This window comes from Sinorhizobium fredii, assembly GCF_002944405.1.
Classification (GTDB): Bacteria; Pseudomonadota; Alphaproteobacteria; order Rhizobiales; family Rhizobiaceae; genus Sinorhizobium; species Sinorhizobium fredii_C.
In genome coordinates this window covers 3649557-3707227 of the sequence record NZ_CP024307.1, presented here as the reverse complement: position 1 = coordinate 3707227, position 57671 = coordinate 3649557, and the positions used below count along the sequence as shown (strand labels likewise).

Genomic DNA, 57671 nt, shown 5'->3' with positions numbered 1-57671 from the left:
AGGATCCGGAGCGCCTGGTGCTCGACCTCTAATGAAAGCGGGGGCGCGAGCCCCCGTTTCCTTCTCGCCGCGCGCAGCCGTCGACGCGGCCGCTCGACAGCGATGAGGCAGGGGGCTAGGCTCCAGCAAAGCACGCTATGCGCGCATTCAGGCTCGCCCGGCTCCATCCTGAACTTCAACGACCGGTGACAATCATGAGCGCTTACCTGATCGAACTTGCTTCGCTGATGGCGATCTTTGTCTTTGCCATCGTATCGCCCGGCGCCGATCTTGCCATGGTCATCCGCCAGTCACTGGTCAACGGACGCCGGGCAGCGATCATCACCTCCTTCGGCATCGGCGCGTCGCTGATGTTTCATATCAGCTACACCGTACTCGGCCTGGGGCTGATCATTTCGCACTCGATCTATCTCTTCAATATCGTCAAATGGTGCGGCGTCGCTTACCTGATCTATATCGGCGTCAAGGCGCTTCGGGCCGGGCAGACCGAGATCGACGCGGAGCCGGGCGAGGATGCCGGAGCGCGCAGGGGCCAGTCGGCGCTGAAGGCCTTCGGCCTCGGCTTTGCCGCCAATGCGCTCAACCCCAAGGCTGTTTTCTTCTTCCTGTCTATCTTCTCGACGGTCGTCGGCGCGCATACGCCGATGGTCGTGAAATTCGGCTACGGCCTTGTCATGGCGAGCGCTCTAATCCTCTGGTTCGTCGGCGTCAGCCTGTTCATGACAACGCCAAGGATGCGCGCCGCCTTCACACGGGTAAGCAAGTGGATCGACCGGGCAAGCGGCATGGTCTTCATTGCGCTCGGCCTGAAGCTCGCGACCGGAAAGGCTGCCTGAGATGCCCGGCGGGCCAGCCATCTTCGCTTTCGTCGCGCTGGCGCTGGCCGCCCTTCCTGTGCTTGCCGCGGATTGCAAGCAGGCCCGGGCGATCTACGCCGACCCGGCCGGTGGCTATGAACTGCGTTTCGAGCCGGTCGGATCGGAAGCAGCGGTCACCAGCAATCACTTCAAGATCCGCGTCGAGGGCACCGGGCTGACGCTCGACGGCGTCGTCTTGCCCTCGGGCGAACCGGAACGCCCGAACGGCATCGTCATGAACAATTGCCCTACCGGGGACGTGACCGGCGCCGACCTTGCGGCCTGCACCGTCTGGCAGGGTCCGATCTATGCCGTCGACAGCGCCGGCTCGATCGGATTGCTTCAACCCGAAGACGCGCCGGCGGCGCGGCAGATACTGCTTCCGAATTTCGGCCCGTCGCTGCGCCAATCGAGCGCCTGGGGCGAAGGCAAGGCCTCGTCGGACAGTTCCGATATCTTCGACTTCAAGGGATGCGCCGCGTGAGTGGCGGCCGCGTCCTTCTCGTCACCGGCGGCAGCCGCGGCATCGGCGCCGCCGTCTGCCTCGCCGCGGCGTCTGAAGGCTGGCGGGTGGCCGTCAACTATGCCTCAAACCGGCTGGCCGCCGAGAATGTCGTGGCAAAAATTGCCGCTGCCGGCGGCTCGGCGGTCGCCGTCCACGGCGATGTCGGTTCCGAGGACGGCATAAAGGCGATCTTTGCGGCGGTCGACGCGGCCTTCGGCCGGCTCGACGGGCTCGTCAACAATGCCGGCATCATCGGCCCGCCGCAGCGGATCGACGAGGTCTCGCCCGAACGGCTGGAGCGGATGTTCCGTGTCAATGTGACCGGCACCATTCGCTGCGCGGCGGAGGCCGTGCTCCGGATGTCGACGCGTCATAGCGGCAAGGGCGGCGCGATCGTCAACCTTTCCTCCGCCGCGGCCGTGCTGGGCGCGCCGGGTCAATATGTCGACTATGCCGCCGCGAAAGGCGCGGTCGACAGCTTCACTATCGGCCTCGCGCGCGAAGTGGCGTCCGAGGGTGTTCGCGTGAACGCGGTCCGCCCCGGCATCATCGATACGGATATCCATGCGTCCGGCGGCCTGCCCGATCGCGCCCGCGACATGGCGCCGTCGATCCCGATGCAGCGTTCCGGCACGGCCGGCGAGGTGGCCGACGCGATTCTCTATCTCCTGTCGGATAAGGCGACTTATGTGACCGGAGCCATTCTCAATGTCAGCGGCGGGCGATGACCGTCCTTTCAACGACGACCCTCCCAGAAGGATTATCAAATGGCTTATGATCTCATCGTTATCGGTAGCGGTCCCGGCGGCTATGTCTGCGCCATCAAGGCGGCGCAACTGGGCATGAAGGTGGCCGTGGTCGAGAAGCGCAGCACCTATGGCGGCACCTGCCTCAATGTCGGCTGCATTCCTTCCAAGGCGCTGCTGCATGCTTCCGAGATGTTCCACCACGCCGCGCATGGCCTCGATGCGCTCGGCGTCGAGGTCGCAAGCCCGAAGCTCAATCTGCAGAAGATGCTCGCCCACAAGGACGCGACCGTTAAGGCGAATGTCGACGGCGTCTCCTTCCTCTTCAAGAAGAACAAGATCGACGGCTTCCAGGGCACCGGGAAGGTACTCGGCCAGGGCAAGGTGTCCGTCACCAACGACCAGGGCGAGGAGCAGGTCCTCGAAGCCAAGAACATCGTCATCGCCACCGGTTCGGACGTTGCCGGCATTCCCGGCGTCGATGTCGCTTTCGACGAGAAGGTGATCATCTCCTCGACCGGCGCTCTCGAACTGGAGAAGGTGCCGACGAGCATGATCGTCGTCGGCGGCGGCGTCATCGGTCTCGAGCTCGGTTCGGTCTGGGCGCGCCTCGGCGCCAAGGTGACCGTTGTCGAGTTCCTCGATACGATCCTCGGCGGCATGGACGGCGAGGTCGCCAAGCAGCTCCAGCGGATGCTGGCGAAGCAGGGTCTCGACATCAAGCTCGGCGCCAAGGTGACCGGCGTGGTGAAGTCGGAAAACGGCGCGAAGGTGACCTTCGAACCGGTCAAGGGCGGCGAGGCGACGACGCTCGACGCGGAGGTGGTGCTGGTCGCGACCGGCCGCAAGCCCTGCACCGAGAACATGGGTCTCGCCAAGGCGGGCGTCGTCCTCGACTCGCGCGGCCGGGTGGAAATCGACAATCACTTCCAGACGAGCATCGCCGGCGTCTACGCCATCGGCGACGTGGTGCGCGGGCCGATGCTCGCCCACAAGGCGGAGGACGAAGGCGTCGCCGTGGCGGAGATCATCGCCGGTCAGGCGGGTCACGTGAACTACGACGTCATTCCGGGCGTCGTCTACACCCAGCCGGAGGTCGCCTCCGTCGGCAAGACCGAGGAGGAACTGAAGGCCGCCGGCGTCGCCTACAAGGTCGGCAAGTTCCCCTTCACCGCCAATGGCCGCGCCCGCGCCATGCTTCAGACGGACGGTTTCGTGAAGATCCTCGCGGACAAGGAGACGGACCGCGTCCTCGGCGGCCATATCATCGGCTTCGGCGCCGGCGAGATGATCCACGAAATCGCCGTGCTGATGGAATTCGGCGGCTCGTCCGAGGACCTCGGCCGCATCTGCCATGCCCATCCGACCATGTCGGAGGCGGTGAAGGAAGCGGCGCTTTCGACCTTCTTCAAGCCGATCCACATGTGATCGGCACCTCTGTGACAATTGGCCCCGGGGCTGCGACAAGCGGCCCCCTCCCTTCGGACGCCGTCCGAAGCAATCATGAATCCCTCACCGGTTAGCCGGAAAGGACGTGTTCATGAAACCACGCAGCGTTGCCGCCCGCTTGCCCAATGTCTGCCTGCCCGGCGCCGACTGGGCGGACTGCTATGAGCTTCTCCATCTCGGGGAACGCATCACCGCACACGAAGCGGCAAGGCGGGCGCTCGGCAGTGCGCCGCGCTGGGTTCGCAAACTTCTGGCGCTGCGCAACCGCATCGTTGCGCCGCTTGGTCTCAAGGCCGGCGCCCCTTTCGCAGATGCCAGCCTGATCGGCGCCTTCCCGATCCCCACCGGCAGCGATCGCGAAATCGTCCTCGGCCTCGATGACCGGCATCTGGATTTCCGCATCGTCGTGGAGGTGCGCGACGGTCCGGCCGACAGCCAAGTGATCGGCATCACGACGCTGGTGCGCCGCAGGAACCTGTTCGGTTACTTTTATCTCGCCGCCGTCACGCCCTTTCACAAGGCGATCGTTCCGGCATTGCTCGCGCAGCTGAACGAACCGGCGCAATCGATCCTCAATTGACCGGCGTGACGGTGAAGCCCTGCCGGCGCAGGAGCTCGACCAGCCCTTCCTTGCCGGGCAGATGCAGCGCGCCGACGGCCATGAAGACGTTGCCGCCTTTCAGGATAGGCTTGGCGCGCACCGCCATGACCCTGTTGCGGTCGATGATGATCCGCTGCTCGAAGTCGGCATAGCCGAGATCGCCGGGCGAGAGTTTTTCGGCCACCGAGCGCATCATCGGCAGGATCATGCCGGTGTCGCCGGCAAGGTAGAGGTCGGTCATCGTCGTCAATACGTCGTCGATCGTCTTGCCGAGCGCGAGCGTTTCGATCAGCGCCCGCAGATGCCACTCGACGGGAAGCGAGTCCATCGCGGCGAGCTGCTCAACCAGGCTTTCCAGTCCCTTCAGGCTCTTGCCCTGGCTCACGGCATCCTCGGCGAGCTTCTTGTCGAGGAAGGACGCGCCGGCGGCCTTGCGGGTGAATTCGCAGGCCGGCAGGGCGACGAAGCTGGCGATCATCCAGGGCTTCATCTTGGCGACTAGGGGCAGGGGAATGCCGCGCGCCTTGAGGCCGTTTTCGAGAAGTGCCCGGTCCTTCGGCTCCAGGAAATCGTTGATCGTCCTGTTGCCGGCAAACATGGTGAGGTCGGGATGCATCAGGATGGCGGCGCTCGCCTTTTTCTCGTCGATGATCTCGTCGGATTCGACGACGACGGTTTGCGCCGCGGCATAGGCTTCGGCGCCGCCGGCGGGCATGGCGAGCACACGCGGATCGGTGACGTGCATGGTGCCGAGCAGGAAGGACGGCGCCAGTCCTTGCCCTTCGATCTTCCACAGCAGGCCCTTGCCGTTCGGCACCGCATCGGCCTCGCGGCGTATCGCGGCGAGGCGGGCCGGATCGGATTGTTCGAGACCGGCAAGGATGTTGCTGCCGCCGCAGTCGGCATGTTCCGCGGCTTCGGCTTCCGAGATGGAGAGCAGGGCGACGAGGAGGCTTGCGGCCATCAGCACATGCAGAAGCGCGATCAGCCACAGCAGGGCATCGCTCGCCTTGGCGGCCAAAGTGCGAACCGGTTCTGTGAGCGTCGTCATGAGTATCGGGTCCCCCGGGGATGTGCTTCAAACCCTACGCCGCCTCGGTCACGGGTTCCTTAACGCGCATGGTTAATCGGCGAGCGCGTCGAATCCTAGGCTGAGGAGAAAGCGATCGCAATTTTTGGCTATAGTGCCGTGCGTCCTCCAGGACGCACAAAGGACACTGTAAGTCTTTGAGCGCATCGTACTTTCCGAGAATCGGGTCCGATTTTCGGGCCGAAGCGCTAGGCGCGCGGATGGGCGCGATCGTAGATTTCCAGCAGCCGTGCGGAATCGACGCCGGTATAGACCTGCGTGGTCGACAGGCTGGCATGGCCGAGCAGTTCCTGGATGGTGCGCAGGTCGCCGCCGCCGGCGAGCAGATGAGTCGCGAAGGAATGGCGCAGCGCATGCGGCGTCGCCGAATCGGGCAGGCCGAGGGCCGAGCGCAGCTTCTGCATTTCGCGCTGGATGATCGCCGGCTGCAGCCTGGCGCCCCGGGCGCCGCGAAAGAGCGGCTCTTCGGGGCCGATGTGATAGGGGCAGAGTTTCCGATAGGTCGCGACCGCCTCCATCGCCGCGGCGATCAGTGGGACGATCCGGGTCTTGCCGCCCTTGCCGGTGATGCGCAGCGATAGAGCGCCGGAAAAATCGTCCGGCGTCAGGTCCAGCGCTTCCGAGATGCGCAGGCCGCAGCCGTAGAGGAGCGTCAGAACCGCAGCGTTGCGGGCGGCGATCCACGGTTCCTCGGCGAGCTGCGCCTCCGCCGTCACGACTTTCACGGCATCCCGATCGGTCAAAGGCTTCGGCAGCGACTTCGGCTGTTTCGGCGAGCGCACGGCGCCGGCGCCGGCGGCGTTGGCAAGACCGTTTTTCTCGAGGTAGCGCAGGAATGACCGCAGCCCGGCGAGGCCGCGGCCCAGCGTGCGCGCTCCGGCTCCGGCCTTGCGGCGCTGCGCGAGAAAGCCGCGCAGATCGGCCGGCCTGAGCGTCCGGATGTCTGCGAGCCGCGGCGGCCCGGCGAGATGTCCGGTCAGGAAGGTCAGGAACTGCCGTGTGTCGCGCTCATAGGCTTCGATGGTCTTGTCGGACAGGCGGCGTTCTTCGGCAAGGCTTGCGAGCCAGCGCCGACGCTCCGCCATCACCTCCGGATGGCCGATCACGAGAAGTTCGTTCATTTCGGTCCTGCGATCAAACTCTGCTAATTCCCGGTGCAGAGCATGCCCCCGGGCCCTTATGTTTTTGCTAACATTCTCTTGGAATTTGTCATTCTTGGATCATATTGAATTGCGATGTTCGGGCAGCAACAGCGGATGGGACCATGGCGAGACGTGATTCGGCGAGCGCGCTGGCGCATTTTGCAGAGGCAGTTGCGCTGGTCTCGCAGGGGCGCCCCGGCCACATCGTCGACACGCTGATCGCCGAGCGCGGCCAGAAGATCGTTCGCCATCCGTTGTGGCCAGTGATGCGGCCCTTTCTCTACACATTGCTCAACTACCGCAAGGCGATCGAGTTCGCCAATGCCGTCGCCAACATGCCGGGCTTTCAGGCTTTCGAGCACCTCAGTTCCTTGCTCGCGCTCGACATCCGCGTCGACAAGGCCGAGCGGATTCCAGCAAAAGGCGGGTTCCTCCTCGTCAGCAACCATCCGACGGGCATCGCCGATGGCATCGCCGTTTTCGATCTCCTGAAGAGCCGTCGCCCGGACATGATGTTCTTCGCCAATCGCGACGCCATTCGCGTCAACCCGCGTTTCGTCGAGATGGTCATTCCGGTGGAGTGGCGCGAAGAGTACAAGTCCAAGCTCAAGGCGCGCGAGACGCTGCAGGTCACCAACCGGGCCATCGAAGAGGGGAAGGCGACGGTGCTCTTTCCCTCCGGCCGCATCGCTTACTGGGCCGAGGGGCGCCTCAACGAACGCCCCTGGAAAAGTTCCGCCGTCGGCTTCGCCCGGAAATACGACCTGCCGATCCTGCCGGTGCATATGAGCGCGCGCAATTCCGGCCTGTTCTACTGGTTCGCCAAATGGTCGACGGAACTGCGCGACATGACGGTCTTCCATGAGCTCCTGAACAAGAAGGGCGACATTTTCGATTTTCGTGTCGGCAATCTTATCCCTCCGGAGGCGCTCGACGGCGATCCGGCAGAGGTCACCCGCGCGCTCGAACGCCACACGGTTTTTGACCTCGCCAGGGACAGGGACGCGATGTTCAACCGCAGCGCGTGGCGATAGGGCCGAAGTTTGGCGGTTTTGCTGAGGCGCGAGGCGGGTTAAATAAACGCCCATGCTGCTGCGCTCGATGTTTGCCGAGAACTATCGCTCGCTTCGGTCGATCCGCATGGATCTGACCGGTGTCAACCTGTTCATCGGCGAGAACGGCGTCGGCAAGTCCAATCTCTACCGCGCACTCCAGCTCGTCCAATCGGCAGTTCGCGGCAAGCTCGCCTACGAGATCGCCAAGGAGGGCGGCATGTCCTCGGCGCTCTGGAGCGGGCCGCGCCGGGCCGGCAGGCCGGTGCGGATCCGCTTCGATACGGAGCTTCTGGATGAGGAGCGGGCGATTACCTTTCGCTACAGGGTCGAGGCAGGGCTGAGGCCGCCGAGCGCGGCGGCCGGTTTTGCCTTCGAGCCGCAGGTCAAGGAGGAAGAGCTCAGCGTCGAGACCGGCAGCCGCCCGGCGATGATGATGAAGCGCTCCGGTCCCGGCATCTTCGTGCGCGGCGAGCGCGGGCGGATGGAGGACTATCCGGAACAGGCGTTGCAGTCGGAGACGGCGATCGCCCTTCTCGGCGACGCCGGCCATTACCCGGAGATCGGCACGTTCCGACGGGCGGTCGATCAATGGCGCTTCTTTCACGGCTTTCGCACCGATCGCGATTCGCCGTTGCGATCGCCGTGCCTGGCCGTGACCGCGCCGATGCTTGACGAGGACGGTGCCAACATGGCTGGCGTTTTCGCCACGCTCCGGCATATTCGACAGGAGACGGTCGACCTCGACCGCGCCGTCGCCGATGCGTTCGGCGGAGCCTTCCTCGACGTCCCCGATCCGGGCCAGTTCGCCGAGTTCTCGCTTGTCTTTCCGGAGTTCCCGCATCGCCCCTTCTCGGCGCGCGAGCTCTCTGATGGGCAGATACGCTTCCTGGCGCTGGCGGCGGCGCTGTTATCCTATCGCCGGCCGCCGCTGATCGCGCTCAACGAGCCGGAGACGAGCCTCCATCCGGACATGCTGCCGGCGCTCGCCGAGATGATCGCCAGCGCTGCGCGCGACAGCCAGATCTGGATCGTCACCCATTCCGAAAGGCTGGCCGAGGCGGTTCAGGAGCGCTGTGGCGCTCGGCCGCGCCGCGTGATCCGCAAGGACAGCGCCACCTGGATCGACGGCATGCGGCTCACCGGCCTGATGGATGATGACGAAGAGGAATGAGGGGCAATCCTGGGAGGCCGAAAGCACGGAGGCCCCGCATCGCTGCGAGGCCTCGTATTCGTCCTATCGGGATCGAAGGATCAGGCGATCCTCTGGCCGGTCTTGGCCCAGTCGGCGAGGAACATTTCCAGGCCCTTGTCTGTCAGCGGATGCTTGACCAGCGCCTTCAGCGTCGCCGGCGGGGCGGTGACGACGTCGGCGCCGATCAGGGCGGCTTCCTTGACGTGGTTGACCGTGCGGATCGAGGCGGCGAGGATTTCCGTCTCGTAGCCGTAATTGTCGAAGATGTGGCGGATCTCGCGAATCAGGTCCATGCCGTCGAAGGCGATGTCGTCGAGGCGGCCGATGAACGGCGAGACGAAGGTGGCGCCGGCCTTGGCGGCGAGCAGCGCCTGGTTGGCCGAGAAGCAGAGGGTGACGTTGGTGTGATGACCGTCCGAAGTCAGTGCCTTGCAGGCCTTCAGGCCGTCGAGCGTCAGCGGCAGCTTGATGCAGATATTGTCGGCGATCTTCGCGAGAGCGCCCGCTTCCTTCATCATGTCGCTATATTCGGTGGCCGTCACTTCGGCCGAAACCGGGCCCTCGACGATCGAGCAGATTTCCTTGGTGACCTCGACGATGTCGCGCCCGGATTTCAGGATCAGCGACGGGTTGGTGGTCACGCCGTCCAGCAGGCCGAGATCGTTCAGTTCCCGGATTTCCTTTACGTCGGCGGTATCAACGAAAAATTTCATGGGACCGTTCCTTTGGCATTCAGCCGTTCGGGCGCCTTTCCGCTTACGGGGAAAACCACGGCGGAAATCGCGCGCGTTGAAACTCGGGTGGAACCGTGACAAACCCTGCTCCTGCAGGGAGGCGGTTCGCTGTGCAGTTTTCTTTAACTGAAAGCGGTGGCAAGGTCACGGCAAAATGACGCTTGATTCAACCGATTTATTCCGCGCTCTTTTCGACCGCCGCGTGGTGCCCGTCCTGGTGCCGATGCCGGCGCCGAGGGCCTATTCCTACGCGGTGCCGGAGGGCATGGCGGTCGAGCCGGGCTCGATCGTGCAGGTGCCGCTCGGACCGCGGCTGGTCGTCGGTGTCGTCTGGGACGGTACGGACGATGGTTCGGTCGATCCGAAGAAGCTCAAGGAGATCGAGAAGGTCTTCGACTGCCCGCCTCTGACGCGCGACATGCGCAGCTTTCTCGACTGGGTGGCGACCTATACGGTCACGCCTCCCGGGCTTGTCGCCCGCATGGCGCTGCGGGTGCCGACCGCCTTCGATCCCGAGCCGATGGTCGAGGCCTTGCGCCTGACCGAGCGGCGGCCCGAACGGATGACCGCCGCTCGCGAGCGCGTCCTTGCGACGGCGACCGACGGCTTCTCCTGGACCCGCTCGGGACTTGCCCACGCGGCCGGCGTCTCTTCCGGTGTGATCGACGGTCTTGCTGCGCAGGGCGTCTTCGAAACGGTGTTCATGCCGCCGCCGCCGGTGGTCGCCGCGCCCGATCCGGATTTCGCCGCGCCGCGGCTCGAGGGACCGCAGAGGCAAGCCGCTGCCGATCTGCTCACGGCCGTCGAGGAAAGAAAGTTCTCGGTGTCGCTGATCGACGGCGTCACCGGCTCCGGCAAGACCGAGGTCTATTTCGAGGCGGTCGCCGCGACGCTGAGGGCCGGCAAGCAGGTGCTGATCCTGCTGCCGGAAATCGCGCTCACCGCAAGCTTCCTGGAGCGTTTCCAGGAGCGTTTCGGCGCCAAGCCGGCGGAATGGCATTCCGACCTCGCCCCCCGCATGCGGGAGAAGGTGTGGCGGCAGGTCACGACCGGCCAGGTGCGCGTCGTCGCAGGCGCCCGCTCGGCGCTGTTCCTGCCCTTCGAGGATCTCGGTCTGATCATCGTCGACGAGGAGCACGACCCGGCCTACAAGCAGGAGGACCGGGTGTTCTACAATGCCCGCGACATGGCGGTGGTGCGCGGGCGGATCAGCGGCTTTCCGGTGGTGCTGGTTTCCGCGACCCCCTCCGTCGAGAGCCGGGTCAATGGCGAGGTCGGACGCTACCGGCCGATCCACCTGCCGACCCGTTTCGGCGATGCGGCGCTGCCGCATCTTGGGGTCGTCGACATGCGTCGTCATCCGCCCGAACGCGGCGGCTTCCTCTCGCCTGTACTCGTCAACCAGATCGGCAAGGCGATCGGCCGCGGCGAGCAGGCGCTCCTGTTCCTGAACCGCCGCGGCTATGCGCCGCTGACCCTCTGCCGTGTCTGCGGCCACCGCTTCCAGTGCCCGGACTGCTCGAGTTGGCTGGTCGAGCACCGCTTCCGCGGCCAGATCCAGTGCCACCATTGCGGCTATTCGGAGCGGACGCCCGAGGCTTGCCCGGAATGCGGCACGCTCGACCACCTGGTCGCCTGCGGCCCGGGGGTGGAGCGCATCGCCGAGGAGGTCGAGCGGCATTTCCCCGATGCCCGCACCATCGTGCTCTCCTCCGACCTGATGGGCGTGAAGCGGCTGAGGCTGGAGCTCGAGGCGATTGCCCGCGGCGAGGCGGATATCGTCATCGGCACGCAGCTCGTCGCGAAGGGGCACAATTTCCCGATGATGACGCTGGTCGGCATCGTCGATGCCGATCTCGGCCTTGCCAATGGCGATCCGCGCGCGGCCGAGCGGACCTTTCAATTGCTGTCGCAGGTGACGGGCCGCGCCGGGCGTACCGGCCTGAAGAGCCTCGGGCTCCTGCAGACCTATCAGCCGCAGCACCCGGTGATGCAGGCGATCGTCTCGGGCGATGCGGACGCCTTCTACGACCGCGAGATCCATGAGCGCGAGCGCGCGGCGCTGCCGCCCTTCGGCCGGCTCGCCTCGATCATCGTCTCGGCGGAAACGCGCAGCGATGCCGAGGGGCATGCGCGGGGCCTGCGCAACGCCGCGCCGCGCGTCGATGGCATCTCCATCCTCGGGCCGGCGGAGGCGCCGCTCGCTCTCATCCGCGGCCGCCATCGGTTCCGGCTGCTCGTCCACGGAAGGCGCAACAGCGACATGCAATCCTTCCTGAAGGCGATGATTGCCGGCGGACCGAAGGAGCGCGGCTCGATCAGCGTCCAGCTCGACGTCGATCCGCAGAGTTTTCTGTGATTGCAGCCAGACCTGCCATGCAGCCGATTCCCATCGCCGCGAACATGCGCTAGACCAAAGTGGCACTGCCGAGAATCGCTTCTCGGCGGAGGCTGTGATGATCTGCCGCGGGGATGGAGATGGAGTTCTATATTCCGACGGAAACCGGGGAATTCCTGGCCTTTTGCGCGGCGGGGGCGGCGATGCTGATCGGCCTCGTCATGCTCTTTGCTCCGCGTCTCGCCTTTCGTGCCGCCGGCATCGGCATCGCCGAGGGCCGGCGCGGCGGATTGGCGGAGGTGCGCTCCACCATGGGCGGCATGCATGTCGGTCTCGGCCTCGGCGCCATCCTGCTCGCCCAGCCGATGGTCTATCTCGCCGTTGGCTCGGCCTTTGCGCTCGCAGCGTTCGGCCGCATATTGTCGATGATGAGCGACAACGGCGCGACGCTTTTCAACTGGGCCGCACTTGTCGTCCAGGCGGCGCTCGCCATCCTGCCGCTCGCCTATGTTTTCGGGTTCATCTGACGAACTCGGGACAGGCGCAAATCCGGGCTCCAGCAATTTACGGCAAAATTCCGTCGAAGGGGGCGGTGTTATGCCGCATTCGTGCCGTTGGCGTGTTGCGAGTCCAAACGTCCTATGCTAGACGAACCGCGAATTGCGGGGGAAGTGGGTCGAAAAGGCCTCGATATCCTGCGAATTATTGCAGCAAATTCAAGATGTTACGCCGGCGGTTCGCCGCTGCTGACGCTCTTGGATGAATTTGAGAGAAGCTTGTGCCCGTGGCCGACACATCCCAGCTTATTTCCGGTGTTGCAGAAAGATATGCGTCCTCGCTTTTCGAGCTCGCCCTGGAGGCTGGTTCCGTCGAGGCGGTCGGTGCCGAACTCGATCGCGTCCAGGCGCTGATCGATGGCAGCGACGATCTGAAGCGGCTGATCGTAAGCCCGGTCTTTTCCGCCGAGGACCAGTTCAAGGCCGTTTCGGCGCTCGTCGCACAGTTCGGCTTCTCCGGTCTGGTCGGCAATTTCCTCAAGGTCGTGGCGCGCAACCGCCGCCTGTTCGCGCTGCCGGGCAGCATCAGGGCGTTCCGCCTGATTGCCGCACGCCACCGCGGCGAAATCACTGCCGACGTCACGTCGGCACATGCGCTCACCGAGGCGCAGCAAAACGAATTGAAGGCGACGCTCAAGGGCGTCACCGGCAAAGACGTGGCGGTCAACGTCACCGTCGACCCGTCTATTCTTGGAGGTCTGATCGTCAAGGTCGGTTCCCGCCAGATTGACACCTCCCTTCGCACCAAACTCTCTACCCTTAAGCTTGCACTGAAAGAGGTCGGCTGATGGATATCCGCGCCGCGGAAATTTCCGCAATTCTCAAAGATCAGATCAAAAATTTCGGCCAGGAAGCAGAAGTCTCCGAAGTCGGCCAGGTGCTCTCCGTCGGTGACGGTATTGCCCGCGTCTACGGCCTCGACAATGTCCAGGCAGGCGAGATGGTCGAATTCCCGGGTGGAATTCGTGGCATGGCGCTGAACCTCGAAGCCGACAATGTCGGTGTGGTTATCTTCGGCTCCGACCGTGACATCAAGGAAGGCGACACCGTCAAGCGGACCGGCGCCATCGTCGACGTTCCGGTCGGTCCGGAACTGCTCGGCCGCGTCGTCGACGCGCTCGGCAACCCGATCGACGGCAAGGGCCCGATCAACGCCAAGCAGCGCGCCCGCGTCGACGTCAAGGCGCCCGGCATCATTCCGCGCAAGTCGGTGCACGAGCCGATGTCGACCGGCCTCAAGGCCATCGACGCGCTCATCCCGGTCGGCCGCGGCCAGCGCGAGCTGGTTATCGGCGACCGCCAGACCGGCAAGACCGCGATCATCCTCGACACGATCCTCAACCAGAAGGCCATTCACGACAATGGTCCTGAAGGTGACAAGCTCTATTGCGTCTACGTCGCCATCGGCCAGAAGCGCTCGACGGTTGCGCAGTTCGTGAAGGTGCTCGAAGAGCGCGGCGCCCTGCAATACTCGATCATCGTTGCCGCCACGGCTTCCGACCCGGCGCCGATGCAGTACCTCGCACCGTTCGCCGGCTGCGCAATGGGCGAATACTTCCGCGACAACGGCAAGCATGCGCTGATCGGCTATGACGACCTTTCCAAGCAGGCCGTCGCCTACCGCCAGATGTCGCTGCTCTTGCGCCGCCCGCCGGGCCGCGAAGCCTATCCGGGCGACGTCTTCTACCTGCATTCCCGCCTGCTGGAGCGCGCCGCAAAGCTCTCCGACGAAAAGGGCGCTGGCTCGCTGACCGCTCTTCCGGTCATCGAAACGCAGGGCAACGACGTGTCCGCGTTCATCCCGACCAACGTGATCTCAATCACCGACGGCCAGATCTTCCTTGAAACGGACCTGTTCTACCAGGGCATCCGTCCGGCCGTAAACGTCGGTCTGTCGGTTTCGCGCGTCGGCTCCTCGGCCCAGATCAAGGCGATGAAGCAGGTCGCAGGCTCGATCAAGGGCGAGCTCGCCCAGTACCGCGAAATGGCCGCCTTTGCGCAGTTCGGCTCGGACCTCGATGCCGCTACGCAGCGTCTGCTCAACCGCGGCGCCCGCCTGACCGAACTCCTGAAGCAGCCGCAGTTCTCGCCGCTGAAGACGGAAGAGCAGGTCGCGGTGATCTTCGCCGGCGTCAACGGCTACCTCGACAAGCTGCCGGTCAACCAGGTCGGCAAGTTCGAGCACGGGCTGCTTTCCTACCTGCGTTCGGAAGGCAAGGCCGTTCTGGATACCATCCGCACGGAAAAGGCGATCTCGGACGACACCAAGGCCAAGCTGAAGGCTGCCATCGACAGCTTCTCCAAGTCTTTCGCCTGAGCGGACTTCAACTAGGACGGACAACGGATGCCTTCACTTAAGGATCTGAAGAACCGGATCGCCTCCGTCAAGGCGACGCAGAAGATCACCAAGGCGATGAAGATGGTCGCCGCGGCGAAGCTTCGGCGTGCCCAGGAGGCGGCCGAGGCCGCTCGGCCCTATTCGCAGCGCATGGCTGCCGTTCTCGCCAACATCGCCCAGGCGGTCGGCGGGGACGACAGCGCGCCGGCGTTGATGACGGGCACCGGCCGCGACGACACGCACCTCTTGGTCGTCTGCACGGCCGAGCGCGGCCTTTGCGGCGGCTTCAACTCGCAGATCGCCCGCTTTGCCCGCGATCACGTGCGCAAGCTGCTCGCCCAGGGCAAGACGGTCAAGATCATCTGCGTCGGCAAGAAGGGTTTCGATATCCTGCGGCGCGAATTCGCGTCGCTGATCATCGATCGCGTCGACTTGCGCGAGGTCAAGAAGATCGGTTTCGAGAATGCCGACCGGATCGGCCACAAGGTCATCGAACTCTTCGAAAAGGGCGAGTTCGACGTCTGCACCTTGTTCTATTCCGAGTTCAAGTCCGTCATTTCGCAGGTTCCGACCGCCCAGCAGCTCGTTCCGGCCTCGGCCGGCCCGGTTGCTGCCGAGGCAGACAGTGCATCGGCGATCTACGAATACGAACCGGACGCTGGCGCCATCCTCACCGATCTCATTCCGCGCAACATTTCCGTCCAGATCTTCCGGGCCCTGCTCGAGAACGTCGCCGGCGAAATGGGCGCCAAGATGAGTGCCATGGACAATGCGACGCGCAATGCCGGTGAGATGATCAACAAGCTGACGCTCAACTACAACCGTCAGCGGCAGGCGCAGATCACCAAGGAACTCATTGAAATCATCTCGGGCGCGGAAGCGCTCTAAGGTTACGAGAAGAGGGTAAGAATTATGGCTAAGGCAGCTACCCCGAAAGAAACCGCAGCGGCGAAGAAGCCCGCTGCTCCGAAGAAGGCAGCTACCGCCAAGACAGCCGCTGTTGTGGCTACGGGTGCTGTCGGCCGCGTGACGCAGGTCATCGGCGCCGTCGTCGACGTCGCCTTCGAAGAGGGCCAGCTCCCGCAGATCCTGAACGCGCTGGAAACCGACAACAAGGGCAACCGCCTGGTTCTCGAAGTCGCCCAGCATCTCGGCGAAAACTCCGTCCGCACGATCGCCATGGACTCGACCGAAGGTCTGGTTCGCGGCCAGTCGGTCACCGACACCGGCGGCCCGATCTCGGTTCCGGTCGGCAAGGAAACGCTCGGCCGCATCATGAACGTCATCGGCGAGCCGGTCGACGAAGCCGGCCCGGTCGAGACCTCGGCCCGCCGCGCCATCCACCAGGACGCGCCGGCCTATGTCGAACAGTCTACGGAAGCGCAGATCCTGGTCACCGGCATCAAGGTCGTCGACCTGCTCGCACCCTACGCCAAGGGCGGCAAGATCGGCCTCTTCGGCGGTGCAGGCGTCGGCAAGACCGTTCTGATCATGGAACTGATCAACAACGTCGCCAAGGCACACGGCGGCTATTCGGTGTTTGCAGGCGTCGGCGAACGCACCCGCGAAGGCAACGACCTCTACCACGAAATGATCGAATCCGGCGTGAACAAGCACGGCGGTGGCGAAGGCTCGAAGGCTGCGCTGGTTTACGGCCAGATGAACGAGCCGCCGGGCGCCCGCGCCCGCGTCGCGCTCACCGGTCTGACGATCGCCGAGCACTTCCGCGACGAAGGCCAGGACGTTCTGTTCTTCGTCGACAACATCTTCCGCTTCACCCAGGCAGGCTCGGAAGTGTCGGCTCTGCTCGGCCGTATTCCGTCGGCCGTGGGCTATCAGCCGACGCTCGCCACCGACATGGGCGCGATGCAGGAGCGCATCACCACGACGACCAAGGGCTCGATCACCTCGGTGCAGGCGATCTATGTTCCGGCCGACGACTTGACCGATCCGGCGCCGGCGACCTCGTTCGCCCACCTCGACGCGACGACCGTTCTGTCGCGCTCGATCGCCGAAAAGGGCATCTACCCGGCCGTGGACCCGCTCGACTCCACGTCGCGCATGCTCGACCCGATGATCGTCGGCGAAGAACACTACGAAGTGTCGCGCAAGGTCCAGTCGACCCTGCAGCGCTACAAGGCGCTCCAGGACATCATCGCCATCCTCGGCATGGACGAGCTTTCCGAAGAGGACAAGCTCGCCGTTGCCCGCGCCCGCAAGATCGAGCGCTTCCTGTCGCAGCCGTTCTTCGTCGCCGAAGTCTTCACCGGTTCGCCGGGCAAGCTGGTCGCTCTCGAAGACACGATCAAGGGCTTCAAGGGTCTCGTCAACGGCGAGTACGACCACCTGCCGGAAGCCGCCTTCTACATGGTGGGCTCCATTGAGGAAGCCATCGAGAAGGCCAAGAAGCTGGCTGCCGAAGCCGCCTGACAGGCATCGTAAACCGTGGCGCGGGCCTCTCGCGCCGCGGTTTTCATTCCGGCCGCATGGACGCGGCTGAGACGTGCACAGCCGCCGTTCCGCGGCGCGCTTACCAGAAGTGAATGGTCATGGCCGACAGTTTCAATTTCGAGCTTGTTTCCCCGGAGCGCCTGCTGCTTTCCGCGCAGGTGACCGAAGTCGTCATCCCGGCAACCGAGGGTGAGATGACCGTGATGGCCAACCACGCTCCGACCATGACGACCGTCAAGCCGGGCGTCGTTACGGTCAAGACGGCCGACGGCAAGACAGAGCGTTTCGCCGTCTTCGGTGGCTTCGCCGACATCCTGCCGACCGGCTGCACGCTGCTTGCCGAATCGGCGGTGCATGTCGACGAACTCGACCGCACGGTCCTCGAAAACCGCATCGACGAGGCGCGCGCTGAGTTGGAAGGCGCGATCGACGAGAAGAAGACCCGCGTCGAGCAGTTCATCGCCGAACTGACGAGGCTCGGGGAGATCGTCATCCCCGCCTGAAAGGGACATCCCGATAAGGGAAACGACCAATAAGTGCATTGGACCCCGCCTCGAGCGGGGTTTTTTGTGACTGTTGCTCGCGCTGGACGTCTGGAGCCCGAATTGCCCCTCTCCTCGGGTTTAACCCCGCTCGCGGCGAGAGGGGACTTGAGCGGGCGCGGCATACCCCTTCGCCCCGCTTGCGGGAAGAAGGTGGCCGGCAGGCCGGATGAGGGGGAGATGCGACACTCCAAGTTCCGCTGTAGACACAGAATGCCCGGACTTGGCCCGGGCATTCTCGCTCCATCCGCCTCGTAAGAGGCGTGGCAATCTAGCCCGCCGCGCGTTCCGTTTCGTGCCTCTGGGCGTAGTAGTGGCCGAAGCGGTTGGCGAGGAAGGTGTCGAGGGAAATGTCCTCCTGGCGGACGAAGCCCCTGGTCGGGATCTTTTCTTCGGCTAGCAAGTCGAGAACAGCGCAGATGCTGCCGGCCGTGGTGATCTGGATGCCGCTGTGCATGCGTCCGGCAACGACGCCGCTATAGACCTTGTTGGCATAGGTCTCCTGGATGAGACGGCCCTGGCGGAAGCCGGAGACGGTGACGAAGATGACGACGACGTCCTGGGTTGTGGTCGGCAGGGCGTTCTCGAGGATATCCTTCAGCACCTCGCGGCGGTGGCGCAGGCCGAGATCGTTCAGCAGCGCCTTGAAGATCGCCGCGTGGCCTGGGTAGCGGATCGTCTTGTAGTTGAGCGTCCGAACCTTGCCCTTCAGCGTCTCGCACAGCGTGCCGAGGCCGCCGGAGGTGTTGAAGGCTTCGTAGGTGACGCCGTCGAGCGAAAACTCCTCGCGCTCCTCCATTGCCGGAACCTCGATCAGCGACCCTTCGACGATCGCCTCGCAGGGTTCGATATATTCGTTGATGACGCCGTCGGTGCTCCAGGTGAGATTGTAGTTGAGCGCATTCGACGGATATTGCGGCAGGGCGCCGACGCGCATGCGCACGCTTTCGAGCGTGTCGAAATGCCGGGTCAGATCATTGGCGACGATCGAGATGAAGCCGGGGGCCAGACCGCATTGCGGGATGAAGGCGGTCTTCGCCTCCGTCGCGATCGCCTTGACCAGTCGGGTCGATTCGACGTCTTCGGTGAGGTCGAGATAGTGGATCTCCGCTTCCGCTGCAGCCTCGGCGATCGCGACCGTCAGGTGGAAGGGAGCGGCGCTCAAGACCGCGAACTTGCCGGTCAGCAAGCCGACGAGGGCCTTCCTGTCGGCGATGTCGATGGCGACGGTCGAAATCGCGTCGTGGCTCTCGACCTGCTGCAATTGCTCGGCGCTGCGGTCGGCGATGCAGACGCGGTAATCGCCGGTATGGGCGAGCATCCAGGCAATCGTCGAGCCGATCTTGCCGGCGCCGATGATAACGATGTCTTTCATTCTTTTCCCCCAGGGTATGAGCCTCTTCAGCGGCTATTTTCCTGCGGAGGAGTGTTGATTTGAAGTATCAAAACGAGTAAATCGGAGGGCGACAATCGGCATATCGCCGAAAGAGATCGACGATATGCAGGTCACCGACAAGGACCGCGAACTTCTTGCCATCCTCAGCGACAATGCGCGCATGCCGACGGCGACGATCGCCCGGCGGCTCGGCCTTTCGCGCACCACCGTGCAGGCGCGCATAGAGCGGCTGGAGCGCGAGGGGGTGATCGCCGGGTATGGCGTGCGGCTGGCGGAAAGCTACGAAAAGGGACTGGTGAAGGCACATGTGCTGATCACGATCGCGCCGCGGGCGCTGAGCCGCGTGACGCCGGAGTTGAGCGCGATCCGCGAGATCCGCACCCTGCATTCGGTCAGCGGCAGCTTCGACTTGATCGCCATCGTCGCCGCGGCATCGATCAGCGAGCTGGACCTGCTGATCGATCGGATCGGCGAGATCGAGGGCGTCGAAAAGACGCTGTCGTCGATCATTCTGTCGACCCGCATCGATCGCTGACGCTTCGTCAGCGGACCGTGGTGCTGTCGGTCGGGTCGCCGCCGTCAGGCAAGGTTTCGGTTCTCGGCTGGCGTGGTGCGGGAGTCCTGTTCCAAGTTTCCGGGCCGCGGATGGTGGAAACAATCGAGCCATCCCATGGCGCCAGCCATTTCTCGCGATCGAAGTAAAGCTCGGCGGCGCTTTTCGCCCGCCTGGGCGCCGCCTGGTTGGCGAGGAAGTTGTAGCGTGGCGTGTCGCCGGATTCGCGTTTGAACTGGATGCGGCTGCCGAAGCGCTTGAGATCGAATTCGCTGAGCGCCTGTATCTTCAACGTGACGCTTTCGCTATCGGCCCAGTGCACCTGCTTCAGGAAGACCGAAGCGGCCGTCGCCGCGGCACTGGTAACCGCCTGGGTGTCTTCGGAATGCTCGATGTTGAGCTTCACCCGAAACGAGGTGATTTCATCCTCGTCGCTGCCTTTGACGAAGATGAAGATGGAAGAGCTTGTCGCCGCGCCGGGGCGGACAAAGGACACGAGCGAGGAACATTCCCAGCGGCCGCTCTCGGCCGACTTCCATGCAAGTTCGCGAAAACCGGCCTCGCGCAGGCGCTCGCACAAAGCGCGCGGGTCGCTGCGGATCTGCCGGATGAATTGCTGCTCGGGCGTGCGGAGGTCCGCGAACGTCCGGACCGGCAGCAGCGCCCGCAACGGCTCGGTTTCCTTGGGACGCGGGCGGGCCGCTTCGGGCGCCGGCGTCGGCGCGGCTTCACGGAGCACGTCCTGAAACCCCATCGCCGTCAGCACCTGTTTCAGATTGCGTTGCTCGTTGGCGAGCAGCACAGTCGCCAGGATCGCCGTGAAGACCAGCGCCACGGCGGACAGGAAGAAAGCGACGCCGGAACGGCCTTTCTGCTTCTTCTCCATGCCACCGTCGCTCCGCCTCGGAGAGGGCGATGTCCGCGCGCCCGCTCTACCCCTGAAAGACGGCGCACAATAGGGGATGATGGCGCCGCCGTCCAAGGGGCATCCTGTTCGGAAGAACGAAGTCAGGACCAGCCCAAGAACCCTTCCGCTTGTGGGGCCATAGGTGGGGAGGGGGCTTTGGTGAATTATTCGACGCTCGTCCGCTTCGCTTCCATCCGAGCCGTCCGCCAGGTGGAAAATGCGAAGGCAACGAGGAAGATCGCCGTCATCAGGAGGACGATGGTCGGGGCCGGGGCGCTGTCGATGAAGAAGGAAAGGTAGACGCCCGAGAAGGAGGCGACGACGGCGACGGCGACCGCAGCGATCAGCATGCCGCGAAACGTCCGCGTTACCAGATAAGCGATTGCGCCGGGGGCGATCAGCATGGCGATGGCAAGGATCAATCCGACGGCCTTCAAGGCGCCGACGATCGTCAGTGACAGGATGGCGAGCAGTCCGTAATGCAGCCAGCCGACCGGCAGGCCGACGGCACGCGCCTGGGCCGGATCGAAGGCGTGCAGCAGCAGGTCGCGCCATTTCAGCGAGAGAATGCCGGCGGCGAGGAGTGCGATCAGGCCCGTCTCGAGGATGTCGCCCCAGCCGATGCCGAGCATGTCGCCGAACAGGATGTGGTCGAGATGCACGTCGCTCTGGATGTTCACATAGAGCACGAGGCCAAGGCCGAACATGCCGGAAAAGACGACGCCCATCACCGTGTCCTGCTTGATGCGGCTGTTGTCCTTGAGGTAGCCGGTGAGCAACGCGCAGCACATGCCGGCGGCAAAGGCGCCGACGGCAAGCGGCAGGCCGACGATGTAGGAGATCACGACGCCAGGGAAGACCGCGTGCGAGATGGCGTCGCCCATCAGCGACCAGCCTTTCAGCACCAGGAAACAGGAGAGCATCGCCGTTGGGATCGCCACCAGCACCGAGATCATCAGCGCGTTGCGCATGAACCCGAATTCGAAGACGACAAGGAGCATGTCGAGCGACATCATTGGGTGACCTCCAACGCTTCGGAGGCGCGGCGGCGGGCGGCGATGAGGCCGTGCTTGGGGGCAAGAACGAAGGCGGAGAGGAAGATCAGCGTCTGAAGCACGATGATGATGCCGCCGGTCGCGCCGTCGAGGAAGTAGCTGGCATAGGCGCCGGCGAAGCTTGTTGCGGCGCCGATGGCGATGCTGATCAGGATCAGCCGCGGAAAGCGGTCGGTGATCAGATAGGCGGTGGCCCCGGGGGTGACGACCATGGCGATGACGAGAAAGGCGCCGACGGTCTGCAGCGCCGCCACGGTGCAAGCCGAGAGCAGCGTGAAGAACAGCACCTTGATGAGCGTTGTGTTGATGCCGATCGAACGGGCGTGGCTTTCGTCGAAGAAGGTCACCATCAGGTCCTTCCATTTCGCCGAGAGGATCAGGAGCGAGGCGATGCCGATGATGGCGAGCTGCAACGTGTCGGCTGGGGTGATGGCGAGGATGTTGCCGAGCACGATCGTCTGGATGTTCACGGACGTCGGCGACAGCGACACCATGAAGAGGCCGAGGCCGAAGAAGGAGGTGAAGATCAGCCCGATGATCGTATCCTCCTTCAGCCGGGTGCGCTGGTTGAGGAACAGCATGGCGGCGGCGGCAAGCGTGCCGGAAAAGAAGGCGCCGAGGGAGAAGGGGAGGCCGAGCATATAGGCGCCGGCGACGCCCGGCACGATCGCGTGGGAGAGCGCGTCGCCGATCAGCGACCAGCCCTTCAGCATCAGATAGGCGGAGAGGAAGGCGCAGACGGCGCCGACGAGCGCGCTGACCCACATGGCGTTCAGCATGTAGCTATACGTGAACGGCTCCAGAAGCGTTGCGATCATTCCTTGTCCGCCTCGGTTTCGGGCTTGGCCGGTTGCGTCACCATCTGGCCCTTTGCGCCATACATGACGAGCGGCCGTTCATCGTCGGTGATGACGGAAAGCTGGCGGGGATCGGCATCGTCGTGCAGGCTGTCGCCGCCGAGCACGAAATGGCGCAGCACGCCGCCGAAGGCGAGTTCGAGATTGTCGCGGGTGAAGGTGGTCTCGGTGGGCCCGTAGGCGAGAATCGTGTTTTTCAGAAGGATGGTGCGGTCGCAGAATTCCGGCACGCTGCCAAGGTTGTGGGTGGAGACCAGCATCACCCGCCCCTCGTCGCGAAGCGCCACGAGCAGACGGATGATTGCGTCCTCGGTCTTGACGTCGACGCCGGTGAAGGGCTCGTCCAGCAGGATGACGCGACCGTCCTGGGCAAGCGCACGGGCAAGGAAGACGCGCTTTTTCTGGCCGCCGGAAAGCTCGCCGATCTGGCGCTTGCGGAAATCGCTCATGCCGACCCTGGCGAGTGCCGCCTCGACCGCTTCATGGTCGGCCCGCTTCGGCATGCGCAGCATGTTCATGTGGCCGTAGCGGCCCATCATCACCACGTCCTCGACGAGCACCGGGAAATTCCAGTCGACCTCCTCGGCCTGCGGCACATAGGCGACGAGATTCTTCTTCAGCGCCTGCGGGACGCCGAGCCCGAGGATCGAGATGTCGCCCTTGGCGAGCCGGACGAAGCCCATGATGGCCTTGAACAGCGTCGACTTGCCGCTGCCGTTGACCCCGACCAGCGCGGCGATCGTGCCGGTCGGAATTTCGAAGGAGGCGTCCTGCAGGGCGCGGTGGCCGTTGCGGTAGGTGACGGTGGCATTGCGGACGCGAATGCCGCCGCCCTCATCCTGAGGACCCGTCCGCGGAGTAGGTCGGGCCTTTACCTGAAGATTCATTGCGAAAGACCTTTCGCGATCGTTTCGGACGTAACACGCAGGAGATCGATATAGGTCGGGACCGGTCCGTCGGCCTCGCTCAAGGAATCCACATAGAGCACGCCGCCGTATTTGGCACCCGTCTCGCGCGCCACCTGCTGGGCCGGATCGGGCGAAATGGTGCTTTCGGAGAAGACCACCGGAATGCGGTTGGCCCTGACTGCGTCGATCACCTTGCGCACCTGCTGCGGCGTGCCCTGCTGGTCGGCATTGATCGGCCATAGGTAGAGCTCCTTCAGGCCGAAATCGCGGGCGAGGTAGCTGAAGGCGCCTTCGCTCGAAACCAGCCAGCGCTTTTCCGCCGGGATCTTGTCGAGCTCTGCCTTGATCGGGGCGATGGTGGCCTCGATCCTCTTCTTATAGGCGTCGGCATTGGCCTTGTAGATCTCGGCATTGGCCGGGTCGAACTTCACGAGGGCGTCGCGTATGTTGTCGACATAGATCAGCGCCGCCGAGGGCGACATCCAGGCATGCGGATTCGGCTTGCCCGTATAGGGGCCTTCGGCAATGCCCATTGGCTCGACGCCCTCCGAGACAACGACGCCCGGGATGCCGTCGAAGTTCTGGAAGAACTTTTCGAACCAGAGCTCCAGATTGAGGCCGTTCCAGAGGATCAATTGTGCGTCATGCGCCTTCAGGATGTCGCGCGGTGTCGGCTGATAATTGTGGATCTCGGCGCCGGGCTTGGTGATCGATTCGACGATCGCCGCGTCGCCCGCAACGTTTTGCGCCATGTCGGCAATAACCGTGAAGGTGGTCACCGCCTTGAACTTGTCCGCCGCCGCTGCCGCGCCGGGCAGGAGGGAAAAGGCAGCCATTGCCGCTGCTGCCGTCAGAATCATGCGCCGCGTCCGATCGATCATCCATCACTCCTCAATCTTGAACCTGCGCTATGGGTAGGCGAATGGCCTGCATAAGTCAATGCAAATGAGAACCATTTGCAACTAGCTATTTTCAAAGCCATTGCCCTTGGCTAGTGTCGCCGGATGAGACAAGCCAAGCATCGGATCGCTGAACTGGAGGGAATTCTTCGTGAAGGAGGGGTGCGCGTCACCCGCCAACGGGCGGCGATTCTGAAGATCCTGGCCGAAGCCGAAGACCATCCGGATGCGAGCGAACTGCATCGGCGCGCCAAGGAAATCGACGCGACCGTGTCGCTCTCGACCGTCTACCGCACCCTGTCGGCGCTGGAGCAGCAGGGGGTTGTGCAGCGGCACGCTTTCGAGAATGCTACGGCCCGCTTCGAGACGGCAGACGCGCCGCATCACGACCATCTGATTGACATCGAGACCGGAGCGGTGATCGAGTTCCGCTCCGACAAGATCGAGCAACTGCAGGCGGAAATCGCTGCCGAGCTCGGCTACGACCTGGTGCGCCACCGGCTGGAGCTCTACTGCCGGAAGCGCAAGGATTGAGGGGGAAGGCTCAGTCTTCGACGGAGACCAAGCCGCGAAGGCGGGCTTAGTTCAGCGGAATGGCATTGTTCTCCTTGCCAGCTTGGTAGGCGGAGGAGAGTTCGGCATATTTCCGGCTGATCGCCTCGGCGCGCCGCTGAAGACGAGCGCGATCGATCTCCGGAAGCTCGGCGATCAGATCGGTAATCGATTGGCCCTTCCAGAAGGCGTTCGTCCGATTGTACCCGCCCGGCTCCAGTGTGAAGACTTCCTTGAGGATCTTCAGGTCGTGCGGGATCGAGAAGGAGTCGCGCGAATCCTCGTGGCTGAAGAAATAGTAGAAATTGTCGAAGCCAGCCCAGGTGATCGCCGACAGGCACATGGAGCAGGGTTCGTGCGTCGACAGGAAGATGAGGTCGCGCGAACCCGGGCGCTCGGTGCCCGCCAGTTCGTAGAATCGTTTCAAGGTATGCACTTCGCCGTGCCAGAGCGGATTCTCGGTTTCGTTGTTGGTCTCGACGAGGACGATCGAGAGATCGGATTTCCTCAGCAGTGCGGCGCCGAATATCTTGTTGCCGGCAGCGACCCCGGCTTCCGTCGCCGGGATGATGCCGTGTTCCATGGTGGTCAGGAGGGCTTCGAGCAGTCCGAGCATTTCGTGTTCTGGTGCATGACCGTTCCTTTGTTGTGTTCGCGTCCCTCGGGCGAGGCCACAATTCGATGTGGCGGTTCGGGATTACAGCGTCGCGCGTCTAGTGCGCTTCCGACGCGATCACCGGCACCTCGGTGCCTTTCGCGTCGTAGAGCTTGCCATTGAGAAAATAGTCGCCATCGTGCAGCCGCGCGATATCCTGGTATCGAAGCGTCCGCTCCGTCCCCGCGACGAACACCGATTGCTGGTCGGAGTTGCCGGTGGTCAGGTGGTTGAAGATCAGATTGAGGCTGATTGCCATCAAGGCGGCAGAACTGATGCCGGAATGGAAGATCGTCGCAAACCAGGCCGGGAAGTGCTCGTAGAAGCTGGGGGAGGCGATCGGGATCATGCCGAAGCCGATCGAGGTGGCGACGATAACGAGGTTCATATTGTTGTTGTAGTCGACCTTCGAGAGGGTGCGGATGCCGCTCGCCGCAACCGTGCCGAAGAGCACGATGCCGGCGCCACCGAGCACGGCGCTCGGAACCGCCGCCACGATGCGGCCCATGACCGGCAGCAGCCCGAGCATCACGAGAAATAGGCCGCCCGTCGCCACCACGTAGCGGCTCTTGACGCCGGTGACCGCCACCAGCCCGACATTCTGAGCAAAGGCGCTCTGGGTGAAGGAGCCGAAGACCGGCGCCACGAGGCTCGACAGCATGTCGGCCCTCAAGCCATCGCCAAGCCGGCGCGAATCCACTTTCGTCTCGATGATTTCGCCGACGGCAAGGATGTCCGCCGAGGTCTCGACCAGCGTCACCATGATGACGATGAACATCGACACGATCGCGGCAATCTCGAAGGTCGGATAGCCGAAGTAGAAGACGGTTGGAAGGGCGAAGAAGGGTCCTTCGGCCACTTTGGAGAAATCGGCCATGCCGGCGAAGTAGGCGATGCCGGTGCCGATGATCAGCGCCAGCAGGATCGAGAGCCGCGAGATCGCGGCGCTTCCGAGCTTGCTGAGCAAGAGCACGATGACGAGTGTTACCGCCGCAAGCTGGATATTGGCCGGGCTGCCGAAGTCGGGTGCGGCGCTGTTGCCGCCCATTGCCCAGCGTGCCGCGACCGGCATCAGCGTCAAGCCGATCGTGGTGATCACGATGCCTGTGACGAGCGGCGGGAAGAATCGGGTGACCCGCGAGAAGATCGGCGTGATCAGAAGACCGATCAGCGATGCGGCCATGACCGCCCCCAGCACCGACTGCATGCCGCCATTGCCGGAAATGGCGATCATCGTCGCGACGCCGGAAAAAGATACCCCCTGGACCAGGGGCAACCGGCTTCCGAAGAAAGGCAGGCCGAGAGTCTGCAGGATCGTGGCGAGGCCCCCGGCAAAAAGGGAAGCCGTGACGAGCAGGCCGATCTCGGCGGGACTGAGGCCGGCGGCCTGACCGAGGATCAGCGGCACGGCAACGATGCCGCCATACATTGTAAGCGCGTGCTGCAGGCCATAGGCCAGGTTGGCGCCGATGCCGAGCTTTTCATCCTCCGGGCGCGTCTGCGCCGCAGTTTCCTCTGCGCTGTTTGCCAAGGTAATCTCCTCCAATACCTTTGCGTGCATTCCCCACACCTCCTCCACGAGATGGGTGGCAAACTATGGCATCGGCTGCGGAGTCTGACTTTATCGAAAAAGGGGAAACAGTTTGCGGTTGTACTGCGGTAATGCGTTCGGTCAGGTCCGATGCCCCGAACAATGGTGCGGCTCCCAGCCGAAAGGAAAGCGAAAGCCGGAGCTGTTGTCAGCCCCGGCGCCGCATCTCCGTTCGTATGGCGCCGCCCGGACATCCGGGCGGCGCTTTCGTTCGCTGGACTTAGTTGGTCTGCCAGCTCTTGACCAGTTCGTCGTAATTAACGGTGATCGGCTTTTCCTTCTCGTTCTCGACCTTGAGCTGCGGAGCGAGGTTGCCGGCCTTCACCGCTTCGGCGTTCCAGTATTCGAGATCGTGCTCTTCGGCGAGCTTCGGACCGATATCGCCCTGGATGCCGGCGCGCTCGAGGCGCTGCAGCACCTTCTCCTGCTCGGCGCAAAGCGAGTCCATGGCTTCCTGCGCCGTCTTGGCGCCGGAAGACGCATCGCCGATCGCCTGCCACCACAGCTGGGCCAGCTTCGGATAATCAGGCACGTTCGTGCCGGTCGGCGACCATTGCAGGCGGGCCGGCGAACGGTAGAACTCGATCAGGCCGCCAAGCTTCGGAGCGCGCTCGGTGAAGCTCGGATGGTCGAGGGTCGACTGGCGGATGAAGGTGAGGCCGACATGGCTCTTCTTCACGTCGATGGTCTTCGAGGTGACGAACTGTGCGTAGAGCCAGGCGGCCTTGGCGCGGTCGTCCGGGGTCGACTTCAGAAGCGTCCAGGAGCCGGCGTCCTGATAGCCGAGCTTCATGCCGTCCTTCCAGTAAACGCCGTGCGGCGACGGGGCCATGCGCCATTTCGGCGTGCCGTCGGCGTTGACGACCGGCAGGCCGTCCTTGACCATGTCGGCGGTGAAGGCCGTGTACCAGAACATCTGCTGGGCGATCGCACCCTGGGCCGGAACCGGACCGGATTCGGAGAAGGTCATCCCTTGAGCTTCCGGCGGAGCGTAGTTCTTCAGCCAGGTCAGGTATTTCTCGATCGAATAGACTGCAGCCGGGCCGTTGGTGTCGCCGCCGCGTGCGACGCAGGAGCCGACCGGACGCGAGTTCTCGTCGACCTTGATGCCCCACTCGTCGACCGGGCGGCCGTTCGGGATGCCCTTGTCGCCGTTGCCGGCCATCGACAGCCAGGCGTCGGTGAAGCGCCAGCCGAGCGACGGGTCCTTCTTGCCGTAGTCCATGTGGCCATAGACCTTCTTACCGTCGATCTCTCGGCCGTTGAAGAACTCGGCAATGTCCTCATAGGCCGACCAGTTGACCGGAACGCCGAGGTCGTAGCCGTACTTGGCCTTGAACTCTTCCTGAATCTTAGGATCGTTGAACCAGTCGTAGCGGAACCAATAGAGGTTGGCGAACTGCTGGTCGGGAAGCTGGTAGAGCTTGCCGTCCGGTGCGGTGGTGAAGGACTTGCCGATGAAGTCGTCGATGTCGAGGTTCGGGTTGGTGACGTCCTTGCCCTCGTTGGCCATCCAGTCGGTCAGGTTGCGGGCCTGCTGGTAGCGCCAATGGGTGCCGATGAGGTCGGAGTCGTTGATATAGGCGTCGTAGACGTTCTCGCCCGACTGCATCTGCGTCTGCAGCTTTTCGACGACGTCGCCTTCGCCGATCAGGTCGTGCGTGACCTTGATTCCAGTGATGTCGGAGAAGGCCTTGGCCAGGGTCTTCGCTTCATACTCGTGCGTGGTAATCGTTTCGGAAACGACCTTGATCTCCATGCCGGCAAAGGGCTTCGCCGCATCGACGAACCATTGCATTTCCGCTTCCTGGGACGCGCGGTCGAGCGAGGAGAGATCGCCGATTTCCTTGTCGAGGAACTGCTTCGCCTCGTCCATGCCGGCGAAGGCCGTCCCGGTAAGTGCCAGCAGCATCGCCGCCGTCGTAGTCAAAAGATGCCGTCGCATAAATTTCCTCCCTTTGGGTTTTGCGATTGCGTTTCCTTGCAGTTTCGAAGGGCGCAACCGGCGCCCTTCATTCCGATGCCTCAGACGTAGCGGAACACGGCGATGGCGTAGATCACCGAGAGGGCAACCGCCCACCAGAGATTTGCGCCGACCAGCCCGAGCCAACCGAGGTGAATGAATGCACTTCCGAGCAGCGAGACGAAGAGCCGGTCACCGCGGGTCGTCTCGAAGCGCAGGACCCCGACGCGTGGGTTTCCGCCTGGCGAGACATATTCCCAGACGCCCATGCCGACGAGCATCAGCGCGATCGCCAGGAAAAACAGCGCTGTCGGCAGCGTCCATGCCATCCATGAAAAGTCCATTGGCGAAATCTCCCTTGAATGGTTTCAGCTCTAGACGCGGCCGAGCGCGAAGCCCTTGGCGATGTAATTGCGGACGAAGTAGATGACGAGCGCGCCCGGGATGATCGTCAGCACGCCGGCGGCGGCAAGCACGCCCCAGTCGAGACCGGAGGCCGAAACCGTCCGCGTCATCGTCGCGGCGATCGGCTTGGCGTCGGTGGTCGTCAGCGTGCGGGCGATCAGAAGTTCGACCCAGGAGAACATGAAGCAGAAGAACGCGGCGACGCCGATGCCCGAGGCGATCAACGGCACGAAGATCTTCACGAAGAAGCGCGGGAAGGAATAGCCGTCGATATAGGCGGTCTCGTCGATCTCCTTCGGCACGCCGGACATGAAGCCCTCGAGGATCCAGACGGCGAGCGGCACGTTGAACAGGCAGTGGGCGATCGCCACGGCGATATGTGTGTCGATCAGGCCGAAGGCGGAATAGAGCTGGAAGAACGGCAGCGCGAACACCGCCGGGGGCGCCATCCGGTTGGTCAGGAGCCAGAAGAATAGGTGCTTGTCGCCGAGGAAGCGGTAGCGCGAGAAGGCATAGGCCGCCGGCAGCGCCACGCTGACCGAGATCAGTGTGTTCATCACCACGTAGGTGATCGAGTTGATGTAGCCGTTGTACCACGAGGGGTCGGTGAAGATCACCGCGTAATTGCGGAGCGTCGGGTTCTGCGGCCAGAGCGAAAAGGTGCTGAGGATCTCGCTGGTCTCCTTGAAGCTCATGTTGACGAGCCAGTAGATCGGCAGGAGCAGGAAGACGATGTAGATCGTCGGCACCAGCCAGGAGAGGCGCTGCGAAAGCGGTTGCTTGTTGGTCATCATGATGTCTCCTCCCTTCTTTCTCAGCCCTGCGCGTCGCTGGTGGTCATCACGGTGTAGAAGATCCACGACAAGAGCAGGATGATGAGGAAGTAGATGATCGAGAGGGCTGCGGCGGGGCCGAGATCGAACTGGCCGATCGCCATCTTGACGAGATCGATCGACAGGAAGGTCGTCGAGTTGCCCGGACCGCCGCCGGTGACGACGAAGGGTTCCGTATAGATCATGAAGCTGTCCATGAAGCGCAGCAGGAAGGCAATCAAGAGCACCCGCTTCATCTTCGGCAGCTGTATGTAGCGGAACACGGACCAGCGCGAGGCGCCGTCGATCTTGGCGGCCTGGTAATAGGCATCCGGGATTGACACGAGGCCGGCATAGCAGAGCAGCACGACGAGGCTCGTCCAGTGCCAGACGTCCATGATGATCAGCGTCACCCAGGCGTCGAGCGGGTTTTGCACGTAGTTGTAGTTGATGCCGAGCGTGGCGAGCGTGCGGCCGAGCAGGCCGATGTCGACCCGGCCGAAGACCTGCCAGATGGTGCCGACGACGTTCCACGGGATCAACAGCGGCAGCGCCATCAGCACCAGGCAGATCGGCACGCCGATCCCCTTCTTCGGCATGTTGAGGGCGATCACGATGCCGAGCGGGATCTCGATCGCCAGGATGATCGCCGAGAAGACCAGGTTGCGGGTCAGCGCATCCCAGAAGCGATCGGATTCGAGCACGTCCATGAACCAGTCGGTGCCGGCCCAGAAGAATTCGTTGTTGCCGAAGGTGTCCTGTACCGAATAGTTGACGACAGTCATCAGCGGGATCACCGCCGAGAAGGCGACGAGCACCAGAACCGGCAGGACCATGAACCAGGCCTTGTTGTTCCAGGTCTTTTCCATGTCAGGCCTCCTCGCCGATGCGCCAGGAATCGGCGTAGATATTGATTGCCTTCGGGTCGAAGGTGACGCGCGGTTCGGCGGGGATCTCGCCGTCCTCGTCGACGATGATCGAGATCGGCCGGTCGGCGAAGCGGGCGCGGACGATCTTGTGGCGACCGATATCCTCGACCTTGGTGATCGCCACCGGCATGCCCTCGCGGCCGAGCGAGATGAATTCCGGCCGAATGCCGAGCTCGGTCTTGGCGCCGGGCGCCACCTGCGGCTGGAAATTAAGGGCGATGCTCTCGCCGCCGACCGCTGCCCTGTTGCCGGCGATCTCGGCCGGCAGGACGTTCATGCCCGGCGAGCCAATGAAATAGCCGACGAAGGTGTGGCGCGGACGCTCGAAGAGCTCGGCCGGCGTGCCGATCTGGACGATCTGGCCGTCATACATGACGACGACCTTGTCGGCGAAGGTGAGCGCCTCGGTCTGGTCGTGGGTGACATAGACCATGGTGAAGCCGAACTGCTTGTGCAGGCGCTTGATCTGCGAGCGCAGTACCCATTTCATCTCGGGATCGATGACGGTCAGCGGCTCGTCGAACAGGATGGCGCTGACGTCGGAGCGCACCAGGCCGCGGCCGAGCGAGATCTTCTGCTTCTGGTCGGCGGTCAGCCCCCGCGCGGTCTTGTTCGCCCAGCCGCCGAGGCCGGTCATCTCGATAATCTCCTTGACGCGGTGGTCGACCTCGGCCTCCGGCACATGGCGGTTGCGCAAGGGGAAGGCGAGATTGTCGTAGACGGTCATGGTGTCGTAGATGACCGGAAACTGGAACACCTGGGCGATGTTGCGATGCTGTGTCGTCAGCTGCGTCACGTCGGTGCCGTCGAACAGGATGCGGCCTTCCGACGGGTTGATCAGCCCCGAAATGATGTTGAGCAGCGTGGTCTTGCCGCAGCCGGAAGGACCGAGCAGCGCATAGGCGCCGCCGTCGTTCCATTCGTGATGGACTTCCTTCAGCGCGTAGTCGGCTTCCGACTTGGGCTTGGCGCCATAGGCGTGGCGGATATGTTCGAGATTGATGCGTGCCATGGTCTCCTCCCAGCGCCTCCCTTTACGCGGTCCCGCCGGTCGCCCGGCCGTCCGGCCCGAAGGCCATCAGGTGGCGGGTGTCGACGAAGACCTCGAGGGTCGCGTCCGGTTCGATGTCGTGAATGCCGGGCGCCAGCATGACCCAGCGCGCATCGGCGAAGCCGACGTGAATAAAGCTTTCCGAGCCGGCGATCTCGGAAATCGCCGTCTTGACGGTGAGCGGATTGCCACTGCCGTCGGGGTGGTCGAGAGAGATGTGGTGCGGCTGGAAGGCGACCGTGCACGGCCCGTCGGCAACAGCCGCGAGATGCGCGGGAACGGAAAGCACCGGCTTACCTTCGAGCGTGAAATGGGAGCCGGCTTTCACCAGCGCGATCGTGTTGAGCGGCGGATCGGCGAAGGTGCGGGCGGTGACGATGTCCACCGGGCGGCGGTAGACGTCGATGGTGCTGCCGAACTGGGTGATGCGGCCCTCGCTCAAGGCGGCGGTATTGCCACCGAGCAGCAGCGCTTCCGAAGGTTCCGTCGTCGCATAGACGAAGATCGCGCCGGAAGCCGCGAAGATCTTCGGCAGTTCCTCGCGCAGTTCCTCGCGCAGCTTGTAGTCGAGATTGGCGAGCGGCTCGTCGAGCAGCACCAGGTCGGCATTCTTGACGATGGCGCGGGCAAGCGCGGTGCGCTGCTGCTGGCCGCCGGAGAGATTGAGCGGCGTGCGGTCGAGATAGGGGGTGAGCTTCAGGAGCTCGGCGGCCTTGCGGACCTCCCGGTCGATTGTGGCGTTGTCGACACCCTTGATCCGCATCGGCGAGGCAATGTTGTCGTAGACCGTCATCGCCGGATAGTTGATGAACTGCTGGTAAACCATGGCGACGGAGCGCTGCTGGACCCGCACGCCGGTGACGTCGGCGCCGTCGAAATGGATCGAACCGGAGGCCGGTTTGTCGAGGCCAGCCATCAGCCGCATCAGCGACGTCTTGCCGGACAGCGTCGGGCCGAGCAGCACGTTGAGCGACCCGCGCTCCAGCACAAGGTCGGTCGGGTGGATATGCGTTTCCCCGCCCACGACCTTGGATATGTTCTTCATTGCAAGCATCGAATTCTCCACCCAGCCATCGGCATTTCAGTTGCAGGACATCAGGCGGCGGCGCTGGCCGCGTCCCGCATGTATTCCTCCAGCTCCGCTACTTCCGCCCGCGACAGCTTCAGTCCCAGCTTTGTCCGGCGCCAAAGCACGTCCTCCGCACGCAATGCCCATTCCTGTGCGATGAGCCAATCGACCTCGGCCGCATAGAGATCGGCTCCGAAGCGCCTTCCGAGATCGGCCTCGCTTGCGGCATTGTCGAGAAGCTGCTTCGCGCGCGTGCCATACAGGCGCACCAGTCGGCGGGCATGCGAAGCCGCCAGAAAGGGATAGTGCGCTTTCAATTTGGAGACCTCGGCATCGTAACCCGCAGCCGGAAAATCGCCGCCCGGCAGATGCGATCCGGCCGTCCACTTGCCGCCCTTGGCCCCGATCGCTTCACCGATCTTATCGAGTGCCGCTTCGGCCAGCCGCCGGTAGGTCGTGAGCTTGCCGCCGAAGATATTGAGGAGCGGCGCCTGGCCGGTCTGGCCTTCGAGACGCAGCACATAGTCGCGCGTCGCCTCCTGCGCCTTGCTTGCCCCGTCGTCATAGAGCGGGCGGACCGCCGAATAGGTCCAGACAATGTCGTCCTTAGTCACCGGATCGCTGAAATACTCACTCGCCGATCTGCAGAGATAATCGATCTCTGCGTCGCTGATGCGCACCTCGGCCGGATTGCCGGTGAAATCCCGGTCGGTGGTGCCTATCAGGGTGAAATCGTCTTGGTAGGGAATGGCGAACATGATCCGTCCGTCCGGGTTCTGGAAGAAATAGGCGCGCGGATCGTCGAACTTCTTCCTCAGGACGATGTGGCTGCCCTGGACCAGGCGGACATTGTGGACGTCGTTCTTGCCGATCGCATCGGCGAGCACTCGGTCGACCCAGGGGCCGGTGGCATTGACGAGCAGACGGGCGCGCACCGTTTCGCGCTTGCCGGTAAGCGCGTCCTCGGTTTCGACCACCCAGCGGCCGTCGCCGCGGCGGGCCGAGACGACGCGGGTGCGGGCCATGATCCTTGCGCCGCGGTCGGCGGCATCGCGGGCGTTCAGCACCACCAGCCGGGCATCGTCGACCCAGCCGTCGGAATATTCGAAGGCCTTGACGAAGAGGCGCTTCAGCGGCGCGGCGGCCGGATCGCGGGTCATGTCCAGCGTGCTCGTCGCCGGCAGCAGCTTGCGGCCGCCGATATGGTCGTAAAGAAAGAGGCCGAGGCGGATCAGCCAAGCCGGCCGCAGGCCGCCCTTGTGATAGGGTAGAACGAAGCGCATCGGCCAGATGACATGCGGCGCCATTGCCCAGAGCACCTCGCGCTCCATCAGCGCCTCGCGCACCAGCCGGAACTCGTAATGCTCGAGATAGCGCAGGCCGCCATGAATGAGCTTGGTGGAGCCGGACGAGGTGCCGGAGGCGAAGTCGTCCATTTCGGCAAGGGCGACCGAATATCCCCGGCCGACCGCATCACGCGCAATGCCGCATCCGTTGATGCCGCCGCCTATGACAAAGACGTCGAAGATTGCCTGCTCTGACACCGCGATTGCCCCTCCACTTTTCGCAATGCACAAATTTATGTCATCGCGAAAGTGAAGGCAGTTAAAATGAAAACATTTCGAATGTCAAACGAATGTTTCCCGAATCTCGCCGCAGCCCGCCGGCGCGCTCAAGCCTCGGTTTCGACCAGCTTGACCCCTTGCTCGGAACAGATCTTGCGAACGTTTTCAATGATGCACCGGTCGGTGATGAAGGTCTGGACCTGGGAGATATGGCCGATCCGCACAGGCGCGGTGCGTTCGAACTTCGTGGAATCGGACACGAGGATGACGTGCCGGGCGTTGGCGATGATCGCCTGTGCGACTTTCACCTCGCGATAGTCGAAATCGAGAAGCGCGCCGTCGTGGTCGATCGCGGAGGCGCCGATGACCGCGAAATCGACCTTAAACTGCCTGATGAAATCGACCGCCGCCTCGCCGACGATGCCGCCGTCCGAACCGCGCACGACGCCGCCGGCGATCACCACCTCGATCGAGGGGAAGACCCGCAACCGATTGGCGACATTGATATTGTTGGTGATGACCATCAGTTCCTTGTGGTCGAGAAGCGCTTCTCCGACCGCTTCGGTGGTGGTGCCGATATTGATGAAGAGCGAGGCGTTGTCGGGGATGAGGGCGGCGGCGGCTCGGCCGATGGCCTGTTTCTCCGACGCGGCGATCTGGCGGCGCGCGTCGTATTTCACGTTCTCCTTGCCGCTCGGAAAGATCGCGCCGCCATGGATGCGGTTCAGGACCCGGGCATCGCAGAGGTCGTTCAGGTCCTTGCGGATCGTCTGCGGCGTCACCGAGAAACGCTGCGCGAGTTCCTCGACGAGCACCCGGCCCTCGGCCTTGGCCAGTTCCAGGATCTCCGCTTGCCGTCCGCTGAGATACATGCTTCGCTCCCTCTGCTTTCGTTTGCTTTCATAATATGCAAAAACGAAAGCAGCGCAATTTCAGAATCAGCGCTTGGTTGCGGTTTGGCAGTTCGACTGCAGCAATCGCCGCGGCCAACCATTGCAATCCGTCATGCGATGCGCCAGCGTGGTTTTCCGAGAGGGAGGTAGGCAAGCCCATGTATCATCCGGCCTTGTTCAAGGGCATGAATGTGGTGGTGACCGGCGCCGGCCGGGGCATTGGTCTCGAGGTTGCGCGGGAGTTCCTCGATTGCGGTGCGCGCGTGCTGGTCCATGTCGGCCGGACGCTTTCCGATGTCCGCCCCGATTTTCTCGACCTGGCGGCGGGGGAGGGCAGGGCGTTTCTCGCGGCGGCGGATTTTCTCGTCCCCCGGGGCGTCAAGTCCCTTGCCGACGAGGTGAGGAGCCGTTTCGACAGCCTCGACGTTCTCGTCAACAATGCCGGCACGATGGTCGGCCGCTTTCCGGCTGCTGATTTGACCGACGACGAATACCGGACGATCGTCCAGCTCAATCAGACCTCGGTCGTGGAGATGACCCGGGCGATGCTGCCGCTCCTACGCAAGGGCGCGCATCCGGCGATCGTCAATACGGTGTCGATCTCGGCGCGCTCCGGCGGCAGCGCCGGTTCGTCGATCTATTCCGCTACAAAGGCCTTCATCGCCACCTATTCCAAGGCGTTGGCGCGCGAACTGGCACCGGAAGGCATCCGCGTCAATTGCGTCTCGCCCGGCACGATCACCACCGATTTCCACGAGCGCTATTCGACGCCCGACAAGCTGGAGGCGACGCGCAGGTCGATTCCGCTCGGACGGCTCGGAACCGCCGAGGATTGCGCCCCTGCCTATCTCTTCCTCGCCTCGCATGCGCTTTCCGGCTATATCACCGGCCAGGTGCTGGAGGTGAATGGTGGGCAGTTGATCTGCTAGGAGTTGCGCGAGTCGTGCGCGGTTCCGCCCCTCATCCGCCTGCCGGCACCTTCTTCCCGCATGCGGAGAGAAGGGATATGCCGCGCCGTTGAGGTCCCTCTTTCCGGCACTCAGGGAGAAGGAGCAAGCGGCTTCGGCGCGTGGCAGAAGGGACAAGCCGGGCGATTCCGGTCCCCTCTCCCCGCGTGCGGGGAGAGGGCTAGGGTGAGGGGCTGTCGCCAGCAGCGATTTCTAAGGGCGAGAAATGATCGACAAACTGGAATTCTTCCTCGTCCTTGCCCGCGAACGGCATTTTGGTCGCGCGGCGGAAGAGTGCGGCGTGACGCAGCCGACGCTGTCGGCGGCGATCCGCCAGCTCGAGGACCAGCTCGGCGTCATTCTCGTCAATCGCGGCTCGCGCTTTCAGGGGCTGACGCCGGAGGGCCAGCGGGTGCTGGAATGGGCGCGGCGGATCGTCGGCGATACGCGCACCATGCGCGAGGAGATGCGCGCGGCGCGCAAGGGCCTTTCCGGCCACATCCGCCTCGCCGCCATCCCGACGACGCTTTCCATGGTGCCGCTCATCACCGCTCCCTTTCAGGAGAAGCATCCCGACGTCACCTTTTCGGTACTTTCGACCACGTCGCTGCAGATCCTGGCGCTGCTCGAAAATCTCGAGATCGACGCGGGACTGACCTATCTGGAGAACGAACCGCTCGGCCGCGTCACTAGCGTGCCGCTTCAGATCGAGCAATATCATCTGGTTACCGCCGCCGAGAGCCCGCTTTCCGATCGCGAAAGCGTGACCTGGAAGGAAGTTAGCAATATTCGGCTTTGTCTATTGACGGCCGACATGCAGAACCGGCGCATCATCAATCAGCATTTTGCCGAAGCCGGCGCGGTGGCGAGCCCAACGCTCGAATCGAACTCGATGATCGTCCTCTTTTCCCACGTAAGGACAGGACGCTGGGCGAGCATCATGCCTCATAACGTCGCGAAATCCTTCGGGTTTCCTCAGGATATCCGGTTGATTCCGATCGTCGAGCCCGACGTGCGCCACACGGTCGGCCTGGTGGCGACCTATCGTGAGCCGTTTACGCCATTGGTCTCGGCCTTGCTGCACGAGGCACGCATGCTCAGCGAGCGCAATGCCGTTTAATAGATTTTTTCTATCGATCGACGGAACAGCATTATTGACCCTTCTGCCCTTAAGCGCGAAGCTTATTGCCTGTCGCAGAGGCGAAGAGGCTCCGATCTCTGCAACAGCCTATGAAATCTGGCGTGGCGGTCCAATCAAGACCTCGATGCGCCGCGAGCCGGGAGGGCTCTTCGGGTGAATATTCATCTGCCGCGCGCAGACGTGACCGAGCGCACGCTGGCGATCGTCGGCGAACTCAAGGGGCTGGAAGGCCCGCTTCTGCCGATCCTGCACGAGATCCAGGACGAGTTCGGCTATGTGCCGCAGGAATGCCTGCCGGTGATCGCCCGCGAACTCAACCTGTCGCGTGCCGAAGTCTACGGCGTCGTCACCTTCTACCACGATTTCCGCGAGCACCCGGCCGGACGGCATGTGTTGAAACTCTGTCGTGCCGAGGCCTGTCAGTCGATGGGCGGCGATCGGCTTGCCGAGCGCGCCAAGGCGCTGCTCGGCATCGATTTCCACGAGACGACGCCGGACGGCGCCGTGACGCTCGAACCGGTCTACTGTCTCGGGCTCTGTTCCTGCTCGCCGTCGGCGATGCTCGATGGCGAGGTGTATGCGCGGCTTGACGATGCGGAGCTCGAGGCGCTGGTCGCGGAGGCACGCCGATGACCGTGAAGATCTACATTCCACGCGATGCCGCAGCGATTGCCCTTGGCGCCGAAAAGGTGGCGGCAGCAATGGCCGAGGCGGTCGCGGCGCGCGGCCTCGACGCAACGATCATCCGCAACGGCTCGCGCGGCATGCACTGGCTTGAACCGCTAGTCGAGGTCGAAACCGCCGAGGGGCGCATTGGCTACGGTCCGGTGAGGGCCCGCGACGTCGCCTCGCTCCTCGATGCCGGGTTCATCTCGGGCGACGCGCATCCGCTCTGCCTCGGCAAGACGGAAGAGATCCCCTTCCTCAAGAACCAGACGCGGCTGACCTTCGCGCGCTGCGGAGTCATCGATCCCCTGTCGCTCGACGACTATCGCGCCCATGGGGGCCTGTGCGGTCTTCAGAAGTCCGTCTCGCTGGCGCCGGCGGCGATCGTCGCCGAAGTTACCGAAAGCGGCCTGCGCGGTCGCGGTGGTGCGGGCTTCCCGACCGGCATCAAATGGAAGACCGTCCTCGAAACGGCGGGGCCGCAAAAATACATCGTCTGCAATGCCGACGAGGGCGACAGCGGTACCTTCGCCGACCGGATGATTATGGAGGGCGACCCCTTCGTGCTTATCGAGGGCATGGCAATCGCCGGCATCGCAACAGGCGCCACCAAGGGTTACGTCTACACCCGCTCAGAATATCCGCATGCGATCGCGGCGATGAGCGCTGCGATCGAGGTCGCGCGCGCCGCCGGCGTGCTCGGCACCTCCGTTCTCGGTTCGGCGCATGCCTTCGACATGGAAGTCAGGACCGGCGCCGGCGCCTATGTCTGCGGCGAGGAGACGTCGCTGTTGAACAGTCTCGAGGGCAAGCGCGGGCTGGTGCGCGCCAAGCCGCCGCTGCCGGCCCACAAGGGTCTGTTCGATTGCCCGACGGTCATCAACAACGTCATCTCGCTCGCTTCGGTGCCGGTGATTCTCGAGAAGGGCGCCGCCTACTACCGCGATTTCGGCATGGGCCGCTCGCGCGGTACGATCCCGATCCAGATCGCCGGCAACGTCAAGCATGCCGGCCTCTACGAGACGGCGTTCGGCCTTACTCTCGGTGAGATCGTTGACGCGATCGGAGGCGGCACGGCAAGCGGCCGACCGGTTAAAGCGGTGCAGGTCGGCGGTCCGCTCGGCGCCTATTTCCCGCGGGCGCTGTTCGATACGCCGTTCGATTACGAGGCCTTCGCGGCGAAAGATGGGCTGATCGGCCATGCCGGCATCGTGGTTTTCGACGACACGGCCGACATGCTGAAGCAGGCGCGCTTCGCCATGGAGTTCTGCGCCGTAGAGAGCTGCGGTAAGTGCACGCCCTGCCGCATCGGCTCAACCCGCGGTGTCGAGGTGGCGGACAAGATCGCTGCCGGCATCGAACCGGAGAAGAACCGCGAACTGCTCGCCGATCTCTGCAACACGATGAAGTTCGGCTCGCTCTGCGCCCTCGGCGGCTTCACGCCCTATCCGGTGATGAGCGCCATGACACATTTCCCGGAGGATTTCGAGCCCGCGCCGGTGGTGGAGGCTGCGGAATGATGAACGCGGCGAACACCCCCCTCTGGCCTGCCGGGCATCTCCCCCACAAGGGGGGACATCGACTCGCGGCTGGCCGCCCGCTCCCGCCAAAACGATTCTGCGGGTGGAATTCTCCGGTGTGGATGCAGAACGTGCCACATCCATTCTCCCCCCTTATGGGGGAGATGCCCGGGAAAGCAGAGGGGGGCGAGCCCTCGCTGAACGCAATTTCTCAGGAGGCCCAGAATGTCTCTCGTTCATGAAATCAATTACGGCACTCCTGCTTCCAAGTCCGAAAAGCTGGTGACGCTGTCGATCGACGGGCAGGAGATCACCGTGCCAGAAGGCACGTCGATCATGCGGGCGGCGATGGAAGCGGGCATCGAGGTGCCGAAGCTCTGCGCTTCGGACATGATGGATGCCTTCGGCTCCTGCCGCCTCTGTCTAGTCGAGATCGAGGGCCGGGCCGGCATGCCGGCTTCCTGCACGACGCCAGTCGCACAGGGCATCAGCGTCTCGACCCAGACGCAGCGCCTCAAGGACGTTCGTCGCGGCGTTATGGAACTCTATATTTCCGACCACCCCCTCGACTGCCTCACCTGTGCGGCCAATGGCGATTGCGAGCTGCAGGACATGGCCGGCGCCGTCGGCCTGCGCGACGTGCGCTATGGCTATGACGGGTCCAACCACGTCAAGGCGCGCAACAACGGCGAGATCAATCGCCAATGGGCGCCGAAGGACGAATCCAACCCCTATTTCACCTTCGATCCGGCGAAATGCATCGTCTGCTCGCGGTGCGTGCGCGCCTGCGAGGAAGTGCAGGGCACCTTCGCGCTGACGATCAGCGGCCGCGGTTTCGATTCGCGCGTTTCCGCCGGCATGAGCGAGGATTTCGTCTCCTCGGAATGCGTCTCCTGCGGCGCCTGCGTGCAGGCCTGCCCGACGGCGACGCTGACGGAAAAGTCGGTGATCGAGATCGGCCAGCCGGAGCATTCGGTCGTGACCACCTGCGCCTACTGCGGCGTCGGCTGCTCCTTCAAGGCGGAGATGCGCGGCGAGGAGCTGGTGCGCATGGTGCCGTGGAAGGACGGCCAGGCGAACCGCGGCCATTCCTGCGTCAAGGGCCGCTTCGCCTATGGCTATTCCAGCCACAAGGACCGCATCCTCAATCCGATGATCCGCGACAAGATCAGCGATCCCTGGCGCGAGGTGACCTGGGAGGAGGCCTATGCCCATGTGGCTTCCGAGTTCCGCCGCATCCAGTACCAGTACGGCCGCGATTCGGTCGGCGGCATCACCTCGTCGCGCTGCACCAACGAGGAGACCTATCTGGTGCAGAAGCTGGTGCGCGCCGGTTTCGGCAACAACAATGTCGATACCTGCGCCCGCGTCTGCCATTCGCCGACCGGCTACGGCCTCAACCAGACCTTCGGCACCTCCGCCGGCACGCAGAATTTCGACAGCGTCGAGCACACCGACGTCGCGATCATCATCGGCGCCAACCCGACCGACGGTCACCCGGTCTTTGCCTCGCGGCTGAAGAAGCGGCTGCGCGAGGGCGCCAAGCTGATCGTCATCGACCCGCGCCGGATCGACCTCGTCCGCTCGGCCCATGTCGAAGCCTCGTACCACTTGCCGATCAAGCCGGGCACAAACGTCGCCATCCTGACGGCACTCGCCCATGTCATCGTCACCGAGGGCCTTGCCGATGAAGCCTTCATTCGCGAGCGCTGCGACTGGTCGGAATTCGAGGACTGGGCCGCCTTCGTGGCCGAGCCCTATCACAGCCCGGAAGCGACCGAGGCCCATACCGGCGTCCCGGCTGAACTGGTGCGCGGTGCAGCGCGCCTTTACGCCACCGGCGGCAATGGCGCCATCTATTACGGTCTCGGCGTCACCGAGCATAGCCAGGGCTCGACCACGGTGATGGCGATCGCCAACCTCGCCATGGTGACCGGCAACATCGGCCGGCCGGGTGTCGGCGTCAACCCGCTGCGCGGCCAGAACAACGTGCAGGGCTCCTGCGACATGGGCTCCTTCCCGCACGAACTGCCAGGTTACCGGCACATATCCGACGACGCCACGCGCGAAACCTTCGAGAAGCTCTGGGGCGTGACACTCAACAACGAGCCGGGTCTGCGCATCCCGAACATGCTCGACGCGGCGGTCGACGGCACCTTCAAGGGCATCTACATCCAGGGCGAGGACATCCTGCAGTCGGATCCGGACACCAAGCATGTGGCCGCCGGCCTCGCGGCAATGGAATGCGTCGTGGTGCAGGACCTCTTCCTCAACGAGACGGCCAACTACGCGCATGTCTTCCTGCCGGGCTCGACCTTCCTCGAAAAGGACGGCACCTTCACCAATGCCGAGCGCCGTATCAACCGCGTGCGCAAGGTGATGCGGCCGAAGAACGGCTATGCCGACTGGGAGGTGACGCAGAAGCTCGCCCAGGCGATGGGATTGGACTGGAACTATGGTCATCCGTCCGAGATCATGGACGAGATCGCCGCAACGACGCCGACATTCGCGCTCGTCTCCTATGACTATCTCGACAAGATGGGCTCGGTGCAGTGGCCCTGCAACGAAAAGGCGCCGCTCGGCTCGCCGATCATGCATGTCGACGGCTTCGTGCGCGGCAAGGGCAAGTTCATCCGTACCGAATATGTGGCGACCGACGAGAAGACCGGCCCGCGCTTCCCACTGCTGCTCACCACCGGCCGTATTCTCAGCCACTACAATGTCGGCGCCCAGACGCGGCGTACCGACAATGTCGTCTGGCACCCGGAGGACCGGCTGGAGATCCACCCGCACGATGCGGAGCAGCGCGGCATCCGCGACGGCGACTGGGTCCGGCTTGCCAGCCGCTCGGGCGACACGACGCTCCGGGCGCTGATCACCGACCGCGTCGCGCCGGGCGTCGTCTACACCACCTTCCATCACCCGACGACGCAGGCGAACGTCATCACGACCGACTTCTCCGACTGGGCGACCAACTGCCCGGAATACAAGGTGACGGCGGTGCAGGTCTCGCCCTCGAACGGTCCGACCGACTGGCAGCTCGACTATGACGAGCAGGCCCGCCAATCGCGGCGGATTGCCGGCAAGCTGGAGGCAGCGGAGTAGGAAGCGCGATGGCAGGAAAACGACGCCCGCCTCCCATAGCCGCCACCGTCGGCGCGGCGGAAAGGAGCCGCTTCACGACGACGGCGAAGGTTCCGGAAGTGGCGCGGCGGGCGGGCGTGCTCGTCTCGCAATCGCGCCTCGTGCCGGAGGAGACGGCGATCGCGCTCACCTATGGCGGCTCGACGCATGCGGTGATGATGGCAACGCCCGCCGATCTCGAGGATTTCGCCGTCGGCTTCAGCCTGACCGAAGGCATCATCACCGACCCGGACCAGATCGACGACGTCGAGGTCATCGCCGAGGACAAGGGCATCGACCTGCAGATTCGCCTCCGGGACGAGCAGAACGAGGCGTTGCGCCTGCGCCGCCGCCATATGGCGGGGCCTGTCGGCTGCGGCCTTTGCGGTATCGAATCGATCGAGCAGGCGGTTCGGACGACGTCGGATGTTTCCGGTTCGTCGCTGCGGCTTTCCGATGAGGATGTCGTCCGCGCCGTCGGGATGCTCAACGGTCAGCAGCCCCTGCACCTAGAAACGCGCGCCGTTCATGGTGCTGCCTTTTACGTGCCGGGCCGGGGGCTGATAGCGGTTCGCGAGGATGTCGGCCGCCACAATGCGCTCGACAAGCTGACGGGGGCCGCCGCGCTGGCCGGCTTCAGGGGCGACCAAGGCGCCGTCGTCGTCACCTCGCGGGTCTCCGTCGAGATGGTGCAGAAGACGGCGATCACCGGAAGCCCGGTGATCATTGCCATTTCGGCGCCGACGGCGCTTGCCATCCGCACGGCGGAGCAGGCCGGCATGACGCTGATCGCGCTGGTGCGCGGCGACGAGTTCGAAATTTTCACCCACCCCGAGCGCTTGGAGCGGGACGAGGAGGAGCGGGCGCCGTTCTCCCCGCGCGCCTCTCGCTCTGAACCATTTTGAGAGAAGCGGAGCTGTCGCCGATGTCTGCAAGTACCAACGCCAAGCTCATCTACATGGCGAACCAGATTGCCACCTTCTTTCAGAGCCAACCGGCGCATGAGGCGGCGCAGGGCGTGGCGACGCATATCAACAAATACTGGGAGTCGCGGATGCGTCGCAAGCTGTTCGAGCACATCGAGCACGGCGGCGAGGGATTGAACCCGCTGGTGCTGGAAGCCGCACCGAAGATCCGGAAGCCGGAAGCGGCGTAGGCCAACAGCAATATCAGGCATTTAACCGGCAAGGGAAGGCGGCACAGGTGCCGCCTTCCCTTGTTCGAGCGCGAAGTTCGGGGGTGCGCTCAGAAATTCTGCCAGCCTTCGGCAGCCGAAACGACCGCGAGGTTTCCCTTTTGGACGCCTCTTGCCGCCCTCGGCGCGCGTAGCCGAGCCGGTGAGGCGGAAGTCTCGGCGTGCACTTCGGCCGGACGACCGGCCATAGCCTGGCCGATGCGGAATTGCCGAAGAAGGTCGTAGAGAGCCTCTGCCTCGCGCGACATGGCGTGGCTTGCGGCGGTGCTTTCCTCCACCATGGCTGCGTTCTGCTGGGTTGCCTGATCCATCGCGTTGACCGCCTGGTTGATTTCCCTGAGGCCCGTCGCCTGTTCCCGCGCCGCTTCGACGATCGCCGAGACGTTAAGGTTGATCTCCTGGACCTGCCGTGCCCGTCTGTCCGACCAGCGAGACGCGTTGCGGACATGCTCGCCGGAGGTGGTGATCAGCGCCTTGATATCCTTCGCGGCGCTTGTCGATCGCTGGGCCAGTTCCCGCACTTCGGTCGCCACCACCGCGAAGCCCTTGCCGGCCTCGCCGGCGCGCGCCGCCTCCACGCCGGCATTGAGCGCCAGGAGGTTGGTCTGGAAGGCAATATCCTCGATGACGCCGATGATGTTGCTGATTTCGCGACGATTGCGCGATCTGGTCCATCGCGCCGATGGCGTTCTGGACGACCAGTTTCGAGTGTTCGGCTCCATCCTTCGCCTTTGCAACGAGCAGGCCGGCTTCCTCGGCTCGGCGGCTCGAATCGGCGACGGTGGTAGTGACTCGTCGAGTGCCGCGGCCGTTTCCTCGACAGATGCGGCCTGCTGCTCGGTCCGCTTCGACAGGTCGTCGGCGGCGGATCGGATCTCGCGTGCGCCCCCGGCAATCGCACCGGCGTTTTCGCCGACCGTTTGCATGGCGCGACAGAGGCGGACGACCGCATCGTTGAAGTCGCTGCGGCACGGCCTCCATGCTCGGCACGAATGGCGTGTCCAGTGACCGGGTCAGGTCGCCCTCCGCCAGCGACCGCAGGCCGGCGCCGAGCGTGTTGATCGCCGCCATGCGTTCGCTGACATCGGTCGCGAACTTGACGACCTTGTAGACCTTGCCGTTCGGATCGCGGATCGGGTTGTAGGCGGCCTGGATCCATATCTCCTTGCCGCCCTTGCCATGGCGGACGAATTCGCCGGCGATGAACTCGCCCTGGGCAAGCCGCCTCCAGAACTCGCTGTACTCGGCGGTCCGGGCATAGTTCGGCTCGCGTCAGGCGGCGAGGTCTTCCACCTCACGCTCCTTGAACATGCGGGCGAGGTTGAGGAAGCAGATCATGCCGCTCTCGTTGGCGATGATGCCTTCCGCGAAGCTCTTGTCGAAGGAAGCGGTGACTTCCGGCACCGGCTGCACCTGGTTGCCCTGCACCGTCAGGATGTCGGAGACGCGGTCGACGACAAGGCCGATCACCATGTTGTGGACTTCGGCGACAACGATGGCGCTGCGCTCGTTGGCAACGGTCGATTTCATGCCGAGCTTGTGGGCGAGGTCAATGATCGGGATCACCGTGCCGCGCAGGTTCATGACGCCGATCACTTCCGGCGGCGAATGCGGGATCGGCGTCGACGGCGCCCAGCCGCGGATTTCGCGGATCGTCGTCGTCTTGACGCAGAATTCCTGATCGTGGAGGCGGAACGCGATGATCTCCAGCGTCTCGCCGTCAAATCCAGCCGTTTTCAACGTGCCTGTCATTTAAAGCTCCTTGCCGTCGGCGCCCGCAAGGCGCGACTTGGTGATGGGGTCCGCCGACGACATCCGGCGACGCGCAAGCCGCATCATGCGCGGGGAGCCCGCCTTGCGCTTTGGCGGACATCCTAGTCCGGGATTCGTTAAGAGTTGCTTTTTGCGAGGCCCTGCAAGGCCGGCCCTCCCCGCCGATGCCGACTCAGACGGAAGCGAGCACCGCCGCAAAGTGCTCGAGCGCCCAGTCGACCTCGCCCGCAGTGATGACGAGAGGCGGGGCGATGCGGATCGTGTCGCCATGGGTGTCTTTGGCGAGGATGCCGCGCTCCTTCAGCGCCTCGCAATATTTACGGGCGCCGCCGGCCTCGGGCACGAGTTCCACGGCGAGCATCAGGCCGCGGCCGCGGACTTGCCTGATGATGTTGGAGCGAATGTCCGTCAGCCCGGTCATGAGGCGCTCGCCCATCAGCGCCGAATTCTCGATCATGCCCTCTTCGGTGAGCACGCTCAGTGCCGCCCTGGCGATCGCGCAGGCGAGCGGGTTGCCGCCGAAAGTGGATCCGTGCTGGCCAGGTTTCAGGACGCCGAGAACCTCCGAATTGGAGAGCACGGCAGAGACAGGGTAGAAGCCGCCGGAGAGCGCCTTGCCGATCAGCGTCACATCCGCCTCGATGCCCTCGTGCTCTTCCGCAAGCAGCTTGCCGGTGCGGCCGAGGCCGGTCTGGATCTCGTCGAGTACGAGCGTGATGCCGTGCTTGGTGCAGAGTTCGCGCACCGCCTGGAAATAGCCGGTGGGCGGCACGATGACGCCGGCCTCGCCCTGGATCGGCTCGACCAGAAAGGCGACGGTGTTTTCGCTGATCGCCGCTCGGAAGGCGCCGATGTCGCCAAAGGGGACGATCTTGAAGCCGGGTGCGAAAGGGCCGAAGCCGTCATGCGATTCCGGATCGGTTGAAAAGCCGACGATGCCGATCGTGCGGCCGTGGAAATTGTTGGAGCAGACGATGATCTCGGCGCGATCGTCGGCAACGCCCTTGACCTCGTAGCCCCATTTTCGGACCGCCTTGAGCGCCGTCTCCACCGCCTCGGCGCCGGAATTCATCGGCAGCACCTTGTGCGAGCCGGTGAGGGCGGCGACCTCCTCATAAAAGAGAGCTAGTTGGTCGTTGCGGAAGGCGCGCGAGGTGAGCGTCAGCTTCTGCGCCTGCTCGACCATCGCCCTGAAGATCTTCGGGTGGCAATGGCCCTGGTTGACGGCTGAATAGGCGGATAGGCAGTCGAGATAGCGGTTGCCCTCGATGTCCCAGACATAGACCCCTTCGCCGCGCGTCAGCACGACGTCGAGCGGCTTGTAGTTGTGGGCGCCGAGCAGGTGTTCGGTCTCGATCAGGGCTGCCGTGGTCTTCATCATTCCCCTCCGCTATCTCCTTCCGGCCGCCGCTTCGGATCGGCGGAGGTCCGGATCGATCATTCTCAGGCGCTCCGGGTCGGCCGGTCAAGGATGCGGCGGCCGAAGAGGCTTGCGGTCAGTTCCACCAGGATGCGGGCGCTCTTGCCGCGGTCGTCGAGGAACGGGTTGAGTTCGACGACGTCGAGCGAGGAGACGAGGTCGCTGTCGCAAAGCATCTCCATGATAAGATGGGCCTCGCGAAAGGTGGCGCCACCCGGCACGGTGGTGCCGACCCCCGGGGCAAACTCCGGATCCATGAAATCGACGTCGAGGCTCACATGCAAGAGGCCGTTGGCGGCGCGCACCTCGTCGAGGATCTGACGCATGATATGGGCCATGCCGATCTCGTCGACGGCGCGCATGTCGAAGACATTGACGCCGTGTTCGGCGATCTCCTCGCGCTCGCGTGCATCGACCGAGCGGATACCGACCTGGTAGACCCTTTTCGGATCGACGAGCGGCCGGTTCGACTGAAGGATCGGGGCGAATTCCGCCTCGCCGCAGAAGAAGGCGACCGGCATGCCGTGCATGTTGCCGGAGGGCGAGGTCGAAGGCGAATTGAAATCCGCATGAGCGTCGAGCCAGAGCACGAAGAGCGGCCGGCCAACCTCGTGTGCATAGCGCGCCATGCCGGAGACGCTGCCCATCGAGAGGGCATGGTCGCCGCCGAGAATGATCGGAAAATGCCCCTTGCGCGCCGTGTCGTGCACGGTGTCGTTGAGCGCCCGGGCAAAGGCGGCGACCATCTGCAGATTGTTTGCGCCCGCATGGTTTGGAAGGTCGCGGGCCGGCAGCGGCGTTAGGTCGCCTTCGTCGTGAACGGTGTGGCCAAGATCCGCGAGGACCGTGTCGATGCCGGCGATCCGGAGCGCCGTCGGGCCCATCGCAGCGCCGCGACGCCCCGAACCTTCCTCGATGGGTGCACCGATCAACGTGATGGTTTTCATGTCCTTCTTCCCTCGCTCGAATCTGTGAGTCCGGCAGAGATTATCGCCAATAGCTGTGACGGCAAAAAGATGGAAAACTGCCGATAAGAAGGCTACTCTTCTCACTATGAAAAGCAATGTTCGACAAAATGACAGAGAATGGACGACCTCGACCAGGCCCTGATCAGCGCCCTTCGGCAAAATGCGCGGACACCGGTTTCGACGCTGTCGGCGATGACCGGCGTTTCGCGCGCCACCATTGCTGCCCGCATCGACCGGCTGGTGAGGAATGGAACGATCGCCGCATTCACCATCCGGACGGGATCGGAAATCCCCGCCTCGGGGGTTCGCGCCGTCGTCATGATCGAGGTTCACGGCAAGATGGCCGACCGGGTTGCCGAGCAGTTGCGCGGCCTGCCGCAGGTGAGGGCGCTGCACAGCACCAACGGGCGGTGGGACTTCATCGCCGAGCTTGAGGACCGCGACCTCGCGAGCTTCGACGAGACCTTGCGCCGCATCAGGCTAATTGATGGGATCACCGTCACTGAAACGAACATCCTGCTCAAGACGAGCAAATTGTCCGGCGCGTTTTAGTCGCACGGATTCGGGCTGCGCGGACAATTTGTTCTTGATTTGTTCTAATGCTCGTATAGGATGCTCCGTCTCAGCGAACAAGGGAGGATGTCATGGCCATTTCCGGTGGCGGCCCAATGGCGCGACAGATCTGCATCAAACTGTTCGTCAGGCATGGAGACGAGGAGCGGGCAATCGCCTTCTATCGCGAGGTTTTCGGTGCAGAGCTCCTCCAGCGCCATGAATGGAGCGGCATTCTGACGAGCGCTGATCTCAGCATTGGCGACTCGATCTTCCGGGTCGCCGGCGCCAATCCGCGCCGCGATGCCGAACCGCATCTCGGGGGACCGCGCTCGCCGCATGCGCTCGGCACCACCGCGGCGATCCTCGAGCTGCAGATCGACGATGTCGATCGTGTGCTCGCCCGGGCAATGGGCGCCGGCGCCAGCCTGCGTAACGCCGTCGAGACCCTGCCGACCGGCGACCGTGTCGCCGCCCTCATCGACCCGTTCGGCCATATCTGGGCACTGTTCACGGCGGTCGACGAGAGTGAATTTTTGAATGCCTTTGGGGCTGACAGGAATGCGGCTTGAGAGAGGATTGTGTTCCTGACCCAAGGCCCCACCCCAACCCCTCCCCACAAGGGGGAAGGACTTCGATGCCGCAGCCGCTTCCTCTCTTTTTTGACCGTTGCAGCCGTCTCATAAGAATTGCGGGACTGGAGGAGGGCGCTGCGCGTTAAGCCCCTCCCCCTTGTGGGGAGGGGTTGGGGAGGGGACTTTCCTCAAGCCCCGATTAATACTCTCTCTCGAAGAAAATACCGCCGGCAGCCGAACCATCGCCGGCTGCCTCGCCTTTCAGTTTCACGCCGCGGCCGACATCGAGGTTGATGATCGCCTTACTGGAGGCCGAGTCGGAGCCCTGCTGCAATTCGAGATAGGTCCGGTCGTTCAAATACTTGCCAGCCCGCACCTGGGCGCCGCCGCTCTCGTCGGTGGTGATGTCGAGGTCGTCGACACCAAGCTTGTTGCGCAGGCCGTCGAGCAGCGACGTCGAGCCGCCGCCGGCAAGCTGGCTGACGGCGGAGGCGAGTTGGGCGATCTGGAACGCCGAAAGATTGTTGAGCGAGCGGTTGAAGATCAGCTGTGCCAGGATCTCGTCCTGCGGCAGCGCCGGCGAGGAGGAAAAGGTCACCGTCGGGTTGTTGGCCGGCCCGGCAATGTTGACCGTGATGGTGGTCGAGCCCGCGCTCGAGGTGGCGTCGAGGTCGAGCGTCGGAATGAGGTCGCCGCCGAAGCCGATGTGACCGTCCGTGAAGGTCAGCCTCTTGCCGAGGATTTCGAGCCGGCCGCGCCGCATGTCGAAATCGCCGGAGACGATCGGCCTGACGGCGGTGCCGCGGATCGTCAGGTCGCCACCGAGCTCGGCATCGATGCCGCGTCCGCGGACGAAGAACTGCCCGGGCGAACGGACCGCGAGATCGAAGGCGATGACGCCGCCGGCATTGACGCCTGCACCGCCCGACGAGGACGTTTCCCTGCGCACGTCGCGTGCCATCTGCCGCACGCCGGCCGGCGCATTCCGATGGTGGATGTCGATCGCCGACAGCGAGGTCGGCAGTTTTTCCGGCACGGTGATCGCCGCCCTGTGGATCGTCAGCTGGCCGCCGAGCGTGGGCGTCGCGACGAGCGGACCTTTCAGCGTCAGATCGCCGGCAAGATTGGCGGTGAAGAGCGTGCCGTCGACATAGGTGGCGTTGTTGAGGCGGATTCTGAGGTCGGCCGGGAAGTTGGAACCGGCTGCAATGTCGACGGTGCCGCTCGCCTCGATCGACCCGCCGCTGGCGAGATTGCCGGAAAGCCGGCTGATCGTCGCCTGCCGGCCGTCGAGCGTAACGTTGGCCGCAAGGTCGTTGAGGGCAAGATTGCGCCGGACATCGAGGAGCCGGCCGCCGGTGGTCGCAACCGTGCCGGTGATCTGCGGCGCGCGGGCCGGACCGGAAAGGGAAAGATCGACCCGGGCCGAGCCGGTGAGGGTGAAACCTTGCTCCGCCAGCTTGGCGGCAAGCAGCGCGAAGGGCACGTCGCCGGCGAACTTCATCGACATCGGCATACTGCCGGCGACATCGACATGGCCGCCGCCCCGGAAGGAGAGGCCACCCGGCCCGGAGATGGTCGCGTCGAGCGTGACGCGATTATCGGCAAAGCGGCCTTTTGCCGCGATTTGGAGCCCCGATACGCCGGCGCCGCGCGCGGCCGAGACCGAAGCGCCGCTCCATCTCAGATCGTAGTTGACGACCGGCGCTGCGGCAGTGCCGCTGATCTCGACCGTTCCGTCGATCGTCCCTTCGGCGCCGAGCGTCGCCGCGAAGGTGTTGATCAGCGCCGCGGGCAGGGCATTGAGCTTCGCGGAAATGTCGAGCGTCGCGCCGGCCGTGCCGGCGACGGCAATCGTACCCTTGGACGCCTGGATGGTGAGGTCGCCGAGGCGGACGGTGCCGTTGTCGATAGCGACGACGGTCGGCTTGGCAAGCTTCAGCGGCAATCTCCGCGGGGCTGCCGAAAACGAGGCGAGACGGATCTCGGTGCGGCCGCCGGCGCTTGCCAGATCGCCCTTGGCCGAGAGCGGAGCGCCGTCATATTGGCCGGCGATCTCGAACCCTGTTCGGCCGCCCTGCTGGTCGAAGGCGAGGTTGACGGCGGAGACGCGGTTCTGCCCCTGGGCAACGCTCTCGGCCCTGACGCTGCCACGGATTGCCAGGGCGGCGATATCGGCGATGCGGATATCCGCCACGGGCTTGGTGATCGTCAGCGCGTCGCGCTCTATGCTGCTGCCGCTGGCCTTGACGGATACAGAAGTGATGCCGTTCGAGGTCGCGACCGTCGCCGATCCTGAAAGGTCGCCGGACGCCTTCTGGCCGGCCATGGCGGCGACCAGGCCGAGATCGGGCAGGTTGAAGTCGACGGTGCCGTTCGGCTTGAAGTCCGCCGTGAGCTCGATCGCGCCGGTGACGCGGTTGTCGCCGATCTTAGCCTCGAGCGTCGGGATGGATGTGCGGCCATCCGCCGATATCACTTCGGCCCTGACGTCGATCGGCTGGCCGTCGAGCCCGCCGGTGGCGGTGAGCTTCGCCTGCGGGCTGCCCGGCTTGACCGTTGCGTCGGCGGTGACCGTCAGGTCCGTCAGCGATCGGCCGGCAAGCATGGCGCCGCTCGAGGTCAGCTCTCCCTTGACGGCGAGCGCGTCAAGCGGGCCGGAAATCTCTGCGTTGAAGCCGGCCTTTCCTTGCGCGTCGGCGAGCAGCTTGCCGAGATCGGGCAAGGTGCCCTCGACATCGGCCGTCAGCTGACCTGCCGCGATCGTCGCCGAGCCGTTGGCGTTGACGGTGCCGGACTCGACCTCGAGGGCGCTCAGCCTGACGCTGCCATCAGCGCCGGTCTCGACCTTGCCCGAGACAGTCACCGGCGTGTCGAATCTCGCGGCCAGGCCACCCGGCAGGAAGCTCGGTTCGGCACGCACGTCGAAGGTCGCCGTTGCCGCTTTTTCGGCGCGGGCGAGGCTGCCGGTGAGATTGCCGCGGAAGCCGGGGCTCTCGATCACCGTCGGGTCGAAGCTGATCGCCGCCTCCGTGACGGAGACCGTGCCCTTGGCGGTCAGGTCCTGCGCGGCAAGACCGCCGGCGCGCAGCGAGGACATCGAGGCGCCGCTCCAGGCGAGGTCGTAGGCGACCACCGGCGCCTGCGCCTCGCCGTCGATATCGACGGTGCCGGCAATGGTGCCCTCGGCACCGAGCGTCGGTGCGAAGGTGTTGATGAGCACGGCGGGCAAGTCGTTGAGATTCGCGCTGAGGTCGAGCCGGTCGCCGGCCGTGCCGGAGACGGCGACGGTACCCGTCGATGCCTGGATGGTGAGGCCGTCGAGCCGAGCCGCGCCGTTCTCGATCGCGATCACGGTCGGCGCTGCAAGCTGCAGCGGCAGGCGCCGCGGCGCCGCAGAGGCGGAGGCGAGGCGGATTTCGGTGCGGCCGGCCTCGCTCGTCAGTTCGCCCGAAGCCCTGAGCGGTGCGCCGTCATAGAGGCCCTCGGCCGAGAAGCCGGTGCGGCTGCCCTGCTGTTCGAAGGCGAGATTGAGGTCCGCGATCCGGTTTTCACCCTGCGCAACGCTCTCGGCGCTGACATTGCCCTTGATGGTCGGCCTGGCAATATCGGCGATAGCGAGATCTACCGCCGGTTTAGCGATCGTCAGCGCGCCGCGCTCTACGCTGTTGCCATTGGCTTTGAGCGCCACCGAGGTAACGCCATTTGCGGTCTCGAGCGTCGCCGAACCGGCGAGGTCGCCGGATGCCTGCTGGCCGGCCATGGCGGCAAGCAGCCCGAGATCCGGCACGTTGAAGTCGAGCTTGCCGTTCGGCTTGAAATCGGCCGTCAGGTCGATCGCACCGGTCAAGCTGTTGCCGCCGATTTTCGCTTCCAGCGTCGGAACGGCGGTAAGACCGTCCTTCGAGACGACGTCGGCGCGAATGTCGATCGGCTGGCCGTCGAGCGTGCCGGTGGCGGTGAGCTTCGCTTCGGGGCTGCCCGGCGTCGCCGTCGCATCGGCGTTGATCGTGAGTTCGCTTAAAGTACGCCCGGCAAGCGTCGCGCCGCTCGACGTGATCTCTGCCTTGACGCCGAGCTTGCTCAAGGGCCCTGATGCGGCCGCCTGGAAATCCGCGCTGCCCTTCACGTCAGGCAGAAGCCGGCCAAGCTCCGGTAGCGTGCCCCTGATATCGGCCGTCAGCGTCTCGCCCGAAAGCGTCAGCGAGCCGGAGGCTTCGACGGCTTCGGATTTGACATCGAGGCCGCTCAGCTGGACGCTGCCGTCCTCTTCGGTCACCAGATTGCCGGAGACGGCGATCGTCTTTTCGAATTTTTCGGCAAGCGCCGGCGGCAGAACTGCCGGCACTGCGAAGAGCTTGAAGGCGGCTTCGAGTGTGCTGTCGGCGCGATCGAGTGCGCCGGTGACGGAACCGCCGATGCCGGGGCTTTCAAGCGTCAGCGGATCGAAATGGATGGCATCCGGCGCGATCCCGATCGTGCCGGCGAGCTTCATCGGCGCCTGTATCGCCCGATCGAGATCCGCGTTTGCGAACCGCGCCTCGCCGATCTCCACGGTTGCCTTCAGCGATCCGGCCTGCATTTCCAGGTTGAAGGCGTCGCTTTGCGCCGCGAGCCGGATGGCGCCGAGACTGCCTTGAGGCAGTCCGAGCGAGACGACGTCGGCGGCGACGTCGAGGATCGCCGATTGTCCCTCGCCGATCAGCGACAGGTTCGCCGTGTTGACCCGTGCTTGCAGCTCGCCATCCTTCAGCGGCCAGCGGAAATCGAACGGACCGCTCGTGCCGGCGACGCTTGCCTGAAGATTGTTCTCGCCGCGGCTGTCGACCGTGCCCGAGGCGTTCAGCGTCAAGGCGCCGGTCGCAAGCTTGCCCGCTTCGATCCGGACCTTGCTCTTTCCGTCGAAGGCGGCGGTCAGGTCGATGCTGGTCGATCCCTCGAAAAGCGGCCTGAAAGCGGCCGGCATCAGCTGGGCGAAAGCCCCGCCGCCGGTGAGCTTCAGATTGTGCATGCCGTCGGCGGCTAGCACGTGCCGGCCTTCCAACCGGAGAAGCTCGCTGCCGTCGAGCGATGCGGTGCCGGAGCCCGTCCAGTCGGAGAGGGGGCCTTGTCCGGTCACCTGGATATCGACTGCCGGTTCGCCCGGCAGCCGCAGCAGCTTGGCGAGCAGCCCGCCCTTCGGCTCGGCGATCTCGGCCTCGAGCCTCAGCTCGTTTCCGGCCGGATTGAAGACGAGATCGGCGACGGCGCGTGCTTCCGGGCGGTCGCGCTCGGCTGCATCCAAGGCGAGCGCGATCCTCGAATTCGTCGCGTCGACCCTGCCTTTCGCGGTTAGGAACTGGTCCTTGCCGGCGATCGCCTTGCCGATAACGATCTCTTTGAGATCGAAGGCATCGATTTTCACGTCCACGGGCAATGCGAGTGTCCGTCGGACCTCTTTCGTTTCGGTGGAGGGGATCGGCAGCCGTTCGAGGCGTACGGAAGCCGCCGAGATGCTGCTTGCATCGAAGCGCATCGACAGAAGCTCGGCCGGCAACCAGTTCACCGAGAGGTCGCGGACCTCCGCATAGATTCCCTCGCCGTCGAAGAGCGTCACCGTTCCGGCGGTGAAGTCACCGGTGAGCAGCGCACCCGGATCGGAGATGCGGACGATCTGGTCAGGGGTCGCCGCATATTTTTCGATCGCCCAGGCGACGACGCGTGCGCCGGGCACGGTGAAGCCGAGAAAGGCGACGAGGAGAAACAGCGCAACGACGACCACGCCGAGAAAGGCGAAGACGTAGCGCAGCGCTGACCGAAATGTGCCGATGACCTGATTCATGTCCTATCCATAGACCATGTTACGCCGCTCTGGAATCGGCAGGACGGAAGCTCATCGCCCGCAGGCGGATTTGCCTACTGCATGTCTTTGTCCGTAAATCGACCTGGACTTAGGGACAAAGACATGCAGCAATTCAAAGTGCTACAGCGACCTTTGCGCGTCTGATAAGACGCGCGGCGCTGTAGTTTACCATGGCATTGCCGCGCGCATCAGAAAGATTGTCCGATGCCCGCATATATCCCGTATTCGGTGCCGCCCGGATATTTGTTGAGCGGCACCGCGAAATCGAGACGGATGGGCCCGAAGGGCGTCGCATAGCGCAGGCCGATGCCGGCCCCGGCGCGGATGTCGGAAAAATCCGGCGCCGTGCTCGTCGAGACGCTGCCGGCATCGATAAAGGGCACGACACCGATCGTATCGGTTACCGCAATCCGGACCTCCAGCGAACCGTTCACATAGGAGCGGCCGCCGGTCTCCTCGTTGTCGTCATTGCGCGGGCTGATCTCCTGGAAGGAATAGCCGCGCACCGAGCCGCCGCCGCCGAGGAAGAAACGCCGGGTTGCCGGAATGTCGGAAAGTTCGTCGCCGCCGACGAGCACGCCGGCGCCGAGCTTGCCGGCCAACACGAAGCGATTTTCGCTGCCCGGCGCGTAATAGGCGGAGGCGGAGGTCTCGAAGGAGCTGAAGAAGGTCTGACCTTCGATCTCGTAGCTCGGCTTCGCGTTGATCATCGCCCGGTAGCCTTCCGTGGGGTTCAGCTTGTCGTCGCGGGTGTCGCGGACATATTCGAGCGGGATCGCGGCCGTCAGATAGGAATTCGAGCCGAAGGCGTCGTCGATATCGGCCCAGCTGAGCTCGGCGCCGACGGAAACGGTATCCTCTGGCGTAAGCTCGAAGCCGGCGCCGGCCGCGGCGGTGATCGTCTTGGCGTTATAGGCATCCGGATCGACGATTGCCGCCTTGAGGCTTGCCGTGAACGTCGATGCCGGACCGAAGGCGCCGGGCTTGGCAAAGAGAATACCGGCCGAATAGTCGAGCCCGCCGACATCCGTGGTCTCGCCGATCCGGTCGACGGAGCCCTCGATCCGGAGCGACTCGGCCCGGCCGAAGAGATTGCGATGGCCCCAATAGCCCTGCAGACCGAGCCCGTCTGTCGTCGATACCTGGCCGCCGAATCCGAAATAGCGGTGCCTGCCCTCCGACACCTGGATGTTCATCGGGATGGTGCCGTCGGGAGCAAGCTGATCAGCCTCGACAATGGTGACGCTGGAGAAGACGTTCAGCGTCCTGAGCCGCTCGGCGGCCTTGCGGATGTTTTCCGGCGAATAGGGCCGGCCATGGTTGAGCCGCGAATAGTCGCGAACGAAATTCGGGTCGACGGTCCTGGTGCCGGTAACCGTGAGAGCGCCGACCGGCGCGACCGGTCCGGATTCGGCCCTGATCGTCACGTCGACGGTGGAGGTGGCATGGTCGGCGACGACGCTGCGCTCGGTGATCTTGGCAAGTGGCCGGCTCTGTTCCTTGAGATCGACGACGATCTGCTCTCCCGCCTTGATGATCAGCGTGGAGTCTGCACGGGCGCCGCGTGTGAGATCATAGGTCGCCGGGTCGAGCCCTGCCGCATCGCCCTCAAACCTCACCGAGCCGAGAGTGAAGGCTGGACCCGGCGCGACGCGCACGGTCACCGGCACGGCCTGGCCATCGGGGAAGGAGGGGTCGGGCGGCAGGCTGTCGATGTCCTGGCCGTTGATCAGGATCGTCACGGTGCCGCCGTAGCGCGCCTTTTCGTAGAGCGCGGCGAGCAGCCGCTCCCGGTCGTCGCGCGCCTTGATCAACAGGCCGAGGTCGCCGGAGACCGGCTTTTCCTGATCCTGATTGAGCTGCGAAGCATTTTCGAGCGCCTCGCGCAGCTCCTCATCATCCGTTCCAGGCTCGAATGTAAGCGTGTAGTTGACCGGGTCGAGAACCTGGACCTGCTCCTCGGCGCTTTCGAAAAAGCGCATGCCGAAGATCCGGATCGCCTGCGCTTGGCCGGCGAAAATCGGGCCGAGCGCCGTCGAGGCCGCAAGCGCGAACACTGTCGCCGCCTTCAAATACGCAGTACTCGAGCGTGGTGGAGACATCCTCCGCATCCCGTTTCAGGCGACTCTTTACTCAATGCCTGCATGTGCGGCAATGGGCACTCTAGCAGGGCAAAGTTTTCCATTTGTTAACGATCAGGGCCGGTTGCATCCACCCTGCAGCGGCGATTCGGGTCGGATTCTGGCCAAAAAGGACTCGTTCTGTGGTGCTTCGGGCACAAAGAGCGGCGGG

At 64.1% G+C, this 57671-nt stretch carries 50 protein-coding genes and 1 pseudogene (1 of these 51 only partly in view); 26 read left to right on the top strand and 25 right to left on the bottom strand.

Features of this window, described 5'->3' with window-relative positions; all coding sequences use genetic code 11:
- The 6 genes from odhB to NXT3_RS18160 form a co-directional block, all read left to right on the top strand.
- A protein-coding gene (gene odhB / locus NXT3_RS18185) for a 2-oxoglutarate dehydrogenase complex dihydrolipoyllysine-residue succinyltransferase (protein WP_104839809.1) crosses the window boundary here: on the top strand, positions 1-32 show its final stretch. Its footprint begins 1210 nt before the window's first position; the window shows 32 of its 1242 coding nt (coding positions 1211-1242); the start codon falls outside the window, past its left edge; it ends in the stop codon at positions 30-32.
- 162 nt (positions 33-194) lie between these two features.
- The gene (locus NXT3_RS18180) at positions 195-836 is read left to right on the top strand and encodes a LysE family transporter (RefSeq protein WP_104840035.1); all 642 of its coding nucleotides are present in this window, start codon (positions 195-197) and stop codon (positions 834-836) included.
- A gap of 1 nt (position 837) precedes the next feature.
- Entirely contained in the window at positions 838-1341 is a 504-nt protein-coding gene (locus tag NXT3_RS18175) for a hypothetical protein (protein WP_104839808.1), read from the top strand.
- Positions 1338-2090, top strand: coding sequence for an SDR family oxidoreductase (locus NXT3_RS18170; protein WP_097526221.1), 753 nt, complete (start codon positions 1338-1340; stop codon positions 2088-2090). Before NXT3_RS18175 ends, NXT3_RS18170 begins: the two co-directional genes overlap by 4 nt.
- Positions 2091-2129: 39 nt before the next feature.
- Complete coding sequence (gene lpdA / locus NXT3_RS18165; protein WP_104839807.1) at positions 2130-3536, top strand: dihydrolipoyl dehydrogenase; 1407 nt, start codon at positions 2130-2132, stop codon at positions 3534-3536.
- A gap of 112 nt (positions 3537-3648) precedes the next feature.
- The gene (locus NXT3_RS18160) at positions 3649-4137 is read left to right on the top strand and encodes a DUF2867 domain-containing protein (RefSeq protein ID WP_104839806.1); all 489 of its coding nucleotides are present in this window, start codon (positions 3649-3651) and stop codon (positions 4135-4137) included.
- Here the strand turns inward: NXT3_RS18160 and NXT3_RS18155 are convergent.
- The gene (locus tag NXT3_RS18155) at positions 4130-5209 is read right to left on the bottom strand and encodes a TraB/GumN family protein (RefSeq protein ID WP_037417753.1); all 1080 of its coding nucleotides are present in this window, start codon (positions 5207-5209) and stop codon (positions 4130-4132) included. The genes NXT3_RS18160 and NXT3_RS18155 overlap by 8 nt on opposite strands.
- A gap of 227 nt (positions 5210-5436) precedes the next feature.
- Complete coding sequence (locus tag NXT3_RS18150; RefSeq protein WP_097526164.1) at positions 5437-6369, bottom strand: tyrosine recombinase XerC; 933 nt, start codon at positions 6367-6369, stop codon at positions 5437-5439.
- A gap of 143 nt (positions 6370-6512) precedes the next feature.
- Here NXT3_RS18150 and NXT3_RS18145 point away from each other — a divergent pair, with 143 nt between their 5' ends.
- Together NXT3_RS18145 and NXT3_RS18140 are read left to right on the top strand one after the other, a co-directional pair.
- On the top strand, positions 6513-7424 hold the full coding sequence (locus NXT3_RS18145) for a lysophospholipid acyltransferase family protein (RefSeq protein WP_097526165.1): 912 nt from the start codon (positions 6513-6515) through the stop codon (positions 7422-7424).
- A 52-nt stretch (positions 7425-7476) separates the two neighbouring features.
- Entirely contained in the window at positions 7477-8616 is a 1140-nt protein-coding gene (locus NXT3_RS18140; protein ID WP_037417744.1) for an AAA family ATPase, read from the top strand.
- An 80-nt stretch (positions 8617-8696) separates the two neighbouring features.
- Here the strand turns inward: NXT3_RS18140 and fsa are convergent, their stop codons facing one another.
- Positions 8697-9350 carry a fructose-6-phosphate aldolase gene (gene fsa / locus NXT3_RS18135; RefSeq protein WP_037417741.1) on the bottom strand — a complete coding sequence of 218 codons (654 nt, stop codon included), beginning with the start codon at positions 9348-9350 and terminating at the stop codon, positions 8697-8699.
- Between the two features lie 175 nt (positions 9351-9525).
- Between fsa and NXT3_RS18130 the strand changes: the two genes are divergently transcribed.
- The 7 genes from NXT3_RS18130 (at position 9526) to NXT3_RS18100 (ending at position 17558) form a co-directional block, all read left to right on the top strand.
- Positions 9526-11730, top strand: a complete 2205-nt coding sequence (locus tag NXT3_RS18130; protein ID WP_104839805.1) for a primosomal protein N' — start codon at positions 9526-9528, stop codon at positions 11728-11730.
- A 119-nt stretch (positions 11731-11849) separates the two neighbouring features.
- Positions 11850-12236, top strand: coding sequence for an AGROH133_08824 family phage infection protein (locus tag NXT3_RS18125; protein ID WP_037418140.1), 387 nt, complete (start codon positions 11850-11852; stop codon positions 12234-12236).
- 251 nt (positions 12237-12487) lie between these two features.
- Positions 12488-13054, top strand: a complete 567-nt coding sequence (locus NXT3_RS18120; RefSeq protein ID WP_097526166.1) for a F0F1 ATP synthase subunit delta — start codon at positions 12488-12490, stop codon at positions 13052-13054.
- A complete protein-coding gene (gene atpA / locus NXT3_RS18115; RefSeq protein ID WP_037417733.1) occupies positions 13054-14583 on the top strand; it encodes a F0F1 ATP synthase subunit alpha in 1530 nt (509 codons plus the stop codon). Before NXT3_RS18120 ends, atpA begins: the two co-directional genes overlap by 1 nt.
- Before the next feature lie 27 nt (positions 14584-14610).
- Complete coding sequence (locus NXT3_RS18110; protein WP_097526167.1) at positions 14611-15492, top strand: F0F1 ATP synthase subunit gamma; 882 nt, start codon at positions 14611-14613, stop codon at positions 15490-15492.
- Positions 15493-15516: 24 nt separating this feature from the next.
- Positions 15517-17034 (top strand): F0F1 ATP synthase subunit beta, encoded by a 1518-nt coding sequence (gene atpD, locus NXT3_RS18105; protein WP_037417729.1) that lies wholly within the window; start codon positions 15517-15519, stop codon positions 17032-17034.
- A gap of 119 nt (positions 17035-17153) precedes the next feature.
- The gene (locus tag NXT3_RS18100) at positions 17154-17558 is read left to right on the top strand and encodes a F0F1 ATP synthase subunit epsilon (RefSeq protein ID WP_037389780.1); all 405 of its coding nucleotides are present in this window, start codon (positions 17154-17156) and stop codon (positions 17556-17558) included.
- A 310-nt stretch (positions 17559-17868) separates the two neighbouring features.
- Here NXT3_RS18100 and NXT3_RS18095 read toward each other — a convergent pair whose 3' ends face one another.
- Positions 17869-18972 carry a saccharopine dehydrogenase family protein gene (locus NXT3_RS18095; RefSeq protein ID WP_104839804.1) on the bottom strand — a complete coding sequence of 368 codons (1104 nt, stop codon included), beginning with the start codon at positions 18970-18972 and terminating at the stop codon, positions 17869-17871.
- A gap of 124 nt (positions 18973-19096) precedes the next feature.
- On the opposite strand from NXT3_RS18095, the gene NXT3_RS18090 reads away from it, so the two are divergent.
- The gene (locus NXT3_RS18090; protein WP_037389775.1) at positions 19097-19528 is read left to right on the top strand and encodes an Lrp/AsnC family transcriptional regulator; all 432 of its coding nucleotides are present in this window, start codon (positions 19097-19099) and stop codon (positions 19526-19528) included.
- Positions 19529-19535: 7 nt separating this feature from the next.
- Here NXT3_RS18090 and NXT3_RS18085 read toward each other — a convergent pair whose 3' ends face one another.
- From NXT3_RS18085 to NXT3_RS18065, 5 genes are all read right to left on the bottom strand, one after another.
- On the bottom strand, positions 19536-20432 hold the full coding sequence (locus tag NXT3_RS18085) for a DUF6030 family protein (protein ID WP_097526170.1): 897 nt from the start codon (positions 20430-20432) through the stop codon (positions 19536-19538).
- 185 nt (positions 20433-20617) lie between these two features.
- Positions 20618-21469 (bottom strand): metal ABC transporter permease, encoded by an 852-nt coding sequence (locus NXT3_RS18080; protein WP_037417723.1) that lies wholly within the window; start codon positions 21467-21469, stop codon positions 20618-20620.
- Positions 21466-22326: a metal ABC transporter permease gene (locus tag NXT3_RS18075; protein ID WP_097526171.1), complete on the bottom strand. Its 861-nt coding sequence runs from the start codon at positions 22324-22326 to the stop codon at positions 21466-21468. The genes NXT3_RS18080 and NXT3_RS18075 overlap by 4 nt, the downstream gene beginning before the upstream one ends.
- Positions 22323-23252 carry a manganese/iron ABC transporter ATP-binding protein gene (locus NXT3_RS18070; protein WP_037417717.1) on the bottom strand — a complete coding sequence of 310 codons (930 nt, stop codon included), beginning with the start codon at positions 23250-23252 and terminating at the stop codon, positions 22323-22325. Before NXT3_RS18070 ends, NXT3_RS18075 begins: the two co-directional genes overlap by 4 nt.
- Positions 23249-24154 (bottom strand): metal ABC transporter substrate-binding protein, encoded by a 906-nt coding sequence (locus NXT3_RS18065; RefSeq protein ID WP_097526172.1) that lies wholly within the window; start codon positions 24152-24154, stop codon positions 23249-23251. Before NXT3_RS18065 ends, NXT3_RS18070 begins: the two co-directional genes overlap by 4 nt.
- Before the next feature lie 123 nt (positions 24155-24277).
- Here NXT3_RS18065 and NXT3_RS18060 point away from each other — a divergent pair, with 123 nt between their 5' ends.
- The gene (locus NXT3_RS18060) at positions 24278-24706 is read left to right on the top strand and encodes a Fur family transcriptional regulator (protein WP_037417711.1); all 429 of its coding nucleotides are present in this window, start codon (positions 24278-24280) and stop codon (positions 24704-24706) included.
- A gap of 46 nt (positions 24707-24752) precedes the next feature.
- Here the strand turns inward: NXT3_RS18060 and NXT3_RS18055 are convergent, their stop codons facing one another.
- From NXT3_RS18055 to NXT3_RS18010, 10 genes are all read right to left on the bottom strand, one after another.
- Positions 24753-25340 carry a deaminase gene (locus tag NXT3_RS18055; protein WP_104839803.1) on the bottom strand — a complete coding sequence of 196 codons (588 nt, stop codon included), beginning with the start codon at positions 25338-25340 and terminating at the stop codon, positions 24753-24755.
- Positions 25341-25437: 97 nt separating this feature from the next.
- Complete coding sequence (locus tag NXT3_RS18050; protein ID WP_104840034.1) at positions 25438-26910, bottom strand: nucleobase:cation symporter-2 family protein; 1473 nt, start codon at positions 26908-26910, stop codon at positions 25438-25440.
- A gap of 280 nt (positions 26911-27190) precedes the next feature.
- A complete protein-coding gene (locus tag NXT3_RS18045; RefSeq protein ID WP_037417705.1) occupies positions 27191-28915 on the bottom strand; it encodes an ABC transporter substrate-binding protein in 1725 nt (574 codons plus the stop codon).
- An 80-nt stretch (positions 28916-28995) separates the two neighbouring features.
- Complete coding sequence (locus NXT3_RS18040; protein WP_097526174.1) at positions 28996-29277, bottom strand: DUF2160 domain-containing protein; 282 nt, start codon at positions 29275-29277, stop codon at positions 28996-28998.
- Positions 29278-29307: 30 nt separating this feature from the next.
- The gene (locus NXT3_RS18035) at positions 29308-30132 is read right to left on the bottom strand and encodes a carbohydrate ABC transporter permease (protein ID WP_018235192.1); all 825 of its coding nucleotides are present in this window, start codon (positions 30130-30132) and stop codon (positions 29308-29310) included.
- 20 nt (positions 30133-30152) lie between these two features.
- On the bottom strand, positions 30153-31019 hold the full coding sequence (locus tag NXT3_RS18030) for a carbohydrate ABC transporter permease (RefSeq protein ID WP_037417699.1): 867 nt from the start codon (positions 31017-31019) through the stop codon (positions 30153-30155).
- Between the two features lies 1 nt (position 31020).
- Positions 31021-32091, bottom strand: a complete 1071-nt coding sequence (locus tag NXT3_RS18025; protein WP_037417696.1) for an ABC transporter ATP-binding protein — start codon at positions 32089-32091, stop codon at positions 31021-31023.
- Between the two features lie 22 nt (positions 32092-32113).
- Positions 32114-33184, bottom strand: a complete 1071-nt coding sequence (locus tag NXT3_RS18020; RefSeq protein WP_037417693.1) for an ABC transporter ATP-binding protein — start codon at positions 33182-33184, stop codon at positions 32114-32116.
- A 41-nt stretch (positions 33185-33225) separates the two neighbouring features.
- Positions 33226-34743 carry a glycerol-3-phosphate dehydrogenase gene (gene glpD / locus NXT3_RS18015; protein ID WP_097526176.1) on the bottom strand — a complete coding sequence of 506 codons (1518 nt, stop codon included), beginning with the start codon at positions 34741-34743 and terminating at the stop codon, positions 33226-33228.
- A gap of 128 nt (positions 34744-34871) precedes the next feature.
- A complete protein-coding gene (locus NXT3_RS18010; RefSeq protein WP_037417687.1) occupies positions 34872-35636 on the bottom strand; it encodes a DeoR/GlpR family DNA-binding transcription regulator in 765 nt (254 codons plus the stop codon).
- Between the two features lie 179 nt (positions 35637-35815).
- Between NXT3_RS18010 and NXT3_RS18005 the strand changes: the two genes are divergently transcribed.
- From NXT3_RS18005 to NXT3_RS17970, 7 genes are all read left to right on the top strand, one after another.
- Positions 35816-36586 carry an SDR family NAD(P)-dependent oxidoreductase gene (locus tag NXT3_RS18005; protein ID WP_097526177.1) on the top strand — a complete coding sequence of 257 codons (771 nt, stop codon included), beginning with the start codon at positions 35816-35818 and terminating at the stop codon, positions 36584-36586.
- A gap of 244 nt (positions 36587-36830) precedes the next feature.
- Entirely contained in the window at positions 36831-37724 is an 894-nt protein-coding gene (locus NXT3_RS18000; RefSeq protein WP_095678015.1) for a LysR family transcriptional regulator, read from the top strand.
- 174 nt (positions 37725-37898) lie between these two features.
- On the top strand, positions 37899-38378 hold the full coding sequence (locus NXT3_RS17995) for a formate dehydrogenase subunit gamma (RefSeq protein ID WP_037417677.1): 480 nt from the start codon (positions 37899-37901) through the stop codon (positions 38376-38378).
- The gene (locus NXT3_RS17990) at positions 38375-39931 is read left to right on the top strand and encodes a formate dehydrogenase beta subunit (RefSeq protein WP_097526180.1); all 1557 of its coding nucleotides are present in this window, start codon (positions 38375-38377) and stop codon (positions 39929-39931) included. The genes NXT3_RS17995 and NXT3_RS17990 overlap by 4 nt, the downstream gene beginning before the upstream one ends.
- A gap of 225 nt (positions 39932-40156) precedes the next feature.
- The gene (fdhF, locus tag NXT3_RS17980; protein WP_097526182.1) at positions 40157-43036 is read left to right on the top strand and encodes a formate dehydrogenase subunit alpha; all 2880 of its coding nucleotides are present in this window, start codon (positions 40157-40159) and stop codon (positions 43034-43036) included.
- Positions 43037-43044: 8 nt separating this feature from the next.
- Positions 43045-43959, top strand: coding sequence for a formate dehydrogenase accessory sulfurtransferase FdhD (fdhD, locus tag NXT3_RS17975; RefSeq protein WP_104839802.1), 915 nt, complete (start codon positions 43045-43047; stop codon positions 43957-43959).
- 20 nt (positions 43960-43979) lie between these two features.
- A complete protein-coding gene (locus NXT3_RS17970; RefSeq protein WP_037417624.1) occupies positions 43980-44210 on the top strand; it encodes a formate dehydrogenase subunit delta in 231 nt (76 codons plus the stop codon).
- Between the two features lie 89 nt (positions 44211-44299).
- Here NXT3_RS17970 and NXT3_RS17965 read toward each other — a convergent pair.
- The 4 genes and pseudogenes from NXT3_RS17965 to rocF form a co-directional block, all read right to left on the bottom strand.
- Positions 44300-45518, bottom strand: a pseudogene (locus NXT3_RS17965) (methyl-accepting chemotaxis protein); the annotation flags it as partial.
- A gap of 3 nt (positions 45519-45521) precedes the next feature.
- On the bottom strand, positions 45522-46001 hold the full coding sequence (locus NXT3_RS17960) for a chemotaxis protein CheW (protein WP_037417621.1): 480 nt from the start codon (positions 45999-46001) through the stop codon (positions 45522-45524).
- Between the two features lie 193 nt (positions 46002-46194).
- On the bottom strand, positions 46195-47400 hold the full coding sequence (gene rocD / locus NXT3_RS17955; RefSeq protein ID WP_104840033.1) for an ornithine--oxo-acid transaminase: 1206 nt from the start codon (positions 47398-47400) through the stop codon (positions 46195-46197).
- Between the two features lie 65 nt (positions 47401-47465).
- Entirely contained in the window at positions 47466-48389 is a 924-nt protein-coding gene (gene rocF, locus NXT3_RS17950; protein ID WP_097526183.1) for an arginase, read from the bottom strand.
- 138 nt (positions 48390-48527) lie between these two features.
- Here rocF and NXT3_RS17945 point away from each other — a divergent pair, with 138 nt between their 5' ends.
- Both NXT3_RS17945 and NXT3_RS17940 read left to right on the top strand, forming a co-directional pair.
- On the top strand, positions 48528-48962 hold the full coding sequence (locus tag NXT3_RS17945; RefSeq protein WP_037417614.1) for an Lrp/AsnC family transcriptional regulator: 435 nt from the start codon (positions 48528-48530) through the stop codon (positions 48960-48962).
- A 92-nt stretch (positions 48963-49054) separates the two neighbouring features.
- Positions 49055-49534 carry a VOC family protein gene (locus NXT3_RS17940; RefSeq protein WP_037417610.1) on the top strand — a complete coding sequence of 160 codons (480 nt, stop codon included), beginning with the start codon at positions 49055-49057 and terminating at the stop codon, positions 49532-49534.
- Between the two features lie 202 nt (positions 49535-49736).
- Here NXT3_RS17940 and NXT3_RS17930 read toward each other — a convergent pair whose 3' ends face one another.
- On the bottom strand, positions 49737-55358 hold the full coding sequence (locus NXT3_RS17930) for a translocation/assembly module TamB domain-containing protein (RefSeq protein ID WP_104839801.1): 5622 nt from the start codon (positions 55356-55358) through the stop codon (positions 49737-49739).
- A 209-nt stretch (positions 55359-55567) separates the two neighbouring features.
- Positions 55568-57481, bottom strand: coding sequence for an autotransporter assembly complex protein TamA (locus NXT3_RS17925; protein WP_104839800.1), 1914 nt, complete (start codon positions 57479-57481; stop codon positions 55568-55570).
- Positions 57482-57671: the final 190 nt, after the last annotated feature.

Coding starts and splice junctions, on each gene's coding strand:
- NXT3_RS18180 (WP_104840035.1), top strand. CDS start 195: ATGAGCGCTTACCTGATCGAACTTGCTTCGCTGATGGCGATCTTTGTC.
- NXT3_RS18175 (WP_104839808.1), top strand. CDS start 838: ATGCCCGGCGGGCCAGCCATCTTCGCTTTCGTCGCGCTGGCGCTGGCC.
- lpdA (WP_104839807.1), top strand. CDS start 2,130: ATGGCTTATGATCTCATCGTTATCGGTAGCGGTCCCGGCGGCTATGTC.
- NXT3_RS18160 (WP_104839806.1), top strand. CDS start 3,649: ATGAAACCACGCAGCGTTGCCGCCCGCTTGCCCAATGTCTGCCTGCCC.
- NXT3_RS18155 (WP_037417753.1), bottom strand. CDS start 5,209: ATGACGACGCTCACAGAACCGGTTCGCACTTTGGCCGCCAAGGCGAGC.
- NXT3_RS18150 (WP_097526164.1), bottom strand. CDS start 6,369: ATGAACGAACTTCTCGTGATCGGCCATCCGGAGGTGATGGCGGAGCGT.
- NXT3_RS18145 (WP_097526165.1), top strand. CDS start 6,513: ATGGCGAGACGTGATTCGGCGAGCGCGCTGGCGCATTTTGCAGAGGCA.
- NXT3_RS18140 (WP_037417744.1), top strand. CDS start 7,477: ATGCTGCTGCGCTCGATGTTTGCCGAGAACTATCGCTCGCTTCGGTCG.
- fsa (WP_037417741.1), bottom strand. CDS start 9,350: ATGAAATTTTTCGTTGATACCGCCGACGTAAAGGAAATCCGGGAACTG.
- NXT3_RS18130 (WP_104839805.1), top strand. CDS start 9,526: ATGACGCTTGATTCAACCGATTTATTCCGCGCTCTTTTCGACCGCCGC.
- NXT3_RS18125 (WP_037418140.1), top strand. CDS start 11,850: ATGGAGTTCTATATTCCGACGGAAACCGGGGAATTCCTGGCCTTTTGC.
- atpA (WP_037417733.1), top strand. CDS start 13,054: ATGGATATCCGCGCCGCGGAAATTTCCGCAATTCTCAAAGATCAGATC.
- NXT3_RS18110 (WP_097526167.1), top strand. CDS start 14,611: ATGCCTTCACTTAAGGATCTGAAGAACCGGATCGCCTCCGTCAAGGCG.
- atpD (WP_037417729.1), top strand. CDS start 15,517: ATGGCTAAGGCAGCTACCCCGAAAGAAACCGCAGCGGCGAAGAAGCCC.
- NXT3_RS18100 (WP_037389780.1), top strand. CDS start 17,154: ATGGCCGACAGTTTCAATTTCGAGCTTGTTTCCCCGGAGCGCCTGCTG.
- NXT3_RS18095 (WP_104839804.1), bottom strand. CDS start 18,972: ATGAAAGACATCGTTATCATCGGCGCCGGCAAGATCGGCTCGACGATT.
- NXT3_RS18090 (WP_037389775.1), top strand. CDS start 19,097: ATGCAGGTCACCGACAAGGACCGCGAACTTCTTGCCATCCTCAGCGAC.
- NXT3_RS18085 (WP_097526170.1), bottom strand. CDS start 20,432: ATGGAGAAGAAGCAGAAAGGCCGTTCCGGCGTCGCTTTCTTCCTGTCC.
- NXT3_RS18080 (WP_037417723.1), bottom strand. CDS start 21,469: ATGATGTCGCTCGACATGCTCCTTGTCGTCTTCGAATTCGGGTTCATG.
- NXT3_RS18075 (WP_097526171.1), bottom strand. CDS start 22,326: ATGATCGCAACGCTTCTGGAGCCGTTCACGTATAGCTACATGCTGAAC.
- NXT3_RS18070 (WP_037417717.1), bottom strand. CDS start 23,252: ATGAATCTTCAGGTAAAGGCCCGACCTACTCCGCGGACGGGTCCTCAG.
- NXT3_RS18065 (WP_097526172.1), bottom strand. CDS start 24,154: ATGATCGATCGGACGCGGCGCATGATTCTGACGGCAGCAGCGGCAATG.
- NXT3_RS18060 (WP_037417711.1), top strand. CDS start 24,278: ATGAGACAAGCCAAGCATCGGATCGCTGAACTGGAGGGAATTCTTCGT.
- NXT3_RS18055 (WP_104839803.1), bottom strand. CDS start 25,340: ATGCTCGGACTGCTCGAAGCCCTCCTGACCACCATGGAACACGGCATC.
- NXT3_RS18045 (WP_037417705.1), bottom strand. CDS start 28,915: ATGCGACGGCATCTTTTGACTACGACGGCGGCGATGCTGCTGGCACTT.
- NXT3_RS18040 (WP_097526174.1), bottom strand. CDS start 29,277: ATGGACTTTTCATGGATGGCATGGACGCTGCCGACAGCGCTGTTTTTC.
- NXT3_RS18035 (WP_018235192.1), bottom strand. CDS start 30,132: ATGATGACCAACAAGCAACCGCTTTCGCAGCGCCTCTCCTGGCTGGTG.
- NXT3_RS18030 (WP_037417699.1), bottom strand. CDS start 31,019: ATGGAAAAGACCTGGAACAACAAGGCCTGGTTCATGGTCCTGCCGGTT.
- NXT3_RS18025 (WP_037417696.1), bottom strand. CDS start 32,091: ATGGCACGCATCAATCTCGAACATATCCGCCACGCCTATGGCGCCAAG.
- NXT3_RS18020 (WP_037417693.1), bottom strand. CDS start 33,184: ATGCTTGCAATGAAGAACATATCCAAGGTCGTGGGCGGGGAAACGCAT.
- NXT3_RS18010 (WP_037417687.1), bottom strand. CDS start 35,636: ATGTATCTCAGCGGACGGCAAGCGGAGATCCTGGAACTGGCCAAGGCC.
- NXT3_RS18005 (WP_097526177.1), top strand. CDS start 35,816: ATGTATCATCCGGCCTTGTTCAAGGGCATGAATGTGGTGGTGACCGGC.
- NXT3_RS18000 (WP_095678015.1), top strand. CDS start 36,831: ATGATCGACAAACTGGAATTCTTCCTCGTCCTTGCCCGCGAACGGCAT.
- NXT3_RS17990 (WP_097526180.1), top strand. CDS start 38,375: ATGACCGTGAAGATCTACATTCCACGCGATGCCGCAGCGATTGCCCTT.
- fdhF (WP_097526182.1), top strand. CDS start 40,157: ATGTCTCTCGTTCATGAAATCAATTACGGCACTCCTGCTTCCAAGTCC.
- fdhD (WP_104839802.1), top strand. CDS start 43,045: ATGGCAGGAAAACGACGCCCGCCTCCCATAGCCGCCACCGTCGGCGCG.
- NXT3_RS17970 (WP_037417624.1), top strand. CDS start 43,980: ATGTCTGCAAGTACCAACGCCAAGCTCATCTACATGGCGAACCAGATT.
- NXT3_RS17960 (WP_037417621.1), bottom strand. CDS start 46,001: ATGACAGGCACGTTGAAAACGGCTGGATTTGACGGCGAGACGCTGGAG.
- rocD (WP_104840033.1), bottom strand. CDS start 47,400: ATGAAGACCACGGCAGCCCTGATCGAGACCGAACACCTGCTCGGCGCC.
- rocF (WP_097526183.1), bottom strand. CDS start 48,389: ATGAAAACCATCACGTTGATCGGTGCACCCATCGAGGAAGGTTCGGGG.
- NXT3_RS17945 (WP_037417614.1), top strand. CDS start 48,528: ATGGACGACCTCGACCAGGCCCTGATCAGCGCCCTTCGGCAAAATGCG.
- NXT3_RS17940 (WP_037417610.1), top strand. CDS start 49,055: ATGGCCATTTCCGGTGGCGGCCCAATGGCGCGACAGATCTGCATCAAA.
- NXT3_RS17930 (WP_104839801.1), bottom strand. CDS start 55,358: ATGAATCAGGTCATCGGCACATTTCGGTCAGCGCTGCGCTACGTCTTC.
- NXT3_RS17925 (WP_104839800.1), bottom strand. CDS start 57,481: ATGTCTCCACCACGCTCGAGTACTGCGTATTTGAAGGCGGCGACAGTG.